Origin of the sequence: Sulfurimonas sp., assembly GCF_026988655.1 — a bacterium.
Taxonomy (GTDB): domain Bacteria; phylum Campylobacterota; class Campylobacteria; order Campylobacterales; family Sulfurimonadaceae; genus Sulfurimonas.
In genome coordinates this window covers 1-57,671 of the sequence record NZ_JALSKT010000045.1, presented here as the reverse complement: position 1 = coordinate 57,671, position 57,671 = coordinate 1, and the positions used below count along the sequence as shown (strand labels likewise).

Here is a 57,671-nt window from a genome sequence, read left to right as displayed (position 1 = left end):
TGGTAATGTATGGTTTGGTCCTGCAACATAATCACCAATCGCTTCAGGCGTATTATGACCAAGAAAAATTGCCCCAGCATGTTTGATATAAGGTAAAAGTTCAAATGGGCTTAGTGTAGCAACCTCAAGGTGTTCAGGAGCTATTTGATTCATTAAATCTATAGCTTCATCCATGCTATCTGTTACAATGATTGCTCCACGTTCTTCTATTGATTTTCTTGCAATTTCTTCACGTGGAAGTTTTTGTAGCCAGTTTTCAATCTCTTGCTTAACCTTATCAGCCAAAGCTTGAGAAGGTGTTATCAAAATAGAACTTGCCATCTCATCATGCTCAGCCTGAGAAAGTAAATCTACAGCTAAATGATTTGCATTAGCACTATCATCCCCAAGGATACCTATCTCGCTTGGCCCTGCAATCATATCAATATTCACTTCCCCAAAAACCATTTTTTTAGCTGTTGCGACAAAAATATTACCAGGACCAGTAATGACATCAACTTTTGGAATCGTTTGCGTTCCATAAGCCATCGCTGCGATGGCACTAGCACCACCAACTTTATAAACTTCGCTTACACCACAAAGATGGCATGCTGCAAGAAGAAGTTCATTGGGCTCATTATCTGGTGTGGGTGTACAAACTATTATCTCTTCAACTCCAGCCACTTGGGCAGGAATAACATTCATAAGTAAAGAAGAAGGATATGCAGCTTTTCCACCAGGAATATAAAGTCCAGCACTATCCACCGGAGTAACTTTTTGTCCTAAAATAGTACCGTTACTTTCTGTGTCAAACCAAGATTTTGGTTTTTGTTTTTCATGATACATTTTAATTCTATCATAAGCTAAATGTAATGATTTTTTCAATTTTTCATCAATATTTTCATACGCTTTTTGCATATCTGAGATAGAAATCTTTAAATCTTCATCACTTTTGGGTGTCCAGTTATCAAACTTAGAGATATGTGATCTTAATGCAAGATTTTTATCTTCTTTTATTTCATCAATTATTGTGCCAACTATACCACTCACATGAGCTATATCCATTTTACCTCTGGAGAGTAACTCTTGAAACTTTATATCAAAATTATCATCATTAGAATTTACAAAAATCATTTTTTATTTCCACTTTGTTTTTTAGTTTTATTAAACTCTTGCTTTACAATATCTAAAGCTTTTAAAAATGCATCTTCTTTCACTGCCCCCATAAGAGGTTGATACATTGGTTTTCCATCAGAGTATAAAAACCATATAGTTGGTGTTCCCGGTCTCCATAACTCCTGAGGCATTGCATCACCATCATCACTGTAAGCAATGATAGAAATAAAATCATTATTTAAATGTTTTATAACCCGAGGATCAGAAAAAGTTGTCTTTTCTAAAATCACACAATATTTACAAGTATGGCGAGAAAATACAAACAACACAGGCTTATTCTCTTTTGTTGCTTGTTCAATCCCAGATTTAAAATCTTTTGCCCAATGAATTTCATTTGCCATAAGAGATGTTGTAAACAGTAAGCTTACTATTAATAATATTTTACGCATATTTTTTTACCTTTTTAAGAAGTTCTTTGGAACACTCTTTTGCTGATTTATTTGTAACATCTATCACGATGTCAGCCACTTTAAGATACTCAGGACGTCTCTCCTCATAAAGTGCCTTAGCTTTTTTAAGATCTTGCAACAAAGGACGCTTTTTTAATTTTCTTGCTGCGTTTGGATGTTTTTTAATTCGTTCAATGATAGCATCAAAAGGAGAATCAAGTAGAACAATTATACCAATTTTTTTTAAATTCTCTTGTTTATACAATCCACCACCAGTGGATATCAATGTATTTTGAACATTTTTTTCCAGCCACTTGGCAATATTTTTTTCTAATTCTCTAAAATAGCTCTCACCATCTTCTTCAAAAATCTTTTTAATCTTTCTATTTTCCATACTTTCAATAAGGTCGTCAGTGTCTATTGCAATATAGGAGGAGTTTTTAACGACTTCCCTTGCTACACTTCCTTTTCCAACACCCATAAAGCCTATCAAAACAATATTATTCACATATTAGCCTTTGTTAAGTAAGAAGGCATAAATAGTTTCATTGTCAATTATTTATGCCTTCTTACTTATATCTTTAAAATTATATAGAATTATATATAAATAAAATTATGTCCCATTTAAACGGCCATTTATCAACTATGGATATAATACTTTTTTAAAACAATACATAGGCTTATTATGAAACATAAAAATATTATTTCTCTAGGATTTGTCTCCGTAGCACTCTCGGTAGGTTTACTTTTTTCAACAAATCTTTTTGCAAAAACCGACGTAGCTTCTAAAGAGACAAATACAGAAGCTTCAAGACTAGAAGCTTTAGCTAAGTTTACGAAGGTTTTGAGTATCGTACAGCAATATGATGTAGATGATATAACAATCCAAGAACTCATCGACAAAGCTCTTGATGGCATGATGAAAAACTTGGATGCTCACTCTAATTATCTTACTCAAAAAGATTATAAACGTTTACAAGTTCAAACAGATGGTGAGTTTGGCGGTTTAGGTATTACAGTCGGAATGAAAGAAGGTGCACTCACTGTCATCGCTCCTATAGACGGTACACCTGCGGATATTGCTGGGCTAAAATCAGGTGATATTATTCTAAAAATTGACAATAAATCAACAATAGGCATGACAATTGATGAAGCTGTTTCATTAATGCGTGGTAAAGTCAACACCCCAATTGATTTAACTATAGTAAGAGAAGGTGAACTAAAACCGCTTAGTATTCATATTGTTCGTGGCATTATCACTATAGAGTCCGTGCATACAAAAATGATAGATAAAAACATCTTGTATATTCGTGTTGCTAGTTTTGACAAGAAAGTAGCACTAGATGTGGCAAAAGCCATCAAAAAGAAAAAAGCAGTTACGAAAGGTATTATTTTAGATTTAAGAAATAACCCCGGTGGTTTACTTGATCAAGCTGTAGGTCTTGTGGATGAATTCGTTGATGATGGAGTTATTGTTTCTCAAAAAGGAAGAAGAGAAGTTGAAACAAAAATTTACTCTGCACATAGCTCAAAAACAATTACAGATGTTCCAATGGTTGTTCTTGTCAATGGAGGAAGTGCTAGTGCTTCTGAAATCGTTAGTGGTGCCCTGCAAGACCATAAACGTGCCGTTTTAGTTGGAGAAAATACTTTTGGAAAAGGAAGTGTACAAGTTGTTCTTCCTATTACAGAAAAAGAAGCTATCAAGCTGACTATTGCAAGATACTATCTACCAAGTGGAAGAACAATTCAGGCAGTAGGTGTCAAACCAGATATTATTGTGGTACCTGGTGAAATCACAACACATAAAAATGAATTTTCTATAAAAGAAGCAGACCTGAAAAAACATCTTCAAAAAGAGCTTGAAAAAGTTGATGGAAAAAAAGATAAAGATAAAGAAGATAAAAAAGATAAAAAAGATATAATTACACCAGAAATGCTAAACAAAGATATTCAGCTCAAAGAGGGTGTCGATATCATCAAAGCTTTAATAATAATACAAGGATAGTCACAGCATGGAAAAAAGAGAATTACTTTACGAAGGAAAAGCAAAAAGGTTATACCATACAGATGATGATAATCTTCTCATATCTGAATTTAAGGATGACTTGACTGCTTTTAACGGTGAAAAAAAGTCAAGTGAAGCTGGTAAAGGTGCCCTAAACAATAAAATCTCAACAGAGCTTTTTAAACTCTTAGAAGAAAATGGTATCCCTACACATTTTGTTAAAATGCTTGACGATAATCACATGCTTCATAAAAAAGTTGATGTTATTCTTATAGAAGTAATTGTTAGAAATATAGCAACAGGAAGCTTAACAAGAAACCTTGGTATAAAAGACGGTACAGTTTTACCTTTTACGCTTGTAGAATTTGACTACAAAAATGATGAGTTAGGGGATCCAAAGCTTAATGATCAACATGCCCTTATACTTGGTCTTGTCGATTTTCAAGATGAACTTGACAAACTTCGTCGTATGGCGAGACAGATAAATGATATCTTAAAACCTTACTTTGCAGATAAAGGCCTTAACCTTGTAGATTTTAAACTAGAGTTTGGAAAAGATAAAGATGGAAATATTATTCTTGTTGATGAAATTTCACCAGATAATTGCCGTTTTTGGGATACACAAAGTGGTGAAAAAATGGATAAAGACAGATTTCGCCAAGGTCTTGGAGGACTCACTGTAGCTTACGAGCAAGTTTTAAATAGAATATTAGGAAAATAAAAAATGAAAGCAATTGTAAATGTATTTTTAAAAGCAGGTGTACTAGACTCTCAAGGGAAAGCTGTGCATCATGCACTTGATTCTCTTCGCTTTGATGAAGTAGAAGATGTACGAGTAGGTAAACAAATCATACTCAAACTTGATGAAACTGATAAAGAAAAAGCAATGAGTAGAGTAACTGAAATGTGTGAAGAGCTTTTAGCTAACACTGTAATAGAAGACTACAATATAGAGCTTGCATAATGAAAGTTTCTATCCTACAGTTTCCTGGGACAAACTGCGAGTATGACACGCAATATGCTTTTGAAAAACTTGGTGCCAAAACTGAAATTATCTGGCACAAAACGACTAGTATCCCTAATGATACAGACCTTTTAGTAGTAGCAGGTGGTTTTTCATATGGAGATTATCTCAGAAGTGGTGCTATAGCAAAATTTAGCCCAGTTATGTCTGCTGTTAAAGAGTATGCAAATAATGGTGGAAAAGTTTTAGGAATTTGTAATGGATTTCAAGTTCTAACCGAAGCTAGACTTCTTCCAGGTGCACTCAAACGCAATGAAGGTTTACATTTCATTTCTAAACACCATCATCTTAAGGTACAAAACAACGACAATGTCTTTTTGAAGAAATTAGAGAGTGGTGATGTTGTAAATATTCCCATCGCACACCATGATGGTAACTACTATATAAACGAAGAAGGCCTTAAAGAGCTTGAAGCAAATGGGCAAATACTTCTAAAATATACAGATGCTAATGGTAAGATTTCAAATCCTAATGGAAGTACACAAAGTATTGCCGGTGTTTGCAATAAAGAAAAAAATGTTTTTGGCTTGATGCCACATCCTGAGCGTGCAATGGAAGCACTCCTTGGAAGTGATGATGGTATTACAATGCTAGAAGGTTTTTTAGCCTCGTGACAAAACTCCTTTTTTTTATTCTATTTTTTACAACTTCATTATTTGCAAATAAAGTTATATACTTAAGTTATGATGAAATACCAAAAAGAATAATTAAAGGTGAGATATTCACCATTACACTCAAAACTCTTTCAACAGTAAAGAAATTTGATGATATAAATTATGAATTTTCAAACTATTCTGGGCTAAAAATTTTAGACAACATTCCTTTTAGAGAACAAAAAGGAAAATATTTTTATGACACTTTTCATCTTTTAAGTACTGCTAGTTATGCTAAGCTACCTGATGTAAATGCCTCTCTTATTAGTTCATACGAGTACAATAGTAGCTATATTCAAGGTCAAAAACTTAATGTCATAAAGCTCAATCCTAAAAAAAACTTTTCTAATATACTTGCCAATAATTTAGAACTTGAAGAGTATAAAACAACAAGTTATGATAATATACATAATATAGTCGTGTTTGTCGCTTCTGCACAAAATGCAAACATAAAAACTATGCATTTTAAAAATGTTTTTAAACAAGGGATAGAATCTTCAAATGATTCATACTTAAGTTCTAGAATTACTTACTTTGTAGTTATTGACAAAAGAATTGAAAATTTTTCTTTTACATATTTTAACCTATTAAAGAATAGATATGAGACGATAGATATTCCCATAATAGTAGATGATGATAGCGTAACGACACAGACCGATTTAAAACCTAGAAATCAGTCCCATGATATGTTAAAAATGTATATCGCTGCATCCATAGCATTTATCGCTTTTATCTTAATATTGCTTAAAAGAAACTATATCTATTTACTCTTTATCTTTATTCCACTAGGGTATATTTTATACTTGTCAGTACCACAAAAAGAAATTTGTATAAAAAAAGGATCCAATATTCATCTTTTACCTGTTGATAATGGAACTATCTTTGAGACAACGGCAGTAAGATACTATCTTCCAAAAGAAGGTAGTACAAAAAACTATATAAAAGTAAAACTAAAAAACAACAAAATAGGTTGGGTCAAGAATGAAGATACTTGCACATATTAGTTGGCTATATGCTACGACTATTATATTTATAGGGTTGACATTATCCATTATACTCTACCCTCTTTTGCCAAGACCATATGCTAGAAAAATACCAGCTTGGCTTATACGACTCACTACTTTTTTTTCTACAACTCCACAGGGTGTTGAAGATCCTGATGTGCAGATGTTTCTTGTTAATCATCAAAGCGACATAGACATTGGTGTTATGGAGACAACAACAAATAAAGACTTAGCTTGGGTAGCGAAAAAATCACTTTTTGATGTTCCATTTTTTGGTTTAGCTATGAGCTTACCTGAAGATATAGAGATAGAAAGAGAAAGTAAAACTTCACTTTTAAAACTTCTTCGAGCAGCCAAAGATAGACTTAAAAAAAGAAGAGTTATAACTATGTTTCCAGAGGGAACACGCTCTCGAACTGGTAGAATGTTACCTTTTAAATCTGGTGCAAAAGTAATTGCAGATAAGTATAAACTTAGAGTACAGCCTGTTGTACTTATAGAGACTGCAAGTTGCTACGATTTAAAAACTTTTTTTTATCAACCAAAAAATATTAAAGTCATTTTCTTAGATTCGTTTGTAGCTAACAAAGAAGATAAAAAATGGCTTGAAAACTTAAGAGAAAAAATGCAAAAGGTGTATGATGATGAGTTGGCAAACAATTCTAGCAATAGGTAGTGGTGGCTTTATCGGTGCAGTTTCAAGAGCCTACCTTAATGGTTTGATATCGCATAGAGTTCCTCATGAGCTTCCTTTTGGCACACTAGGAGTGAATCTTTTAGGTAGCTTTATCATGGGTATTTTAATAGCTTACTTTGCCTATAGCACTCTTTTGACTCCACATGTTAAATCTTTTCTATCAACAGGAATTTTAGGAGCTCTAACAACCTATTCTACTTTTGCAATTGAGAGTTTTTTACTTCTTGAAGGTGGTAGTGTAGCACTAGCACTTGCCAATATTACGCTCAATGCTATCGGTACTATTGTCATGGCAGGAAGTGGGTACTACTTAGTAAACAATTTCTTTAAATCCTAATAACTTCATCAGCACACCACGCTGCTAAATCCATATCATGTGTTATCAGCAACATCGCTGTTTCACCTAGATGCTTCATAAGCATCTTCATCACATCCAACTGAATAACATTATCAAGTGCAGATGTAGGTTCATCTAAAAGTAGTAAATCTGGTTTCATGAGCATTGCACGAAGTATCGAAGCACGCTGGAGTTGTCCGCCAGAGAGTTCATGTGGCAACTTTAACAGAAGCTCATACTCTAAATTAACATCTTGTAAGAGGTGGTTTAACTCATCAAGTTTTGCTACATCAGAGATTTGGTTTAGGAGAGTGTAGCTTGGATGAAAAGAACTGTAAGGGTCTTGAAAAATCTGCGAACAACCTGCACTTTTCACACTGCCACTCATAGGTTTAAGATTGCCAAGGATAAGTTCAAAAAGTGTACTTTTACCCGCACCACTTTCACCTACAATAGCTTTGAGTTCACCTTTTTTTAAGCTTAGGGATAAATCCTTAAATAAGATCTTCTCTTTGGAGTATCCAAAAGTAAGATTCTTTATCTCTAATGCATTGATCAAAGATTACTTCTTTTGTATCTCTGCATATGCTTTAGATAACTCTGCATACAATACCTCAGGTGTCACATCACTTTTCTCTTCCCAAATACATTTCATAACAACATTATCTTCTTTATCATTCCAAACTTTTATATATGTGCCTTCTTTATAGCCATTGTCTTGACGGAACTGATTTAAGATATTTTTTCCTACATAAAGGCGGTAAAGCGTTTCTAAATTTAGTCCACTCATAGCGACTAAATCAAAAAACTCATGCATAAGAAGTTCTAGGTTTACGCTCTCTTTTGAAAGTGCAATTCTCATAACATTTTCAACTTTTTCTATCACTGCGTTTACCTCAGCAAATGATAGCGTATCTTTTTCTATTTGAACAAGAGAATCTAAATTTGAAATATCTTTAGCAATATCTTCAACTCCGCCTTTGGAATTTTTCGCATACTCTTCAATGGCTAAACTCATAATAAAATGCCATACATCAACAACTTCTATTTGATGATTTTGCCAATCAGGTTCACGATCTATCGCTTTCCAATGTTTCCAAGCAAAGCTATCAACCATCTCCGCACACTCCATATAGATACATCGTTTCCAGTTTATAGTTTTACCATTTTTTGTAAAACCCTTTGTCCACTCTTCTCCATTGGTTGCATCATTCAGTTGGTTTTGTAGCTGTAACATCAATAAAATTTTATTATTCATTCAAAAGTTCCTCTATATCATTATAATTTTCTTTTGTGTATTTTATCTAATATGCTAAGATTCCCTACTTAAAAAGAGAGAAAGATGAAAAAAATCAATTGTAGAAGATGTGAATACTATTTTGTAACGTGGGAAGCAGCAAATCCTCATGGATGTAAAGCCTATGGTTTTAAATCTCCACAAATCCCATCTATTGTCGTTAAAAAAAGTAGTGGCAGTGAATGTTCATTTTTTAAAGAGAAGCATCCTCAAAAATAATCTTTTTGCCAAATCCGAGTTTATTATCAGTCATCTTAAAATAATGCACTTTAATCTGCCATAATTTAGGAAGAAGAGCTAAAGCATAAGGAAAATTTTTAAAATATAGGGCTTTTAGCTCCTTATCTTCTAGTCTAAACATTTCACCTCGAAACTGCAGACCCTGAATTTTCCCTACTTCTTTTGTTTCAAGTAGGATATTTCCAGCCACTTGAGGAGAGTTTTTTATATGACTAATGTGTAATGTATCTTCACTACTTGCAACAACAAAAGAGAGTTTATTGGCATCAAATGCATAAAACAGACTACAAACACTCAACTCGTTATCTACTGAACTTGCTAAACTCATCACATGGTGTTCATTGATAAAGGCTGTGATTTTTACTAAATTTTTATTCATTCTATTTAAAGTTTGAACATAAAATTTTCTAAAGCTTCTGCGTCTTTTATCTCTCTTTTATCTAGCATTAGCTTAGCCGTCTCATCTTCAATTAAAATATCAAAAATGTCAAAAGCATTTGTTATATTGTAATAACTTTTTATGAAATCAATAAGAATCTCAAAGTTATTTTCTTTAGAGTTATATTGCTTATACTCTTTGTACTCATCCCAATTTATTTTTGCCAACACGCTTCCTTTGTAATGCAGATTCAAACCGCTTTATTATCTCTAACATTTTAGCAGAGCTTACAGCGAAATTCAAGCGCATAAAACCACTGCCTTGCATACCAAAGCTTATGCCTGCATTGAGTCCAAGCCTAGCTTCTTTTACAAAAAAATCTTTTAATGCACTGTTTTTCAAGCCTAGACCACGGCAGTCTATCCAAGCTAGATATGTCGCCTCTATTGGCGTTAGTCTAACAAACTCGGGGTATTTACTTACAAGATTTTCAAGCATCTGATAGTTATGATACAAATGTACTTTTAAGGCTTCAAGCCACTCTTTTCCATTCCTATAAGCTGCTTCAAACGCAACATGAGAAAGTGAAGCTCCCTGAGCATAATGTACTTTATCATAAGCTTTTAAAAACTGTTTTTTAAGATTTTCATCTTGTATTACGACACTACTCATAGCAAAACCTGCCATATTAAAAGTTTTACCAACCCCAATAGCTGTAAGCGTTATTTTCTCTGCTCTTTCATCCAATGACATAAAAGGAATATGAACATTTGGTGCATAGACTAAATCTGAGTGAATTTCATCAGCAAATACAATAATATTGTTTTCATAACAAATATCGAGTATCTCTTGCAACTCTTCACGCTTCCACACCCTACCTACAGGATTGTGAGGAGAACATAAGAGTAAAAGTTTTGTGTTCTTATCTATTTTTGCTTTAAAATCTTCTATATCAAAAGTGTAATAGCCATCATCATCCAAACGCAGTGAGTTTTTTACCACTCGTCTGCCAAGATTTTTTACACTATGAAAAAAAGGTGGATAGACAGGTGTTTGCACTATCACACCCTCCCCCTCTTTTGTAAAAGCTTCAATGGCGGTATGCATTGATGCAACCACTGAGTGAGAGTAGAAGATATCTTCAACTTCTATCTTAGTTCCATGAAGAGTATTCATCCACTCCTTTTGTGCCTCAAATGCACTCTCTGGCACTTCTTCATAACCGAGTACAGGATGTTCAAGTCGTTTTTTTACTGCGTTTAGAACAAAGTCTGGTGTGTCGATGTCCATGTCCGCAACCCAAGCTGGAATGACATCCTCCGTAGCAAAAAGCTTTTTTCTTAATGTATATTTTTCTGCATTTGTATCTTCTCTTGAAGCAGAGGCACTAAAGTCATACTTCATCGCTTTTTCCATACACTCACTTGAGAAATAGTATGCTGATATTTTCTAGCTGTTTCTTTGATAACAAACTCTAAATCTTGTAAATGGAGTAGTTCAAACTTCTCATTCAAGATTTTCTTGAGCGTGTCAATCGTCTTCACTGCATTCCCATTTTCATCTCTATAGCCACCAAGCCAAAACTCTTTGTTTGTTGAAGTGAGTTGCCAAGTATATGGTGAAGTCAAGATTAAAATCCCATCCTTGTTTAAACGAGTATCTATAGTGTCTAAAAAGAGTCTAGGATTATAGAGTCTATCTATAAGGTTTGTCGCCATTACCAAATCATAAGCAACAAAATTAGGGCGAAGATTACAAGCATCACCTTGCCAAAATGTGACTTTATCTTTTAAGTTTTCATATCCTAAATCTTCTAAAGTGACCTTTTTGTTTGTAGTGATTTCACCCTCTTCTACAGAGCTAAACGCAGTATATCCCTCTTCTTTGAGTTTTGAGCCTACACCGACAAAACGAACAGAAAAGTCAATCCCTTCAACCGCATCAAAAGTTTTAGCAAGCTCAAAGGTCGCACGTCCCGTAGCACAACCCAAATCCAATGCCTTTGTGGTATTTGTTGCAAATTTTGCGGCAACTTTAGCACATGAAATTGCAAAATTTTCTACACCAAAATGTGTATCTCCATATTGAAATTCACAGTACTCTGAAACAAGTTCGTCACTCTCATAAATGTCATCGCTTTTTTCTTCATTGTTAGTAGAAATCACATAACGAAAACCTGCATTTTGAAAGAAGTGTTTACGAAAAGCGTAACGGGAATTTTTCATGATTAAATTTCCACTACTTGCCCAAGAAGAGCCTAAAATCAAAGCATGTTTGTCATCAAAAGTCGGCACCGAAAAATCATCATAGGCTTCGTGCACTGTAAAACCATCAAATGGACGTATGGGTGTTCTACTCCACTGCCACACATTTCCTATTACATCATACAAGTCATTAAATCCAAATTCATCTACCGGACAGGATGAAGCATAATGATAAAAATTGATATTTGCACGACTCTCATGAAGAAGAGGAACATCTTTTAGGTTTGCATACTTATACATTAGAGCATATTCTGCTTCACTTGGGAGTTGATACCTTAGGTTTTCTTTTTGGCTCTTATATCTACAAAAAGCTTCTGCTTCAAGTGCATTAACATCTACTGGCCAATTCATAGGCATATCTATCATCTTGCTTACAGCTCTGTATTTAAATACATTCCCCTCTTGTATCCAAAAATGAGGATATTTTGCATCAGATTTATGTAAAAAGTCTAAACCTTCTTCATCCCAAAACTCTGGAGTTTCATAGCCCCCATCTTGAACAAATTCCATAAATTCACCATTGCTCACAAGAAACTTTGCTACTTGAAAATCTTTTACATCCTCTTCATATTTTCCATATTCATTATCCCAGCCATATAGCTTATGTGATCTATCTTTTCCAAGTGTCACCCTATCGCCTTTGATACTAATCATTGCATTTTTTGGTGCTTCATCAGCATGCTCACAAAGATGAAACGCAGCTACTTCTTTTATCATTGCAATTGGCATTTGACGATGCAAAACAAGTGATGTTTCTATATGAATATGTTCATGTTCTATTCCCATCAAAATAATCCACATAGGCATATCGTCTTTAACAGGAAGAGTAAAATCTACAGTATCAATCAAGCCATTTACAAGTTCTCTAACCCTATTTCTGTATGCTTGAACATCCCTAACGCTAGGCCATTTATAATTTGCTTCATCCATGTCATCCCAGTGCATTTCATCAACACCTATGGCAAAGATAGATTCAAATTCTGGATTTATGCGTTTATCAATTATCTTCATATTGATAAGCTTGTTAATATAAAAAGTAGCTGTGTGACCAAAATAAAATATCATGGGATGCCGAGTTGGTTCACTTTTTTTATAAAATACACTCTCATCTTTTAAAAGTTCAAAAACTTTTTCAAACAAATCAAATGTATTATTAAAGTATCTCTTTATCTCACTGCGTTTAGCTTCAACACTCTCTCCATCTAGCGTTACCGGGTACATACTCAATTGGCTCAAAAATTTCCTTTTTCTTAAAGTGTGTAAGGTCAGTTACTCAAATATTTTTAGATATAATGATTATATGAAATTTTATCAAAGTCTAATATTAAATTTTTCAACAAAACAAAATGCCAATCTAGCTTTTCATGTTCAGGATGATCCTTCTACTGTTATACAAAACCATCAGCGCTTAGCTAAAGAACTTGGGTATGAGTACAAAAACCTCGTCCATATGAAACAGATTCATTCAAATATAGTAAAAATAGTCGATCAAAATGACAACTTTACAAATCCTCCAACCTGCGATGGACTCATCACAAATAAAAAAGAGACTCCTTTAATGGTCATGGTTGCAGATTGTTCTCCCATTTTATTTTACGATGATGTAAAAAATATTATCGCAGTTGCTCATGCAGGTCGAGCCGGTGCTTTTGGAAATATTGTTCAAAATGTTATAAAAAGTTTTATCAATGATTTTGATTCGGATCCCAAAAATATCAAAGTAGAAGTCGGTCCAGCTATTTGTCAAAAGTGTTATGAGGTTGGAGTAGAGATAGTAAAAGAAGCACATTCACTGCGTTTAGAGTATGCCGTTTTACAAAAAAAAGAGCGCTATTATCTCGATATTAGAGCAATATTAAAAAAACAACTGCTTCATGAATCTGTATTAGATAATAATATTAAAATATCAAATATATGTAATTGTTGCGATGATAATTACTACTCCTACCGTGAAGATAAAAAGTGCGGCAGATTTGCAGGTATAATATCGCTATAATCTACTCGCCTTTTAAATATCTATTTACTTCAAGACTAATAAGCATTGTAGTAGTTATCCTTCAGCTACTTTTTTAGCTAATTGTTTTGGAAGTAACTCCAAAGACTCTTCGACAAGTTTTGTATTTCCATGGGTAATAAAATCATCACTATATTCAAAACTTGTTAACTCAATATCAGCTATTTTTTCTTCGGCTAAAAACTCTAATATTGCAGAACCTACACCACCTATTTTTGCACTATCTGAAAAAACAAACCATTTTTTATGCGTTTTTGCAAGGCTCGCTAGCATTGTTTTATCTAAAGGTTTTACAAAACGTAAATCGAGTAAACTCACCTCTTCATCTAAATATTTTGCTGTTTCATAAGCACGACCAACACCATTTCCATAACCAATAAAAAGCGTGTTACTTTTCGTAGAACGTAAAAGTTGTGATTTTGCTAATTCAAACGCAGTAGATTCAGGTAAATCAGTCTCAATAAATGCACCTCGAGGATAACGTAAAGAACAAGGATGCTCATAGCTTGCTGCAAAGCCCATTGCTTGATGAAAACTTTTTTCATCACGTGGAGCAAAAAGTGTCATATTAGGAATAGCTCTTAAGTAACTAATATCAAATACCCCCTGATGCGTTTCGCCATCTTCACCAACTATTCCAGCACGGTCAAGTGCAAAAACGACAGGTAAATCCATCAAACAAGTATCATGAATTACTTGATCATAAGCACGTTGTAAAAAGGTCGAATAAATTGTACAAAATGGTTTAAATCCCTCTTTAGCTAGTGCTGCCATTGATGTAACTGCATGTTGTTCAGCAATAGCTACATCCCAAAATCTGGTCGGATACTTTTCTATAAGTGGACTCAAACCTGTTCCGCTTGGCATTGCAGCAGTTGCCCCGACAATTTTCTCATTCTTTTCACATAAATGAAGCAAAGACTCTGTATATATCTGCGTTGCAGACTTTTGTGAGGATTTTTTCCTTGCATGACCATCACTCAAATCAAAAGGTCCAACACCATGCCATTTCTCTTCATGCCCTTCAGCTATTTCGTAGCCTTTTCCTTTAATCGTTTGCGCATGAATAATAACGGGTTTATTTAAGCCTTTTGCTGTTTGCATAATATCAATGAGTTGGTTTAGATTATGTCCATCAACTGGCCCAATATAGTTAATCCCCATCTCTTCAAAGAGCATACCTGGAGTGATAAGCTTTAAAGACTCTTCCATTCTTTTAGCGATATAATGTGCGCCATCACCAAAGTTATCAACAAAACTTTCAGTATTTCTTTTAAATCTTTGATAAAAAGGTGATGCCATGGCAGAACTCAACATTCGACTCAATGCACCTATGGGTTTTGCGATGCTCATTTCATTGTCGTTAAGAATGATAACCATAGGGTATTTTCTATCTCCAAGCTCATTGAGCGCTTCATAGACCATCCCAGCTGTCATGGATCCATCACCTATTAGGACAACGGGAATACGCTCTTTTTGTTCTTGCTTGAGTGCAATTGCTTTGGCTGCTCCTACACCTAAAGAGATAGATGTAGAACTATGCCCAGCAACAAAATAGTCATCATCACTTTCACTTGGTTTTGTGTATCCACAAAGTCCATTAAACTGACGTAAAGTCGCAAACTCATCCCATCTTTCTGTGATAAGCTTATGTGCATATGACTGATGTGATACATCAAAAATAAAAGGGTCTTCTCTAGAGTCGAACACTTTATGCATCGCAACAATAATTTCTGTTGCTCCAAGCGTAGAACTTAAATGCCCTCCATTTGTGCTTACAACTTTTAAAATTTCTTCCCTTATATCAGAACAAAGTTTTTCAAGTTCTTTTATTGATTTGTTTTTAACATCTATTCTTTTACTCACTTAAAGCTGCCTTTTTTACTCTTTGAAATCTTTTTGATATTTGTGCGTCAATATTGCCTACATCACTAATGGCAACTACTCCGCCTTCACTGACTGCGCTGTCTGAAACAATTTCTATATTTTCAAGCTTTCCAAGCTCCACTGAAAGTGTTCCATGATCTTTGGGATTAACTTTTAGTGTCACTTTTGAAGCGCCTTGTAGTTCTTTCATCAACTCTTGTGATAAAACTTTTGCAACTTCTGAAGAATTTTCACTCAATTCTATCTTGATAACTTCTTGAGAAATATCAAGTGCAGCAGTTAGTAATTCCTTTTTAATTCCTTCTAAGGCTCTACTAAATTCTTCCGAGGTTTCTTCAAGCTTTTTAATTGAGTCACTTAAGAGTCTTATTTTAGTGTTAAGCTCTTTATCAAGTTCTTCCCTTGCTTTAGCTTCACCGGCTTTCATCCCCTCTGCAAAACTTTCTTCTTTTGCTTTTTCTAACTGCGTTTGAAACTCTTCTTCTTTGGCTTCAAGTTTCATTTGAAGTTTTATAAAATTCGATGACATTTCATCTGTTTTTTTCATAAGTGATTCTATCAGAGAATCTTTTGAGTTTGAACTCAAAGCACTAGAATCAATATCACTTGCTCTTGCATTTGAATGATTGTCTTGTGTGAACTCTTCTTTTTTCTCTTGCATTGCACTCTCATTTTTTGAACCAAATGCTATAACTTTAAAACTGTATTTATTTACGTTGTGCTCTTCTAATTCGTCACTTGATATTATACTTGACATCATAATTACTCTATCATCTCTTCAGATGATCCCATCTGAATTGTTCCAGCTTCTGCAAGTTGATTTACAACTTCAACAATTTTTCTCTGTGCAACTTCTACATCTTTCATTTTCACAGCGCCAAGGAATTGCATCTCTTCTTCAAAAGCTTCTCTAGCTCTTTCACTCATAGCAGAGAAGAACTTCTCTTTAAGTTCTTCTGGCGAAGATTTCAATGCGAGCATAAGTTCAGCTTTATCAACTGCTTTGAGAACTTCAGTAATAGCTGTTTTATCAAGAGAAACCATATCCTCAAAAGTAAACATCATCTCTTTAATTTGAGTAGCGAGTTCTTCATCAACCTGCTCGATATTTGCCAATGTTGCTTTAGAGCTTTTCGCGCCAAGACGGTTAAATATATCTGCAACTGCACGTGTTCCTCCAACTTCTACTTTGTAAGAAGCGAGTGACTCAAGTTTTGACTCAAGAACTGCAGAGACTCTTTTAATTACAGATGGAGATATATCACCAAGTTTAGCCATACGCATAGCTACTTCACTTCGTAAATCATCAGGAAAATACTGTAAAGTATCTGCTGCTTCACTTGGATCCATATGGGCTAATATAAGCGCAATAGTTTGAGGATGCTCATTAATGATAAAATCCGATAACTGCTGCGGTTTAATTTTAGAAAGATAAGCAAAATTTTGAGTATTTTGCATACTTTTTGAGAGTTTATCAAGTATTTTTTTCGCTTCATCTGGTCCTAAAGTACGGTAGAGAAGTTCTCTCGCATATTCCAAACCACCAGATGTAAGGTACTGACCTGATTGAAATATTGCATTAAATTCTTCAAGCACAGCAGTGGCTATTGCCTTATCTATAGTTGTATTTGTTGCAATATACTTGGATATATCTGTAATAGCTTCTACGTTCATATTTGCAAATATTGCAGAGGTTATATCTTCACCCAGTTGCAAAAGAAGAATTGCTATTTTTTCAGCAATGCTCATTTCATCAAAAGCGGCTTGCTGTTGTGGAGTCAATTTAGCCATTATTTACTTCCTTTTTCACTATTTGCTGCGTTTGGGCTTGGAATTTCCGCCTCTTCGCCTAATAAGGCTTGTAAAAGAGAAGCAACTTCTTCAGGGGTCTCTTCAGCCATATTTTTAACTTTTTCTAAAATCACTTCATATTTGAGATCATCTTCATTAAAGCCATTATCCATACCTAGTTGTTCTTCAACTTTTTTACGCATTTGTTGCACTTTTTCAATAAGATCTTCATCCTCATCATCTGCTATATCAAGCGATGGGGCTTGCATCTCTTCATCTTCTTTGGAAACTTCAAGCATTTTATCAGCAAAAGGAACGATGATTTTTCTGTAAAGAATAAAAAGTAAAATAAGAACAAATAAATATTTAAATAGTCCAGAAAAAGGTGCTATATATGTTTGTGTAAAAGTCAATGCTTCTTCCACCCCGTTTGTAGCCCCTGTTTTACTACGTTCAAATTGTAAATTTTGTACGCTTATCTGGTCTCCTCTTTCTTCATTAATTCCAATCGATCTACTCGCAAGTGAAGTGAGTGCATTGATATCAGCATCATCAAGAGAAACGTATTCAACACCATCTGTAGGATTCCCATCTTTATCCATTTTCGTTTTATATTTTCCATCTACGACCACAGCAGCTGTAATTCTTTTTATACGTGCAAACTGACTTTTTGTGGTACTAACAGTTTTTCCGACTTCGTAGTTTGTCGTTCCGCTATTTTTTGAGTATTTTTCAGTTGTTTGTTTTGAAGAGAGTCCCTGAACTGGACCGATATTACTTACCGTTCCAGGCACACCTCCTACTTCTTTAGGCGAACTTCCTTCACGTTTTTCTTCATTTACTTGCTCGCTTCTGACAACATTTTCTGGATCATATTTTTCTGAAGTAGAATTTTTAATAGAAAAATCAAATTCGATAGTAACTTGAGCAACAACTTTATCTTTTCCTCCAACAAAAGGAGCAATAACGTCAATAATTTTTTCTTGACGTTTTTTCTCTTCTTTAAGCTTGTAACGCTGCTGTGCAAGTGAGAGTTCACTCATTTGTGAATTTTCATCTTCATCACCAAGTGTCACACCATCACTACTTACAAGCATCACATTTTCTGGTGTTAGCTTAGGTACAGATGCAGCTACAAGGTTCTTAATCCCTCTTATTTGTTTATATGTCAGCATTTGCCCATCGACAAGCTCCACCATAACTGAAGCTGTCGGTTCAACCTGCTTAGAGACAAAAAGCGTATCTTTAGGAAGTGCAAGACTTACCGTTGCATGATACACTGGAGAGAGTGCTGTGATAGTACGGGAGAGTTCACCCTCTAAAGCACGTAGATGTTTTATCTTTTGGTCAAAACTCGTTGCACCAAATTCTTGCTTATCAAAAAGTTCAAAGCCTACACCACTATCTTTTGGAACACCTAGTGCAGCTATAGATATTCTTTCTTTATAGACGACATTTCTAGGGACTTTTATAGTATTATTTTGTGCTATTTCATAAGGTATGTTATCTTTTTCAAGTTGGTCTATAACTTTTGCAGCATCTGCAGCACTAAGAGTATCAAACAATGTTTCATATTCACTAGGAGCACTTTTTTTTGCAGTATAAACAACTAAAAAAATCAAAAATGCAACGATACCGACAATTGCTGCAGCAATTATAATTTTTTGTTGCTTCGTTAGTTTTGCATACAAAACCGACAATTGTGAAAAAAGTGCTTTAAAATCCATTAGCTTCTCATATTAATTTGATAATAGTTCTGTTGTTAGTTCAAAAAAACGATTGTTTTGCTCTTTTGTTCCCACTGTTACACGTATTGCATTAAGACCATATCCCCTAAGGTTTCTTACAATCATTCCTTTTTGAAGCAACTCATCTGAAATCTTTGTAGAATCTTGTGTTTCATTAAGTAATAAAGTGACAAAATTTGTATAACTGTTAATTATATCTATTTTATTCGCTTTTGCAAACTCTTCATAACGTTTCATCTCTTGAAAATTTAATTCTATGCTTTTGTTGACAAACTCTTCATCCTCAAGTGCTACAGAGGCAGCTTCAAGAGAGAGTGTAGTAATATTAAAAGGTGGTCTTAATTTATACAGCTCTTTAATAATATTAGATCCTGAGATTCCATATCCTACACGCATACCACCGAGTCCGTAAGCTTTTGAAAATGTTCCAAGATAGATAACATTATCAAACTTCTCTAGTAACTCTTTAGGTGATATTTTTTTTGCTGGATCTTTATAAGCAGCATATTCCATATAGGCACCATCTATAACCACTAAAGTGTCACTGTCTATCTTTTGAAGAAACTCTACTATATCTACTGCGTTTAGCGCATCTCCAGTAGGATTATTTGGTGTACACAAAAAGATAATCTCAGGATTTTCTTGCTTATACAACGTATAAAACTCTTCTAAATCATGTTCTTGACTCTGTGTTTTAATAATCTGGGCACCCACATGTTTTGCATAAATCTCATACATAGCAAATGTGACACTATTGATAAGGATTTTAGAATTTTTATCTGCTTTTGCATGCATAATAAACTCTATAACCTGATCGCTTCCGCTTCCTATAACAATATTTTCATCTTGAACTTCATATTTTGATTTAAGTGCACTTTTTAGTTTTGTCATTGAGTCATCAGGGTAAAGCGCCATATTGGATACAATATTCCCTACTGCTTTTTGCACTTTAGTAGAACAACCATAAGGATTCTCATTTGAAGCCAACTTCACTATATCTTTTGGCTCTATACCAAATTCACGTACAACAAGTTCTATAGGCTTTCCAGCTTCATATGTTTTTATATTTTCTAGTTTTTTATTAAATTTCACTCTTCACCCTTTACATAGCTTCCTAGCCAAGTCACTTCTTCAGTATGTTTTTGTATTACTTTTTGAACTTTTTCTTCATCTATATGACCATAAAAGTCAATGTAAAACCAATAGCCAAATCCACCCTTATCTCTTGATGGACGCGATTCTATTTTTGAAAGATTTATCTTCTCTTGGTCAAAATCTTGTAAAAAATGAACAAGAGAGCCCGCTTCTACTGCATCTTTTAGTCGTACTAAAATAGAAGTCTTATCGTCACCACTTACCCCATTTTTAAAATCACTCAAAATCAAAAAACGCGTTGTATTGTCAATGGAATCTTCTATATTTTCAAACATTGTGGGAACACCATACAATTTTGCTGCAATGTGTGAACATATAGCAGCAGAGTTTTCTTCTTTAGAAGCTAAAATAGCCGCTTTTGCTGTTGACTCTACAGGAATGAGTTCAACATTATTTAAACTATGTTCAGATAAAAACTCACGACACTGACCAAAACCTTTGTCTTTAGAGTATATCTTTGTAATTTGCTCAAGTTTTTCTGATTTTGTTGCAAAAGAGATATGAATAGGCATATAAAGTTCAGCAACAATTTTAACAGAACTTTTTGCCAACAAATCAAGTGTCTCACCAACAATGCCATCACGAGAATTTTCAATAGGTATCACACCAAATTTTGCTCGTTTAGCTTCTAGTGTTGTAAATACAGATGCTATAGAATTTAAAGAAAGATAGTCACTCATAGCACCAAAACGGCTCTCAGCTGCTTGATGTGTAAAACTTCCCTCAGGCCCTAAATATGCAATCTTTTCAGGTAGCTCTAGATTTCTAGCAACTGCAAAAATTTCTAAAAATATTGCTTCAATGGCACTTTTATTTAAAAGACCTTTCTCGTTTTCATTTAACTTATTCAGTCTTTCGATGATTGCTTTTTCCCTCTCAGGCCTGTATATTGCACCGCCTGTATTCTTTTTAATCTCACCTACACGTTCAACAATTTGCATACGTTTATTTAAAAGAGAGAGCATTTCGTTATCAATATCATCTATAGCTATTCTACAATCATCTAAAGTTTTCATTATTTTTCTCCACTTATGCTATCTAAAACTTCTTGCATATCTTTCATCACTACATCAGGTTTACGTTCTTCTTGCAGATAAGGAACAATCTCCTCTGCACTACGATACTTTCCACTTGTTACAAAGATAGTCTTCATCCCAAGCTCTTTTGCACCACCTAAATCACCTTTTACATCATCACTAATAATTGTTATATCTTCAAACAAAGCTTTAGGATTTTGCTTCTGTAATCTTTGAAGTGCTTCACTGTAAAAAGCCGCACTTGGCTTTCCTACAACAGTATAAGATGTACTTGTAGCAAATTCAAGCATTTTCAAAATCGCACCCACCCCAGGATAGCGTTTATTGTTTTTAGCGTAAATTGAGGTTTCATGCATACCAACGAGTGCTGCACCTGAGAGTAAAAAATCAATCATTTGAGCATATTCATCTGCACAAAAGTCTTCTTTTATTGCTATAAGAACAGTTTTTGGATTTTTATAATCAAAGTGATAGCCCATTTTTTTCAAAGTTGTCAAAAACTCTTTGGCCCCATAAGCAGCTACAGCTTCTTTATTGACACGAGATTCCAAAAGCATAAGAGGGTCAAGATAATGATCCTCATCAAGATGAAAACCAATAGAATTTAAGTAGCCAAGAAAATCTTTTGAAGGCTTTTTTGTATTATTGGTTATCACCATATAAGGAATCTTCTCCTCGTTTAACTTTTCTATAAAAGCTAAACTTCCTGCTATTGGTGATTTATCTTCATCACTGATTAAAGTTCCTTGAACATCTATGAAATACATAAACTTAGTCTTGTAAATATTCTTGCTCAAGAGCGATTAGATCTTCAAAGCTTTCACGTCTTCGGATAAGTCTAGCCTTGCCCTTCTCTACAGCGACTTCAGCACTTCGTCCCCGTGTATTATAGTTACTACCCATTCCAAAACCATAGGCTCCAGCACTATGGATAACAAGTAAGTCATTACGCTTCAAAGGAGGTAAAGGGTAGTCTTTAGCAAAGAAATCACCACTCTCGCATACAGGACCTACAATATCCACTTCTCTTACTTCGTCTTTATTATCTGTTAATGCTTCAATTTTATGGTAGGCATTATATAAAGCAGGACGAAGCAAATCATTCATAGCCCCATCAACTACGACAAATTTTTTCTCTCCATTTTGTTTTTCATACAATACCTTTGTCAGAAAATAACCTGCATTTGCTGTTAAAAATCTTCCAGGCTCACACAAAATAGTCAAATCAAGTGCTGTTAGGGTTCCTAAAATTGCCTGTGCGTACTCATATGGAGGAATTGTTTCTTCATTATTATACTTAATTCCGAGTCCTCCACCGATATCAAAAAACTTCAATTCAATATCAACAGCCTGTAGCGAACGAATGAGATCAGCCACAATTTCTGCTGCTTCACGAATAGGTTGTAGTTGTGTGAGTTGTGAGCCGATATGAAAATGAATCCCTACAGGATCTAAATGATCTGAATTTTTTGCTTGAATATACATACGTTTTGCAGAAGATAAATCCACTCCAAACTTGTTGTCATGCAAACCAGTTGAAATATAAGGATGCGTTTGTGGATCAATATTTGGATTTACACGGATACTGATACGAGAAGGTTTATCTAACTCTTTTGCAATAGCTTCAACACGTTGCAGTTCAGCTTCGCTTTCAACATTGATATATAAAATGTCTTTCTCTATTGCTTCACGAATTTCATCATCACTTTTACCAACACCAGAAAAGATGATTTTATATGCTGGAATACCTGCTAAAAATGCACGACGAACTTCACCGATGGAAACACAATCCGCTCCACTTCCCATTTTTGCAAAATGTTTTACTACACTCAAGTTTGCGTTTGCTTTTACAGCATATGCAATGATAGATTTTCTACCACGAAATGCCTCTTTAAGTTCACTATACTGCGCGGCCATATAGTCAAAGTCATACACATATAATGGCGTTCCATATTCATTAGCCAATGCTTTAAAATCAATCATATAATTTTTCCAAATCTTTTTGAATGAGTTTATCTAAAATGTGCTTATAAGTCGCTAAGAGGGATAACGCTCGTGTCTTTTCCATTGCCAGAGTGCGACAAAAAAGAGAATAATGATGGGTAAGATAACACCTACTTCACTTGGTATCGTTTTGTTATTGGAGAGTTCGATAAGCATAAAAAGCATACCCCAAACCATTAAAGTAGAGAGAATAGCGCCAAAACTAAAAAGTGAAATATTCAAAAAGCGTACACTTATTGGAACAAAAAAGAAAATAATAGTGATAATTAAAGGTGCAAAAAAAGGATAAATAAAAATCCTATAAAGCGCCCCTTTGATTGTACTCGTATCTATATTTTGATTATCCAATAATAGTATAGCATCTATGGCATTTTTAATGGTAAAGTTTACTTTTCCTTCATATATTTGGTCAAGCATTTTTGGGCGAAAGCCTTTGAGAATCTTCAAATCATGTGTAGAACTAACATCAATACCTGGTGAATGAAAATTAAGAGTTTCGGGTTTTTTAATAATATCTGCCTCTTTTATAAACCAAGCATTATCGCGGTACACTGCGTTTGAAGCTTCTAAAACAGACTTTAAAGAGTTCTCTTTTACAGTAAATACACGAATACCTATCGCTTTTTCTTGTAATGGTAGCAATTCTGAAAAATAAATATACTTTCCTTGATATGCGAAAAAGAGATCCTTTGTAGGATTGAGATATTGTGCATTTTTTCTAATATTATTAGAAAATTCATCTGCTCTAGCAAAATTCGACCAAGCATGTAAGGATATAAAAATCATTGTAATTACTACTGAGACCACCACAAAAGGACGTAATATATCTACTCTTGAATAGCCTAAGGAAAAAAAAGAGACCAAAGCATTTGAACGAATTAAAAATATTTTTGTTGATATCATCCCAAAAACAAGCGCTAATGGCAAAAGCATATCAATAGCAAAAAATGTTTTATACACAAGATATATCAAAAGTAAATTGGCAGAAATATTGAGCTTTTCAATATTACCAATATAATCAAACCCAACCATAAAAGCACTCAATGCAATTAAAATAATGAGAAAATATTTTGTATAATGTAAAGCCACATAATTAAAAGCTAACATTCCTTGGCAGCCTTTTGTGTGTATTTTGAACTGACATCTGCTAAAGGATGCGACAAACAGTACTCAACTGCATCACAAGCATGTTCAATTAGTTCTGGCAAACATTTTAATTGTTCTGCTGAAAACTTACCTAAAACATAAGAAACAACTTCTCCTTTATGTTCAGGCTTTCCAATACCTATCCGGATACGAATATACTCTTTACCAATTTTAGAGTCAATGGATTTGAGTCCATTATGTCCTCCATGCCCTCCACCACGTTTGAAACGCAGTGCACCAAAAGGTAAATCTAAATCATCATGTATTACAACAACATCTTCAATTTTATAAAAGTTTTTCACTTTTATAACAGAATCACCAGAGAGGTTCATAAATGTAAGTGGTTTTAATAAAAAATGATTTTCTAAAGAAACAGAGGCGTTTTGAAATTTATAAAGTTCACCAGAAAATGATGAAGAGGAAAGTTTTGAAGCGTTATTACGAGCTACTAACTCATCAATAACCATAAAACCTATGTTATGTCTTGTCTGTTCATAGTCGGAACCAGGGTTCCCTAGTCCAACTATTAACATTTTGTTACTACTTAGCTTTAATAATACTTAAAACAGCAACACGATCAGAATCTGTAAATTGAACATTTTCAGTTACATCAAGGTCGCGAATAAGTTTAGCATCACCAAGATCCATATCAGTTACATCAATAAGGATTGCTTTTGGTAAGCTCTCTATTGCAGCTTTAACTCTTAAACGAGTTTTAGAAATATTAACAAGACCTTTGTTTTTCACACCGATAGATTCACCAACAGCTTTAACTGGAACCATATAGTGTGTTACTAAACCTGGTTGTGCTACCATTAGATCAACGTGTAAAAGTTTACCTGTCACTGCATGAGACTCATATGATTGAACAACAACATTCATCTCTTTTCCATCAATTGATACTGGAAATGCCAATGTGTCTTTATTACGAACTGTACGGATGTACTCATTTTCTTTAAAAGCAGCATTGATATTTTCAAGCCCTTTTCCGTAAATATTCGCAATTAGATAACCATCACGGCGAAGTGCTTTTGTGCCCTTTTTGCCAATACTCTCTCTAACTATACCTTCTAACATATGAAGTCCTTTGTGTTTTTAAAATGTTTGAAATTTTACCTGAATTTAATTTAACATTTACTTTAAATCAAAAATATCTTCATCATTTATCTCTGGTGGAGGAGTTTTTGTTTCTTCTTCACCCTCAAGAGATGGACTACTTGTTATTTTACCTGTTGTTAAGCCATTGATTTTAAGTTCTAAATCTGAAGCGCTAGTAGCACTATCAAGTGCTTGTTCTTTTGATATAATTCCCTCATTGTATAAATCTAAAATTGACTGATCAAAACTTTGTGATTTATAGTGTTCTTTTCCAGCCTCAATTGTATCGCGTATCTCATAATCTCTGTTTTCCATGATTAACTTCTCTATCGTTGGTGTTCTGACTAAGACCTCCATCGCTGCACGTCTACCGCCACCTATGGCTGGGATAAGACGCTGAGAGACAACACCTTGCAATACGCCAGCAAGAGACATTCTAATACGATTTTGTTCATCAGTTGGAAATTGCGCAATAATACGGTTAATCGTCTCTTTTGCATCTACAGTATGCAGTGTAGAAAACACCAAGTGTCCCGTATCCGCAGCGTGCAAAGCGAGATTTACTGTCTCTTTATCACGCATTTCCCCTACAAGTATAATGTCAGGATCCTCACGAAGTGCTGCACGCAGTGCCGTTCCAAAAGAGAGAGTATCTTGTCCAACAGAACGCTGGTTAATGATGCAACCTCTGTCTTTGTGTACAAACTCAATTGGATCTTCAATCGTTATGATATGCTTTTTTCGCGTCAAATTAATTTGATTTACCAATGCGGCTAGTGTTGTTGACTTCCCGCTTCCTGTTACACCTGTAACTAAAATAAGTCCACGTTCTTTTTTTGCAAAATCTCGTACAACATCAGGTAAAAACAGTTCATCAAATGTAGGAATTTTCACGGGAATCACACGAAAGACAGCTGAGACACCATCCATTTGAAAAAAAATGTTTACACGAAAACGGTTACTCTCATCAAAAGGATATACAAGATCGAGTTCTTTGTTTTCAACAAACTCTCCAAAACGACTACGTAGAAGCTCTTTTGCAAAGGTAAGTGCATCTTCTTTAGATAAGATACCACCTGAAAACTGCTTTATCTCTCCATTAATCCGCGCCCGAACAACTGAGTTTGCTTTTACATGAAGGTCACTCCCTCCAACTTCAATCATCTTTTTTAAATATACTCGAATTTTTTTGAGCTGCTCAAATGTAAGCGAAGCAACATCTACTTCTGTATTCATAATGCCCCCAATATCTCTTTAAAAGCATCTTTAAAAGCTTGTAAGCCTTCATCTATTTGCATTTGTAAAAGTGCATCAAAGTCGATATCTGCTTCTGCTATCTTTTTAAAATGTTCTTCTATCTTTTCTCTTGAAATAGGAAGCGCTTTTTCTTTTCTTGCATTTTCATGAAAAGCTTTTATAGTATCTACAGGAGCTGTGTTGATAGAGTTATATGCTAAAAGTTTTTCTACATAATAATATGGAGCAAGTGAGTCATCCTTTACACCAGTACTTGCAAAGAGTGCACGACAACCTAAAACTTGCATAGACTCTATTGCTTCATAAATATCTGAAGTATTATATATTCCACTCAAAGCAACTTCTATGTTATTATCTTTTAACACTGGGTCCAAAGCTCTATCTATACGACTTACAAATATGCTGATGACGGTATCGACCTTTGTCCCGTAGTTTTCAACACCACGAGCAAAAGCTTTCGCACAAGCTACTGCTTGAGCTTTTTTAAAAATCAATGTCGCATTTACTGGAATGCCCACTGAAGTAAGTGCTTCCATTGCTTCATAACCTGCCTCTGTGGCAGGTACTTTAATCATTACATTTTTTCTTTGTATAGCTTCAAAAAGTCTTTTACCTTCAGCAATAGTTGCCTCAGCATCATCACAAAGGAAAGGATCAACTTCAATACTTACATAACCATCATCACCCTTGTCAAATAAAGGTTTTAAGATATCGGCTGCTTTTTGTATATCAAATATTGCTACAGCTTCATATTTTTCTTTTGCAGTTAATGAATCACTTAAAGATTCAAGTTGCTCAATATATGCAGGTGAACTTAAAATTGCATTTTTAAATATCGCAGGATTTGAAGTAGCTCCATTGACTATCTTTTTATCTATTAGTTCTTTAAATTCATTATCAAGATAATCTCTTTCAATAAAATCCGCCCACAAAGAAAACTTCAAATCTTCAATATACATACATAATTCCTAAATTAAATTTGATTTATTATAACCCAATAAAAATAAAATTATGCCACTTTTTTAGGAATCCTAATACTAAAGAGAGTTTCACCATTTTGACATTGAACTTCTATATCAGTATCAAACTGTTTTTGCATAATCATTTGAGACATATAAAGCCCCAAACCAGTACCATTTTTCCCTTTAGTACTATAATATGGTTCGAAGATATATTGCATGTCATTTTGTGCAATACCACCCGCATTATCATGTATGCTAATATGGACATGCTCATCCTCATTCTTTAGCCCAATAATTATTTTTGGATTTTCAATGCCTCTTTTGATTAGTTCATCAACAGCGTTATTTAAAATATTTAGCAGAACCTGCACAATTTCATTTGCATAGGTATGTGCAAATACTTTCGTATCCTTGTTATGTTCTACTTTTATTTGAGTATCTTTTAATCGTGGCATAATAAAATTAATCGCTTTAGAAACCAAGGCACCCATATCGGTATAAGCTGGCTCTTTATTTGGATTGAAATATGTCTGAAAGTCATTTATCGTATCAGAAAGGTAGACAATGGTTTCATTAATAACTTGCAATACTTTATCTAGTTCTTCACCGCTTACATCCTGTCCTAAAAGTTTTTTGACCTGTAGATTTGAAATATTTAGTGTCACAGTAGAGAGTGGTTGTCTCCACTGGTGTGCTATCATACTTATCATTTCACCCATAACTGCTTGTTTAGACTGTATAGTTAAAATTTTATCTTTTTCTTCTACTTCTTCAATTCGCTTTTGAAGCTGCCCTTGCTGATACAAAATAAGACTTTTTGCCTCAAGCATTTTTTTCTTATAAAAAAACACAATTAAGCTTACAATTCCTAGAACAAAGTCAATATAAAATACTTGAAAAAATGTATATTCAACTTGTATAAATGGCTGAAGAGGGACAATAAGAACCATTGTCATCAAAATAAAAAGCCAAGCTAATGCCTGTTTATCACTGTTGAGATAGAGCATTACAATGGGATAAGCATAAATCCATACATGTTTCATCTCAGAAGGCGAACTCACATAAAACAGCATTACCAGTAATACAGTTCCTTCAAATGTTACCCCAGTAGCAGCAAGAGAATAATACTTTTTATCTTTTCTAAGAAACAGAGCCATGATGATATTTATAAGAAAAAGGCTGAATTCAAACCATGCCAACATACTAAAATCATTCACTATAAAGCCAAACAAATAGCCAATAGAAGATGTCATAATCGCAATATTCATCATCTGAAATATACTGCGTTGCTCCACCTCATCTCTTGCAAACTCATGCCCACTTGTAAAAAAATTTTTTATAATTTTATTCATTTTTATCTTTCTTATGGTAGATATATTTTATCTTGGAGTTCTTCAAACTCCAGTTTTGCATCACTATCAAGGGTGATACCACCGCCACTTTTATAGATGTATCCTTGAGGTGTTTTTTCTATGTAGCGAATCATCACGCCACTATCAAAACTCATCCCATCAAAGAGACCAAAAACCCCAGTAAAAAAACCTCTTTCATATCCTTCAATATCTTTGATAATTTTTACTGTACTCTTCTTTGGCGCCCCACTAATACTTCCTGCAGGCAACAAAGAGTGCAAAATATCACCCAAATTTTCTTGCCAATTAGGCGGTAATTTCGCGCTAATATGTGAACTAACTTGCAAAAGTTTTTTCTCTCCAGCTTCTATAGTTTGGATATAACGAAAATCTTCAACTTTCACTTCACTCGCTTTGATAGAGAGATCATTTCGAAGTAAATCCACTATCATTATATGTTCAGCCATCTCTTTTTCATTCTCTAAAATTATTGTAGCTGCATTCTCTAGTGAAGCATCAATCGTACCTTTCATAGGAAAAGTATGAATTTTATCGTCTTTGATTTGGATGAACTTTTCAGGTGAGAAACAGATAAATTCATCTTTGTAACGAAGCTTATACTCTGCATTTGCAAGCGTATACATCTCTTTGAGGCTCAGCTGCGTTTGGATTGGGGTTGCTTGTGTAAGGTTTAAGATATAAGTTTCTCCTGCTTTTATATTTTCTATCACAGCATCAAACTTTTTTTTATACTCTACAAAAGGAAGCGGGATTTTTTTTAATTGATGAGAGTGTTCTTTAAAGCCACCTCTTGCACTTATACTAAACTCGATATCATTTTTTTGTAAATCTTCGAGCAAAATGACTTCTACTCTTTCGCCCAAAAAATCACTAATAAATAAAAATGGCTTCCTCTGTTTTGCTAAAACATTAATTTTTTCAAAACTCATACAGTAATTATGCAATCAATTTTTTGAGTATTGCCATTCTCATATTTACTCCATTAGTGACTTGTTCAAGTACTTTACAACGCTTATCTTCAAGCATTGCATCAGAAATATCTATGTTTCTATGTACAGGGCCAGGATGCAATAAAATGATATCACGTTCACCAACTAACTCTTCAGTGATACAAAAATCACTCGCATAATCTTTTAAACTTGCATAGCTTTGGGAGGAGTGTCGCTCAGTTTGTGTTCGTAAACTCATAATAGCATCCACCTCATCTATAATCTCTGTAAGATAGTGTGTTGTTTTGAGTGATGTTTTTGGTAAAAAATGAGGAGGAGCCACCAAAATCACTTCCATTCCAAAACGCGTTAAAAGTTCTATATTTGAGTTTGCAACACGAGAGTTTTTTATATCACCAACAATTGCAATCTTTTTCCCTACTACTGAACCAAAATGATCACTAAGGGTATAAAGATCTAGTAGTGCTTGAGAGGGATGTGCATGTGCGCCATCACCTGCATTTAATATACTTGCTTTAGTATGTTGTGAGAGAATTTTAGGAACACCTGCATTTTGATGACGAACAATGATTGCATCTGGACCCATAGCATCAAGATTCATTGCAGTATCTACAAGTGTTTCCCCTTTTTTTGTGGAGCTCTTAGCTACATCAAGATGAACCATTTGCGCACCGAGTCGCTTTGCAGCAATTTCAAAGGAGCTCTTTGTACGTGTCGAATTTTCAAAGAAAAGCGTAATAATAAGCTTATCTTGAAGAATTTTTTCAAAATGTCCATCGCTAAAGCTTTTCGCGTCAGCCAAAAGTGTTTCAATCTCTTGTTTTGTAAAATCGTCAGTTCTTATTAAATGCTGCATGCTCATCCTAACTTTTAAATTTACAAATTATACAAGAGTTGGCTTAGAGTGTCAATATCATCACTCACTTTTAAAACTTCAAAGCCACTATTTATAAAGTATGGCTCACTCACTACACTAAAACTCTCATCTTTATCCCGACAATTAAATGCGACTACATGCCTTATCTTTTTATCTTGCAAAGCTTTCTTGCTTAAAAGAGTATCATTGATACAGCCAAGAGAACAGTGTGTCACAAGTAGAGCTACTGCGTTTAGCTCTTGTATCAAGTCTATCATCATTGTATCTGCATCAACAGGAACATATAAACCACCCGCCCCTTCTATAAGAAGCACATCACAAACTCTCTCAAGTTTTTCAATCGCTGCGTTTACTCTGTCCATATCAAACGCAGCTGCGTTTGAAGCCACATAAGGCGCTGCAGCTAACTCATAAGTTATGGGTACTATATCTTTAACATCAAAATCTTCAAATGCAGGGTTTAGTTTTTGCACCAAAGCTAACAGTTCGCTTCCATCAGGACAAAATCCATCAAGAACACCTGTTTCTATAGGCTTAATAACACCTACTTTCAATCCTCGTGCTGCAAATGATTTTAAAAGAAGTTTTGTTGTGTATGTTTTGCCAATGTCAGTATTTGTAGCCGTAATAAAGATGCGTTTTGCCAAGAATTCTCTTTTTTATGAAAATTATAACAGAATTTGAAAAAATTATCTAAAAAGCCATAAAAACTAAAAGAGTGATGTAAATTCAAGGAGTCTAGTGAGGAAGGGTACTAACAGTACCTAAGGAACGTAACGACGCAGAAGTTGCGTCGCTATTTTAGTTTTTATCAGTGTTAACGATTTTGTTTGCTGATATCCACGGCATCATTTCACGAAGACCATTACCAGTTTGCTCGATTAAAGATGCTTTTGCATTGTTACGCTCAGCATTCATACGAGGATAGCCAGCTTGACCTTCTAAGATAAAGTCTTTTGCAAATCTACCATCTTGAATCTCTTTAAGAATTTCTTTCATAGCTTCTTTTGATTCTTTGTTGATAACACGTTTACCAGAAACATAATCACCATACTCAGCAGTGTTAGAGATAGAGTATCTCATATCAGCGATACCACCCTCAAACATTAAGTCAACGATAAGTTTAAGTTCGTGTAAACACTCAAAGTATGCCATTTCAGGAGCATAACCAGCTTCAGTTAAAGTCTCAAAACCAGCTTGAACTAGAGATGTTACACCACCACAAAGAACTGCTTGCTCACCAAAAAGGTCAGTTTCAGTTTCATCTTTAAAAGTTGTTTCAATGATAGCCGTACGACCACCACCAATAGCAGATGCGTAAGAAAGTGCTAACTCTTTTGTGTTGCCACTAGGGTTATTTCCAACAGCGATAAGGTCAGGAATACCACCACCACGAACAAATTCAGAACGTACAGTATGACCAGGTGCTTTTGGAGCAATCATAGTAACATTGATATCTTCTGCTGGAATAATGCTGTTGTAATGGATATTAAAACCATGACCAAAAGCAATAGTATCACCTGGGTTTAAGTTTGGTTCTATCTCTTCTTTGTATATTCTAGCTTGATCTTCATCTGGAAGAAGAATCATAATAACATCAGATTTTGCAGTAGCTTCAGCAACTGTAAGCACTTCAAAACCTTTTGCCTCAGCCTTACCCCAAGAAGAACCATTCTTACGAAGACCAACACATACTTCAACACCACTGTCTCTTAAGTTTTCAGCGTGTGCATGTCCTTGAGAACCAAAACCAATCATTGCAACTTTTTTGCTTCTAATTAGGTCTAAACTTGTATCTTTATCATAGTAAACATTTAATGCCATTCCATTTCCTTGAGCTTCAAGAGCATATCCCTTGAAAAATTTGTCGCATTATACTAAGATTTTGGTAAAACTTTTATTAGAGTTAGCTTATACACACTATTAAATGTTTTCACTTAATCTGAGACCTAGTATAATATCGAAAATATAAAAGGTATAATATGAAAAAATTTAATCTATTTAACGAAATCATCACTGTGAATAAAACAGAACTACTCAGTGCATTAAACACATCTAAAGAGTTTGGTATCAACATCAAAGGCGAAATTAAGTTTGCTCCCTTTGCAGACAAAGAGATACTAATCTACCAAGGAAAATACACTTCGGCGCCAACAAGCGCACTCATGCCTCAAAAAGTACCAAGCCTTGCAGAGATCTTTGGTCGTAACTATCAAATAGTTGAAGACGATGACAGAGTACTTATCAAGGCTTTCTCAAATTGGCAAACACTCATTAAAGTCAATACTCCTCGTGCTTCTTATGATGATACAACTGGGGATGGTGTCGATAAGTTTGCGAACAAAGCTCTTGAAGATATAGGATGGCATGCAACTGACTTTAATATCAACTATAGAACGCTTGTTGAAATTCTTGAAAATGAGTGTGATGGCACGCTACTTTGTATCGAACAAGAAGATCCGTATCAGTTTAGTGGACTTGGATATTTAGACGATGATGAACAAGCCCAAAAAATCCTTTTTGAGTATTGTCAAAACAAGATTAAAGAGATTATAGCTAATGATCCATTATATGCAAAAGATAATCTCAGCGATGATGAAGAAGAAGCTGCTGAGTTCTTCAAATGTCTATAAACAAACAGAAGATATCTATTGAGCATAAGTACAGAGGAAGTATAAACTTTCCAGATACCACTGAAGCTAAAGATATCTTTTTTCGTACCAAGCAAGCCTATGCAAACCATGAAAAAATGAGTGTTAACCTTGTTTTTTCAAAAACAAAACTCGCAAAACTCAAAAAGTATCAAAAAGGTTCTGCACAAAAAGAGCTGGAAAATTTGGAGTTTTATATTGAACTTGGAAAGATATTAGATTTCAACACAGCTGATGCACAAAAACTCAAAACATCTATTGAGCTTATTAATGATACAGCACATACAAGTTTTAATATTACAAAAAGACTCACCCTTATCAATAAAAAACAAAAATCTAAAGCTGACAAAAACTATCTTTTTTGGGATATAGAAAATTTTTCAAGTATTTCATCTATTTTTAATGATGTCATTGAGCCTTATAACATTCAAGATAAGCATATCTTTATGGCGGCAAACCCTGATTCACTCTACCTTAAACGTGCTGAATGGGAGGCCAACCTATATGACTATGGAAAAACTCTTAACTCTTTTCATTTCATCAAATGCGAACATGGAAAAAATGTGGCTGATGACATACTCTTAGAAGAGTTTCAAAATGCAAAACTTACAAATACAAATGTCTTTATTTTGACATTTGATAGAGAGCTAAAAGAACGTTTTACTGAAGTGACACACAAAAGTAACAACCTTTATATTATAGGTAAATAACTTATTTTGTAAGGGTACAAGCCTCTACGAGTTCTGCTTGTGGTTCACCAAGATAAAACCCTTGTGCATAGTCAATGTCTAGCTCTTTGACTATGTCATAAATTTTTTGAGAATGCACAAATTCTGCAACAGTTTTTTTCTTTAGTTTTTTAGCAAAAATAACAATAGTTTCTACTATCAATCTTGCATTTTCATCACTATCAATATTCTTTATTAAAGAACCGTCTATCTTCATAAAACCTGAGGTAATCGTTGTCATATGTTGAAAATTTGCAAATCCACTTCCAAAATCATCTATTGCTATCTCAACGCCATATTTGCTAACATCTTTTGTAAATTTTGTAATAATAGCTTCATTAGAGTACTCTTGTGTCTCTAAAATTTCTATTGTAAGTTGTGAGGCAATATCGTATTTATCAATTTGATAAAAAAGATACTCTCTTGTTTTTTCATTTAAGATGTCACTAAAAGCAAGATTGATACTAAACTTTAAACCATTTTTTGAAAATATTTCAAATGTTTTATCTATCATTATTCTTGTAATTTTAGAATAAATTTTTATCTTTTCACTTATGCTTAAAAAGAAATATGGTGATAAAATATCTCCATTTTCTTTTATTAAACGAACTAAAGCTTCATACTTTTCAATTTCACCTGTTTGGATATTGAATATAGGCTGAAAATAGGGAACGATTCTATCATTTGCTATAGCACTTTTAATTTCATTTGCAATTTGTAAGTTTTCTTCATGTTGCTGGGTGAGTTGTAATTTTTCATCATAGATGATATAAGACTGTTTGTTCCTTTTAGCCTCTTTTAAAGACATATCTGCGTTTGGCAGACCTGTTTTCGTTTCATTTAAATACGCTGCTGCAATGGTAACTGAGATATGAATTGAATTTGCATCAATATAAAACTTTTCTTTAGCAACGAAAAGAATAAGTCTTTTTATAACAGATTCAATTTCTTGTTTTGTTTGATTTTCAATAGAAATCAGAGCATATTCATCTGAGGGTTGTTTATATACCTCAAGACGTTCTTTCTCGCAAAATTTTCTTAAAACTTTTGACATTCTGATGAGTACTTTATCTCCAGTAGAATGACCATAGAAGTCATTGATAGTTGCAAAGTCATCAATATTAATGAGATAAATTGTTTTACCGACTAATTCATTGATACTTTTAAGTAAACTCAATCTATTTGGCAAGCCTGTAAGCTTATCAAAATAGGCTTGTCTATAAATATACTCCGAGTTATATTTTATGCGATCTTCAAGATGTTCATTTAATTCAGCAAGCTCTTTTGAAACTGCGTTTGCCAAATGGGCTACGACATGCTCAGCCTTAATCTCAATATTATGCTGATGTAAGTCTGTTTGTATATCTTCATGCTTGAGTATTTTTTGTTCTTCACTTAGAGCTAGAAGAGTGCTTGTTTCATTAAACATTTCATTCTTGGCATCGGTATGAAAAAACTCACCATAAGTAAAAAACCCACTTAAATCCCCTAACTGATTGAGGTTTTCCAGCTCATCAACCATATATTTACCCATAAAACGTCGTCTCGCCATGCAAGAGTAAACAAATACTGCTTCAGGTTTGTATTGAATCTCATTTATGGCTTTTTCTAAATGATAGTCACTGTTTTTTAAAATCGCTTCAATATTTCCAACACCAAAATAAACAGTGTCACCCTCTTGTAAATTTCCTGCAAATGTAAGTGAATTATCACTATGTTTTAGTAATACTGCCCGTCCAATATTCTCTCCATCTTTTTCAAAAATTAGTGGGAATTCGATGCCAATTTGTGGTAGTTGATTTGCTAATTCTTTTCCCATATATTTTGCATAAATATCTACTGCAGGAATACCATCTATCTCATAGACACGATTTTTTACGGCTTTTGTAATTGTAAGTTTTTTCCCTATTGGTAACCAGTCAAAAGCATATTTTGTATAAACATTTAAACTATCACTATTGAGTGAAACACCAACGGCTCCACATTCACTAATCTTATTTGCATCAAAAATATAAGTCTGTTTTAGCTCGCCATTGTCACCTGCTAAACCACCAGAAACTATTAGATCAGCCTTCACACTACTTATGCCATCTAAATACTCTTCCCCATTTGTATGCAAACCATCAGCAAAAGTCATAATTGCTTTTGTATTATCCCTCAGTATTTTCTGAGTAAGTTTTACACCAGAGTTATAACTCATCTCAAAGCTGCCATCATGCTCAACCAAACAAGAGTGCAAAGTTGTATGTGAAAACTGTGTAAAAGTCACTACACTTTTTGTATTAACATATATCTTATCATTTTCTAATACGCCATCAGTTGTCACACCTACAATGACTGCGTTTGAAAATCGTGATTTAAGGTAGTGTTGAATTTTTTGTATTTCCAAGAAGTCTGCACGTGCACAAAACACCTGAATAAGAAGCTCTTTAGAATCTTTAACATCGATTATGACATCAAGTTCATTAATATTAGAAAAAGAAATAGTAAAATTAGTCATAAGAGATTGTATTAGATTAAAGCTTTAATCTTATTGAGTATATAAATATCTTTCTAAAATTATCATCGCTGAGATAGAATCTATACGACCATCACGAATATATTTTATTTCACCCTTCATACGGTTTTGTGCTTCTAGTGAACTTCCTGCTTCATCCTGATAATATATTTGACCATCAAAATTCACAAGATTCATAAAATGCGCTATGCGACGCTTCATCTCATCTTCACTGCTTCCACCTAATGGCACACCGATCACAACAGCGTCAGCTTCCCACTCTTGTAGTATCTTTTTAACTTCAAGGGAAGCTTGATTGCGATTTTTTCTTATCACTGCGGGGAGAGGTGTTACTATATCTTTATGTGCAGAATATGCAATACCAATACGTTTCAAACCCAGGTCAATAGCTATATATTTCATTATTTTCCCAGACAAAATGAACCAAACATTTTATCCAACATTTCATCATTTTCAAAAGGTCTTGTAATGCTAGCCATTGCTTTAATGGCCTCACCTAAATGAAAAGAGAATATTTCAAGTTCTTGATCATCCAATGGCTCATACGCTTCTTCTATATTTTTTATAGCAGAGACTACAGCAGAAATTTGCCTTTGTGAGATGAGCATCACTTCTGCACTTGCGTTACTTTTGTTCATAATATTTTCAAGCTTTTGAATTAATGCTGAAACATCATCTTTTGTATCAAGCTCTAAATCAAAGGTAATGGATGGCTCTTTAAATTTCAGATCTAAATCTATTTTATTTTTAATAAGAATTTTCTCTTTATTTTTTGCATTTACTTCTAAAAGTTCAAGTATTTGTCTGTCCTCATCATCAAAAGGACGTGAAGCATCAAATAAAGCAACAACAATATCACTTTCATTTACAGCTTCTATACTGCGTTTAATTCCTATACGTTCTATCTCATCATCAGCTTCTCTAATTCCCGCTGTATCTACTATGCGAATCAAATGCGTACCTATTTTTATCTGTTCTTCAATAGTGTCACGAGTTGTTCCTGCTATAGCACTCACAATAGCACGGTTATAATTGAGTAGAGCATTTAGAAGGGAACTTTTTCCAACATTAGGTTTTCCAATGATCGCCACACGAAAACCTTGCATAAGTCCTTGTCTTGACTCTGAAGCTACAAGTGTTTTAGTTAAAAGCTTATGTAATTTTTCAAGTTTTTCTTTCATTTGCAAGACAATATCTTCAGGTAAATCTTCTTCAGCATAATCAATAGTCACTTCACTATATGCCAAAATATGTATCATTTCATCCCGAACTTCTTCGATAAATTCTTTTAAAGAACCTTTCATCTGCGCTGCAAGTATTTTCGCTGCATCTTCACTTCTTGCTTCAATAAGCTGTGAAATAGCTTCTGCTTCACTGAGATCTATTCTTCCATTAAAAAAAGCTCTTTTAGAGAACTCCCCAGCATTCGCTAATCTTGCACCTGCATCCACTGTAGCTTTAAGTATACTCTGTGCAACTATGTAACCGCCATGACATTGAATCTCGACAACATCTTCTGCAGTAAAAGAGTGTGGCCCCTTAAAATAAATAACAATTGACTCATCTATCAATTCATCTTCTGCATTATATATATCTGATAAAGTTGCGTAGCGTGGTTTGAAGTTTTCTTTTTTCGTGATTTGTGTAGCAATATGGAGTGCTTTGCTACCACTGAGTCTCACAATGGCGATTGAGCCAACGCCATTGGCCGTTGAGACAGCGGTAATAGTATCAGTCATAACACTAAGACCTAATGGTTGTGGTAATCATTAACAATGATATATTTCAGTCCATCTTTCGTAGAGCGGATAACAACATATTTATCAGAATATTTATTACGTAGTTCTTTGAGTGCAATTTGGACTAAAACACCATCAAGAATTTTAGTTTGTGCTCTTCCATCTTTTTCTATATTTTCATATACTGTTGTTAGATAGCGAGAAATTGACTCTTCTTGATTTTTCAAAAATTCTGCTATTTCTAAACGCAGTTGCAGATTATATTTTGTGTTAATCCAATTAAAAATCATATATGAGAGTGCTTTATAACGATACCCTTCTTTACCTATAAGTAGAGCAGCATCTTCACCTTTAAACTCTATTAGAAGTGTTTCACTATCATATACTTTAACATCTATTTTATCAATTTTAAAACAGATAAGTTTAAAAAGTTTGTTTATTTCTTCATCAACTTCTTTAACAATTGCATCCATATCTAAACTAGGAGCAAGTACCTCTTCCTCAACATCATCATAGGCATCATCATAATCAGCAGTATAAGCAAGTCCACTTGCCAAGTCCTCTTCTAGTTCATCTTCATCTTGATCACTCACAAAAGATGCAGGCATGATTGTATCATTGAAAACTTGCTGAGAGGGTTTTGATGGAACCTCTTCTTGAAGTTCTTTAGGCTCTTCTTTGACTTCTTTAGATTCTTCTTTTACTTCTTTTATAGGCTCTTTTGTAAAACTTTCGTCTTTAAAAGCTTCATCTTCTTTTGGCTTTTCAATTGGTGAAATATCTTTTTTCACAGTAGCAACAATAATGGCATTTTTTTTAAAAAAGCCTAAAAAACCACTGCTTGGAACTTGAACAATTTCGATAGCAAGCTCTGTAACAGAGCATTCTAAAGAACTTGCTGCATCATTAAATGCCTCTTCTAAAGTTATTGCTTCTATTTTTACCATTTTTTATTTCTCACTCTTTTTTTCTACAACAGCTTGTAAATCTTTAGCATTTTTAAATTGCTGATTTACTATGTATTGTTGTGCGATTGAGAAAAGGTTGTTTACAAACCAATAAAGAACAAGTCCAGATGGAAAAGTTACAAAGAAAAATGTAAATATCACAGGAAGATACTTAAATACTTTTTCTTGCATTGGATCTGTAAAATTATTAGGTGTCATACGTTGTTGTAAGAACATTGAAGCACCCATTAAAATTGGCAATACATAATACGGGTCCATACGAGAGAGGTCATCTATCCAAAGAATCCATGGAGCACCTTGAAGCTCTACTGCGTTTAGCAGTGTACGATAGAGCGCAAAAAAGACTGGAATTTGTAAAAGCATTGGAAGACATCCACCGAGTGGATTTGCTCCGTGTTTTTTATACATTTCCATTGTTGCCGCATTCATACGTTGCGGATCTTTTTTATATTTCTCTTTTAGTTCTTTGAGCTTAGGCGCAAGCTCTTTCATTTTTTGCATAGAAACCATACCTTTGTATGTCAAAGGATATAATACAAGTCGTATAATAGCAGTAAGTGCAATGATTGCCCAACCCCAGTTTCCAAAGATGCTATGCAACCATGAAAGAAGAGCAAAAAGAGGTTTTGCAGCAAATGTAAACCATCCATACTCTATGGCATTTGTCAATATAGGATCAATAGCCTTTAGAACTTTATGCTCTTTGGGACCAATATATCCATGAATTGACTCTTCTTTATTTGCTTCAAAATAAACCACTGGATTATCATCTTTTCCACGTTCTACGATGACATTTGTGTCTGGTTTAAATCCATAAAGCATAATTGCTGTGTACTGATCAAATGAAGATGCTAACTTCACATCTTGAAATACTTGTCTACCCTCGGCATCACCATCTTCAATAATATGTGCAACATCATCTCCAGTATAGACCATCGCTCCGGCAACTGCCATCAGTTTTTTTGAAACCTGTGGTCTGTCACCTACATAAACATAATATCTTGCATCACTACTTGTTGTAATAACTGCATCATAATGCCCATCTGCATAAAAAGTTAATGTTTTTACTACTGTGAGTTTTGAAAGTTTTTGTGTTAAAGTGACTGTAATAGGAGAATCACCCAAAGTCACCTCACGAACACTTGCAGTATATGGAACTTTTATCGCTTCATCGTTAATTGCATCATCAGCAAATCTAATATAAAGTGGCTTTGTTCCAAATGCAGGAATAACCTGAGCATGAAGGTTTTCATCATTTCTAAACTTCTCTTCTAAAAGTTCTTTTGAAGAGATTCTACCCAGTGTATCTATCTTTAAAATAAAGTTTTTATTTTTAACTGTAACAATTTCACTTGATGCGGTTGTTGCAAGTTTTTCTTGTTGGGAAACTGCATGACCTGATGCTTCTTCGACTTTTTGAGAAACTGTTTTTGTATCAGCCTGAGTTGTTACATTGTTTACTTTAGCATTATCTGCTACCTCTTGTTCTACCGGTGGAAATATCGCTGTATAAGCTACGAAAAATATTACAGATAACAGTACTGCTACCATTAATCTTTGATTTGGTGACATTTTGTCTAACACAAACTACCCTTTATATGAAAAATTTTTTATAATGTGATAACGGTTTTTTTTATTTGGAACCAACCAATATTTAATAGAATCAACGTCTAATTTTGCGGGTTTTACACAGAGTTTATCAAGGAGTGGATATTCTATGCCGCCATCAAAAAGTTGATTACATCGTAGTATTCTAGTCAAAGAGTGGTAAAAAGCACTTGAAAGTGAATTGTTTTCAAAATTAATCCGCGCAAATTCACTACAAGTTGGGTAATAACGACACGACCCATACCCAATAAGTGTAAAAAATTTCTGATAAAGCCACAAAAGTTTAAGCAAAAGTTTTCGCACGTGAGAGAACCTTTTTAAAATCATTGTGTAGTTTTTCAGAAGAAGCATCGAATAATCCTACTTTTGCTACAAATATGTAGATACCATTTTTAAGAGAGGGAGAATACTCACAAAAAACTGCACGAAGGCGACGCTTCGCACGATTTCGTCTCACTGCATTTCCAAGTTTTTTGGTGGCAGTAAAACCTACTTTGTGAACTCCAGATTGAGGAAGAAAAAAAAGTACAACACTACTAGAGTGTTGGTTTTTTCCTTTGTTGTAGACATAACTAAACTCTTTATGAGTTTTAACTATGTCAAATCCGCCTATACTGACAATTTTTTACGACCTTTAGCACGACGACGATTAATTATGTTGCGACCATTTTTAGTAGCCATTCTAGCTCTAAAACCATGTGTTCTTTTTCTCGGCGTATTATGTGGTTGGTATGTTCTTTTCATATTGACATATCCTTATGTAATTTAAGAGCGCAATTATACAAAAGTTTTACTTAAAGTTTGGTTAAGGTTGTAAAATAAAATATGTTATAATTTTACTACTAAAAAGAAATATGGAGACAACTCTGAAATATATCACAAAAATTATGCTCATTTCATTGTTATCTCAAAACCTTTTTGCTGAAGATATTGCTGAAGTCGCAAAAAGATTACATCTTTTTGGCGGTCAAAAAGCAACAGTACAATGGGAAAGAGTATTCTCCTCACAAAGACACTTAAGACGATACAAACTCAACGAACTTCCCCTTCAAACGAGAAACAAACTCAAAGAGTATCTTATTAAACATGCAGCTGATTCTGATCAGCCCATTGTCCCAGGATTATAATAATGAAAAAAACTTTTTTGTTAGCAGCATTTCCTTTATTACTCTTCGCAACTGATAACAATGATCTCAAGATTATAGAACTTCAAGAGAAAGTCAATTATTTATTACAATTATCCAAAGTACATCAAGAAAGTATAGATGAAAATATAGATATTCTTGAAAGAGTTGAAAGAAAATCTATCCTAGACAAAGTAAACTTTTCTCCTGAGTTCTTGTTACGCTTTGATAAACTTGGCTACAAAAACAGATCTATAGAGGGAGAAAATACAACGGTTGATGGCAATCCTGCATCTGAACAAAGACGTGATGAGTTTCATAAACGCTTTCAGGTCGCAAGTTCTATTCGTTTTCGACTCAATATGAATGCAAAGTTTAAAGATATCAAATTTTATGGTCGCATGCTTTATATGACTTCATCACAATCAAATGAACGCCTTTGTATTCTCTCAAGAGATATCAAAAATGGAACTGCAAGTAGTGCTTTTGATGTTGACAGAGCTTATGTTGACTATACTCTCAATAGTAAATCCAGCACGCCTCTGACATTTTCTTTTGGTCTTTTACCAACGACAGCTGGAACTCCAATGCAGTATGCACAAAATAAAAAGCGTAATGCACTCTTTCCTGCCTTAGTTTTTAATATGAATACCTATGGAATGTTAGCAACACAAAAATTTTCTCAAAATACTTATGCAAGAGTAGTTTTAGCAAAAGCGTATACACTTCGAGCAAATTTTTACCCTTATCAGTGTAATAGAGAAAATATTGACAATGCCAATATTATAGGTTTGTATGCAGATACAAAATTTAACTTTTACGGCAAAGCGCTGGCGTCATTTGGTGTCAATATACTCAATGACTTTAGAGCACATCCTTATCTTGGACCTGATGTCTCAGCTGACAATTCACACAACTTAGGAACGATAGCAACATTTGGTCTTGGTATTGACATAGAAAAGTTTGCGAATTCTGATACAACATTTTTTATCCACACAGCTCTTTCCAACCCACATGCAAATGGCAATACAGATGACTATAAAATTACACAATATGTCGATGGAGAAGGCTTAACTGCAGATGAGAATGCAGGTTTTACAGAAGCTGATTATGCAAGTGGAACACTCCTCTCTCAAAATGGCTACTCTGTGTTTTTAGGCACAAAATATGATATAAACACTGCGTTTAATCTCGGTTTAGAATTTAATTATGGAAGTAAATACTGGTTTAGTGCAACACAAGGAGCAGAAGACACCTTTAACAAGTTAGCTATTAGAGGAACTGCGTTTGAAGTGTATGGGACGTGGAAGTTCCATAAATATTTAAACACAAAACTCGGATATATGCGTATAGATGAAAACTACACTGGTAGCGGTTGGCACTTTGGTGAACCTGCTAAAAAGGATGCAACGCAAAACATCCTAAGTTTAAGCATTGAAGCAAGGTTTTAGGTTCATTAATGAAGATTCAGTACAAAATATATATCTCACTTATTATGGGGCTTATACTCCTTATATCAGCCCTCTTTATAAGTTACAATAATATAAATAATAATTCAAAAGTGCTCAAAGTACTCGATAGAAATCAAATCAAAATAAACTTTTATGCAAATAAGCTCAATTATGCCATCAAAAATGATCAGGCACAAATACTTCAAACTATTTTACTCAAGCATATTGTTTTTAGCGATATATCAGAAACAATAGCCAAACCTATACTTATAAATAAAAATATTAATCGCGAGATATCCAACAGTGTTAAAAAACTAAGTCAATATGCACAGCTTAATAGTCATCTTTCAATGCGCTTTGTAAAAACACTCCATACTATAAAGAACAGGTTAAAAGCTTACAAGCTTGTCAGAGATTCTTTGATTGACGCTATTAGAGCAAACGATACTATAGATATACAAGATGCTCTCTATGGCTTTAACAACATGACAAATAAGTTTGCACAAGAAACGCTTACACTTATGGAACTAGCAAATGCAGATATATATCAAAAAATATATAATCTTAAAAAAATAAACCAAGAAAGCTCTTATATACTCATCTTTTCATTTATTCTCTCAAGTATTATGATTTTATTAGCAATATTTAAGCTTCATTCACTTCAAACTAATCTTCAAACGCAGCTACAACGTGCTTTAGTTGCAGAGACTGAGCTTAAAAATGCACAAAAAAAACTTCTCTCTTATAATCAAAACCTTGAAGAAGAAGTAAACAAAGTCTCATCAGAACTTCATAAAAAAATCTACACAAATCCTATCAGTGGGCTACACAATCGTAACAAGCTACTCGAAGACATCAAATCCTACAATTTTATGTATATGGCACTTTTAAACATTGATAAGTTTCAATCTTTTAATGATATATATGGTGAAGATACCGGAAATGTTGCACTTCGATTAACAGGAGAGTTTTTAGAAAATATGATAAAGGATCTTCCTTTACTCATCTACCACATAGGTGGAGATGAATTTGCTATAGTTTGCATCCAAAATATCAATACAGACAAGAAGGTATTTACTCAAATCATTGAAAACATTATAGAAAAGTACAAAAATTATATCTTTTCTTATGATGACAAAACATTTAAATTTTCCATGAGCGCAGGAATTGCAACTGCGAATGAAGATAAGATGCTTGCTTACGCTGATATGGCATTAAGAGATGCCAAAAAGAGAAATATACAGCTAGCTTTTTTTGATGAAGACAAAAACCTTGAACAACAACATAAAGAAGACATTAAATGTCGTAAAAAAATAGAATTTGCTCTCAAATACAATGGAATTCTCTCTTATTTTCAGCCAATTATTCCTATACAAGATGAATCAAAACCCACAAAGTATGAATCACTCGTGAGATTAAAAGACCAAGCCGGAAAAATTATTTCTCCTTTCAAGTTTTTAAATGTAGCCAAAGCACATAGACTCTATAGTGATATATCACATCAAGTTATCAAAAATACACTCTCAGTAATCCAAAAACATCAAATACCTATCTCTTTAAATATGTCTCTCGCTGATATGCTCAATGTCAAAACAATGGAATATCTCTTCACAACACTCGATAGTTTTGAGTACAATCATCTACTCACCATAGAACTACTCGAGACAGAAGATTTTCAAAACTATAATGATGTTGAAGCGTTTTGTAAAAAAGTTAAATCTTATAATATAAAAATAGCACTTGATGATTTTGGGAGTGGTTACTCTAATTTTTCACATGCACTGCGTTTACCTATTGATTATATCAAGATAGATGCGACGCTTATTTCAAAAGTTGACAAAGATGAATACTCAAAAATCATGGTCAAAACTATTGTGGATTTAGCAAAAAGACTTCATGTTAAAACGATTGCTGAGTTTGTTGCTTCACAAGAGATTTTAGATACGGTAAGAGAGTTAGGAGTAGATTATGCTCAAGGTTACCATCTTGGTAAACCTTTAAGCATTGAGGAGCAGTTAGGAAGTTAAAAGTTCTTAAGAAACATTTACTTCCACTTCACCATTTACTATAGTAAACTCAACACGAGAACCTTCTTTAACTACACCTTCTAAGATAAGGTCAGCTAAGCGATCTTCAACGATTTCATACAAAGCACGTTTGAGTGGACGAGCTCCATAAACAGGGTCAAATCCAGCCTCTGCAATATATGTTTTAGCTTCTTCGCTCAAGCTAAGTTCTATATCTCTTTCTTTAACTTTATTAGAAATTTCACTAAAGAAGATGTCAACAATTCCTTTAATTTGCTCTTGTCCAAGTGCATTAAAGATAACAACATCGTCAAGTCTGTTCAAGAACTCAGGTTTAAACGCTTGTTTTAGCTCACCCATAACCATACTTTCAAGTTCAGGACTTCCAGCATGAGTAATAATCTTATCACTTGCAATATTTGATGTAAGGATAATGATAGTATTGCTAAAATCAACCGTTACACCTTTGTTGTCTGTCAAACGTCCATCATCTAGGACTTGAAGGAGCATATTGAAAACATCTGGATGCGCTTTTTCTACCTCATCAAAAAGTACAACTGAGTATGGTTTTCTTCTTACAGCTTCTGTAAGTTGTCCGCCCTCTTCATACCCTACATATCCAGGTGCTGCACCAACTAAACGAGACACAGCATGTTTCTCCATATACTCACTCATATCAATTCGTATTAGAGCTTCTTCAGAGTCAAACAAGAACTTTGCCAAAGTTTTAGCCGTTTGTGTTTTACCAACACCAGTTGGTCCTAAAAATAAGAAACTACCTATCGGTCTATTTTTATCACTCAGACCCGCTTTATTACGCTTAATTGCACGAGCAACAGCATGTGTAGCTTGTCCTTGTCCAACAACGGTTTTGTTCAGTTCATCCTCAACATTTAAAATTTTATCTTTGTCGCTTTGAAGCATTTTATTGACTGGAATTCCTGTCCATCTACTAACAATAGAAGCGATAGAATCTTCATCAACACTATTTTTAAGGAGTGTTCCAGCTTCTTGCATTCTGTCCCATTGTTCGTTAAGCTCTTTTTCTTGTTCAATAAGTTTTGGAATTTCACCATATTCTATCTCAGCAGCACGGTTAAATTCTGAACGCGATTTTGCCATCTCTGCTTCACGACGTTTTTGTTCAATCTCGCCCTTAATTGAAGAAATTTTCTCAAATACTTCTTTTTCAGTTTGAAATTGCGACTCTAATTTTCTTACTTTCTCTTCTACATCAGCAAGTTCTTTTTCTATCTCCTCAAGACGTTTCTCATTTGATGGAGTTTTCTCCATTTTGAGTGCTTCTTTTTCTACCATTAACTCTGAGAGTTTACGTTTTGCAGCACTCAGTTCATTTGGCTCAGACTCAATTTGCATTTTCAGTTCAGCCGCCGCCTCATCAATAAGGTCAATCGCTTTATCTGGTAAGAATCTATCTGCAATATATCTATCAGAGAGTTTTGCAGCAGCAACCAAAGCACTATCTACAATACTTACATTATGGTGTGCCTCAAGACGCTCTTTTATTCCACGCAATATTTGCAGTGATTGATTTACTGTTGGCTCATCAACACTAATAGGTAAGAAACGACGTTGCAGCGCAGCATCTTTTTCAAAGTACTTTCTGTACTCTTTCAGTGTTGTTGCACCAATAGTATGCAACTCACCACGTGCAAGCGCAGGTTTTAAAATATTTGCAGCATCCATAGAACCCTCAGATGCACCAGCTCCAACAATAGTGTGAATTTCATCAATAAAAAGAATGATATTTCCACTCTCTTTTACTTCATCAATAACAGCTTTAAGTCTATCCTCAAACTCACCACGATATTTTGCACCGGCAATCAATGCAGACATATCAAGCGCTATAACACGTTTGTTTTGTAGTGAAGTTGGTACATTTCCACTTTGAATTCTTTGTGCAAGACCTTCAACTAATGCCGTTTTACCAACCCCAGGCTCACCTAAAAGCATTGGATTGTTTTTTGTTTTACGGATAAGAATCTGCATCGTTCTAGATATCTCTTCATCACGTCCAATTACCGGAGCCAATTTCCCCTCTACAGCTTCTTTTGTTAAATCTATACCATATTTAGATAAAGATTCTAGCGTTTCATCTGCAGTTTGTGAGTCAATCTTTGAACCTCCACGCGCAGTTTCAAGCTCTTTTGTGAGCGCCATAACATCTACATATTTTGGTAAAATTGTAGAGAAAGGTTCAGTATTTAAGTTAGCCAAGATGTAAGTGTCTACTGCTAAATACGAATCCCCATTTTTAGTCATAAGCCCAACACCATTTTCTAGTGTTCTTATAAAATCTTGTGAGAGTTTAATACTCTCTTTTGTTACATTAGAAGATTTTGGTAACTTTTCTGCAAGACTTTTGATGTCAAGCTCCATAGCTACTTTATCTATCCCCATTTTATTGAACATTTGGTTCAGTACAGAATCTGAATTTGTTAAAAGTGCCCATAAAAAGTGTACAGGTGCCACTTCTTGGTTTTTGTTGTGCAATGCCAACGATAGCGCACTCTCAATCGATTCAGTCATATTGTGTGTTAATTTCTCAAAAATATTATTCATTTCAAATCCTTTTCTTTTTTTTATTGCCGTAGTATATTGTTTTTTAAAACTTTATTTTGCTACTTTAGTCGCATAATGATTATATCTTTCTAAGCAAAGCTTTGTCAATATTTTATATGTTTATAATTAGACTTTTACTATAATTACAAAAAATTAGTAGGATAGCTAATGTCATCAGTCATAAATGCTTTAAACAATCGTTCATCAAAAAGAGCTTACTTAAATAAACCAGTTCCAAGAGATATTCAAGAAAAAATACTTGAAGCTGCAGGAAAAACACCAAGTGGTGCAAATATGCAACCATGGGTAACTTATGCTGTATCAGACCCTGCGATGCTTAAAAAAATTGGTGATGCAATTATTGAAAAAATGGATGCTGGTATTGAACATGATCAGTTCATTCAATACTATCCTGTTAAATGGGTCAATCCATATAAAAAACGTAGAATCGTAACCGGCGCTGGGCTTTATAAACTTATGGGCGTTGACAGAAAAGACAATGAAACCAGAATCCAAATGTGGAAAGATAACTTTAGATGGTTTGGCGCACAAACTGTAATATTTGTTTTTACAGATAAAGCAAATATAGATGAAGCACAAGGTGCTTTTATAGACTGTGGTGCTTATATGCAAAGTATCATGCTCGCTGCGCAAGATTTTGGAGTTGACAGCTGTCCTCAAGGTTCAACAACTGAGTTTGGAAAAGTTATAGCTAAAGAACTTGAAGTACCTGAAAATCTTGCACTATTATATAGCATAGTTTTAGGCTATGCTGATAAAGATGCTAAAATTAATACCTACCAACCACAAAAAGTTTCACTTCAAGAGAGTGTAACTTTTATCTAATGTTTTTTTGAGAGTATCTTTTTAACATACTCTCATTACCACTCACTCCCCCACTATGAATATACATAATATTTTCATCAGTTTGAGCTAACAACTCCTGCCACATTGATGAAGCATAGAGTAAATCAAACTCAATTCCTGTATTTTGTAATTTTTTATATATATCTAGAAAATCTTTATATGGTTTTGCAAAATGGTATTTCTTTTTTGGTTCGAGAATTATAAGATTGTTCGGTATGGTTGCAAGAGAGCGCATCTGTTCTTTTAAGTAAGTAGCATCACCAATGCATGGGATAGTATAAATTTTATACTCAGGAAGAGATAAAGCTAAAAACAGTGCTGTTGTTCCCGTACCTGATGGAGTAGCTAAAGCACTAACATCTGGCTTTTGTTCTCTTATCTCTTGTGCCAACACTTCTAGCCCTTCCCTTGCTTGTGCATCTGCACCACCTTGGTCTATAATGCATGTTTTTTCATCCATACTTAAACGCAGTGAAGCAATAAACTCTTTATAAAATTCATCTTCAATCTCACAATGCTCCATACCAAGCGATAAAGCTAAAGAGTAATTACCATTTGGGTTTGTTTTGAGTGTTTGACTCATCTTTTTTGAATAATAAAGGAATTTCCAGCCTTTTTTTTGACACATTGCAGCGATGGCAAGCATGGCATTAGACTGTGTTCCACCATAAGAGATAATAGTATGATATGCTGCGTTTGGAGTCTTTAAAAGTGTGTAGAGTTTTCTGTACTTATTACCCGCAAGATAAGGGTCTATCAAATCATCACGTTTAACAAGAAACTCCCTACCGTCTAAAGAGATTTTAGAGATAGAAGAGCTTTGCATTGCTTACTTAATTACTGCTTTTTTTTGTAATTTATCCATTTTTTCTTTAATGACAGTTTTGAATTTTTCCATTTTTAAACGTTGTTCAATAAATGCTTTTACTTCATCAAATTTTCTAGTCATAGCCGGTTTTGTATCTTCAACATAGATAACATGGTAACCAAATTGTGTTTTGACCGGTTCTTTGGTTACTTGACCTTTTTTCATAGAGAATACTTTGTCATTAAAAGCAGGAACCATTTGTCCTTTCGTAAAATAACCTAAATCTCCACCTTTTGGTCCACTAGGTCCAGTTGACTCTTTCTTCGCTAGTTCTATGAATTTTGCTTTTAATTTTTCTCCACTTAAACCTTTGAGTTGTGCAATGATTTTTTTTGCTTCATCTTCAGTTTTTACTAAAATGTGGCGAGCATGAACACTCTCTTTTTCATTAAACTCATCTTTATTTTTCTTGTAATAATCTTTTAAATCTTTCTCAGAAATTTTGATATTTTCAAGAAGTTTTTTTTGCCAAACTTGTACAGCGAGCTCTTTTTTCATTCTATCTTCAAGTTTTTTGAACTCTCTTTTGTACTCTTGTGAGTTTATGATACCTGATTTTTTTGCATCATCATAAATAAGTTCTTTACCAATCAAGTTTTGTAGAACTTGTTTTCTAAAAGCTTCTTGTCTATCAGCTGGAATTTGGTTCAGTCTTCCTTGTGTAGCACTCATTAACTCAGTGTCAACATCTTCTTGAGTGATAGCCTTTCCATTTACACTGACTAATGTCTTAGCAGAGGCCATTGAGCTTGTCAATAACAAAGCAGATAGTAACATTGTAACTTTATTCATTCTAGTTCCTTGTAGATTAATTGAAAGAAGTTTAATATTTATAAACTAATAGATATTAAACAGAAACAATTTTTGCTAAAATACACTTATGAAAAAAGCAACTAAAAAAGAAATACAAGCACTTAAAGAGATATTTGTGCAAAAGTACAGTGATGCAGTTACTGAACTCACGTACACAAATGCCTATGAGCTAGTGATAGCCGTCGCACTCTCAGCACAATGTACAGACAAAAGAGTAAACCTCATCACACCAGCAGTTTTTCAAAAGTATCCTACACCAAAAGATTTGGCAGAGGCTGATCTTGAAGATGTCAAAGAACTACTAAAGAGTTGCTCATTTTTTAACAATAAGGCAAAAAACATCATTGCCATGGCAAAACGCGTTGTTGAAGTATATGATGGCGAAATACCGATGAACGAAAAAGATTTGCAAACACTTGCAGGCGTTGGGCAAAAAACTGCTCATGTTGTTATGATTGAGTACACAGGTGCAAATCTTATGGCTGTTGATACTCACGTTTTTCGTGTTGCACATAGACTCGGTTTAAGTGATGATAAAACAGCCATAGCAACAGAAGCAACCTTAGTCAAAAAATTTAAAACAGATTTACATGTACTGCATCAAGCTATGGTTCTTTTTGGACGCTATATCTGCACAGCCAAAAATCCAAAATGTGATAAATGTTTTGTAACAGAGTTTTGTAAAACAAAAGAAACATTCAAAGTTTAGGTATAAAAAATGCTTCAATTAAATATGATAAAATATACCCTGCTTATAGCTTTACTCTTACTTTCAACTGCTTGTGTCAACAAACACGGCATCTCTGCAAAATATTACAGTGATTGCAAAGAATACTATGATATGCAAGGGTATTACCACAAAGAGTGTGGCGAAGATGATATTGTCACCTACAAAACATTAGGAAAAGCATTTAAAAAGAAAGAGCCACAATCAAATGATAATGTCTGGTAAAATAAACTAAAGTCCTTTATTTTATCGCTAGAAAGGTTGCGAAATTTGACCAGCGGAAAATAACTTCACAATGTGAAAAACCTGCATTAAGTGCCATTTTTATATTTTCTTCTTCACTATAAGGTACTAAAACATTTTCTAAAGCTTCTCTTTTTTGCATAATCTCATACTCAGAATAGCCCTGCTCTTTTTTAAAATCATAATAACACTCTATTAACTCTTTATTGAGTTTTGCATGATGTGATATTACTTTTTCACTAAAGATAAAGACACCCTCTTTTTTTAAAGATACTGCGATTTTTTTAACAAGTTCTTCACGTACCAATGGTCGAATAAACTGTAATGTATAGTTACTGATGAACACATCTGCTAGTTTGTAGTCATACTCTAAGATATCTGCATTCAATACCTCAATATTTGCGCCATAGGCTTCACATTTGCGTTGCGCTTGAGCTAACATCGCTTCGGAGTTATCTAGCCCTATCAGCACTGCGTTTAGCTTGAGTTTTCTGTGAATATTTAAAAGTATTGTAGCCGTAGAGCAGCCTAAATCATACAAAATCCCATCTTCATGAAGATTTTTCAGTGCAAAAAATTCTGTAATCTTTTGAGAGTCTTTATAAAAAGGCACGCTACGCTCAAGCATATCATCAAAGACCGCTGCGACCTCTTCATCAAATTCAAACTGTTTTTTTATCGGTTTAGTAAATACTTTATCATTCATAAATAGAATTTTATCAAAATAAGCCTATAATTGGATTAATTTAATCAAAGGATTTTTATGGATTTTAGTCTTTCTACTTGGATGATGCTTGTATTTGTTATCGGGATGGCACTTAGTTTTTGGAAACTCTATGCTTTTATGCCAAATAAACATCTCAAAGATGATGATACAACACAAGAATCTCAAAATGAGTTAATTGATTTAATACTCCATGTTATCAAAGAGAGTGATGGGGAACTCAACGAAAAAGAGCTCCATGATAAAGTCAAAGGACATGAAAACTTTGATATAGAACATTTTTGGAGATTTAATGAGAATAAACTAAGACAACTTCTCAATATCCACTATCTTAAACATCCTCATACACAAAGTATCAAGGATGTTCATAAAGATTTAAATACTTAGAACATAGTGAAGTTTTAGTTTCTATCCATTGCATTTAAGTCTTTAAATGCTTGTATAACTCTTTGCACAAGACCTTCTTGACCTGCACGAAGCCATTTTCTTGGGTCGTAGTATTTTTTATTTGGTTTATCATCACCCTCAGGATTTCCGATTTGAGCTTGCAGATAATCATGATACTTTGTAACATATTGGCGAACACCGTTCCATGTCGCCCATTGTGTATCTGTATCAATATTCATTTTGATAACACCATAGCTTATAGCTTCTGATATCTCTGAAGGCAAAGAACCTGAACCACCGTGAAAAACAAAGTTTACTGGTTTTTCTTTTGTGTTAAATTCTTTGGCAATATATTCTTGAGAATTATCAAGAATCTTTGGAGTAAGTTGTACATTACCTGGTTTATAAACACCATGTACATTTCCAAAAGAAGCAGCGATTGTAAAGTTTGGAGAGATTTCACTCAACTCTTTATATGCTAATGCTACTTCCTCGGGTTGTGTGTATAATAAAGCGTTATCAATGTTAGTATTATCTACCCCATCTTCTTCTCCACCAGTAACACCAAGCTCAATCTCAATACTCATGCCAATTTTTGACATTCGTTCTAAATATGCTTTACAAACACCAATGTTTTCTTCAATAGGTTCTTCTGAAAGATCTAACATGTGAGATGAGAAAAGAGGTTTCCCTTGAGTTTTATAATAACTCTCACCTGTCTCTAACAGTGCATTTATCCATGGAAGCAATTTTTTAGACGCGTGGTCCGTATGAAGTATAACAGCAACACCATACGCTTCAGCCATCATATGCGTATGAATTGCACCTGCAACTGCACCGATGATCGCTGCTTTTTCACTATCGTTGCTTAAACCTTTTCCAGCATAAAATGATGCTCCACCATTACTAAACTGTATAATTACAGGAGAGTTAGCTTTCGCAGCTGCTTCTAAGACACCATTGATAGAATCAGTATTCACAACATTTACAGCAGGTATAGCAAAACCAACCTCTTTAGCATGTTCATATACTTTACGAACATCATCACCGAACAAAACACCAGGTTTAACAATATCTAAAACACCTTTACTCATAGCATATCCCTAAAAAAATTAAATTTAGCCATTATATTACATAGTTTATTTAAAAGAACTTTATGCTAATATTCTCTTAATAATAATGCAATTAATAGTTAAAGGAATGCAATGAGACTAACAATTGATGAATATTCAAAACAATTTAAAATGTCCAAAGAGATGATAGCGTCAAAACTTCGTACAAAAAAACTCAACTATATTATAGAAAATGGTGTAACATATATAATCGTCACCCGTGCTTCATTAAACACAGAACAAAAAGAACAGATAAAACAAAACATAGAGCAAGCAAGAGAGCCCAAGCAAACCCCACCAGCAAAAGCAAAAACAACTGTTGCCATGGTCCTGGCTCTTTACCAAAAAGAGAACAGACAACTCAAAGAAAAAATAGTGCAATTAGAAGCAAAAATCGACAAGCTTATAGATGATAAAGAGCAGATGCTTCGTGATGAAATGCAAAAAATTGAAAAAGTTTACTCTGCCAAAGATGAGCAACTTAAAATGGTTTTAGAGCTTGTAAATACAAAACTATTAGCACAAAAGAGCAATCCAACAGTTCATGATGTAGAACCTATTAAACAAAGTCACGAAGAGACAAGAGATGTTGAACTTGTTGATGAGATTGTTGAACTAAAAGAGTACCTTAAAACTCTTGAGCTTGAGCCTTATCAAAGAAAAATAATCAAAAAGAGATTTTTAGCTGTTTACAATAGTGATATACGTATCATCAAACAAAATGGAAAACTCTACCTCAATTTTGCAAAATATGACTATTCTGATTTACTCGAGTACTAATTAATGAGTAAAATCCAAACAAAAACTTTTATAACACATAATGTCACACAAGCGCTAAAACAGTATGAAGAGGAGAATCTAATACCCTCTACAGAGTGTGACTTTTCCATAATCAAGCTAGATACTTACCTCAAAAGTAATGCAAATCAAGAGTATGAACTCTATACAAAAGAAATTTTGCAAAAGATTTTGAATAAAGACAAAATAATTAATGAAAATATATCATTCAAACAAAACTATACCATTGAAGTCGCAGCAAAAAAAAAGCAAGATATTGACTTAAACTACAACATTAATTTTTCTGAGTATTACACACATCCAAAACTTATTCTCTATCCTACTTCAAAGATATCTTACAAGAATTATAAGCCTATAGATCTACTTAAAATTCTCTTTAAAGAATTCAATAAGATCAAAGTATCTCATAAAATTCTTATTAACATTTTTGATGATGAGATGAAAAAGACGCTTAAAATTTTAGTCAAGTATATTTATGCCCAAAAGTTTGTAAAAAGAGTAGCTATACCTCTTTTTAGTGGGATTGAACCTCTTATCGCAAGAAAGAGTGAACTCACACTCCTTTTCCAAGAAAAAGAACAAAAAAATGAACTCTTAGAAGTTGAGAAAAATGAACTACTTGTTAGATATCAAAAGCCTCTTTTTGGCAAAAAAGGTTTAACTGCCTTTGGTGAACTTATAGATAATGAATATTCACATAATATTAACGACTTAAACGCAGTAGTAGATTTAAATTCAATTAGAATTGAAGAAGATGAAAATTACAAAGATTATTATAGTAAAGTTAAGGGGTATATTTATTATGATGGCAAATCTCTTAGAGTAGATAATAAAATAAGACTCAATGAGATTTCAAGAAATAAAGAGATAATAGACAAAGAACTCCATAACAATATTGAAGTCATTATTTCACAAGAAGATGCTAGTCGTGACAGCATAAAAGAAGGTGTTGATTTAGTCTCTGAGACTATTCATGTAGATGGTTTTGTTGGTGCAAAAAGTCGACTTGAGGCTGTTAACCTTGAAGTAAAAGGTGCAACACATCAAGACTCAAAACAAATCGCAAAATTTGCAACAATAAACAGGCATAAAGGAACACTTAGATGTCACGAAGCTAAAATATCTTTGCTCGAAGGTGGGGTAGTTCATGCCACAACCGCTATAATCGACTCATGTATTGGAGGTGAAATTCATGCCCAAGATGTAACCATCAATCATGTAAAAAACAACCTCAAAGTATATGCCTCAAACTCTATAACGATTAAACTCGTTAGTGGTGAAGATAATACTTTTGAAATAAATTACCAAAAAGTCCCCGTTATTACCACAAAGATAGAGTATATTGAAAAAAATATTGAAGAGTTAAAGTACAAACTCTCGCAAGCAAAACTCAACAACCTAGATAAAGTAGAAGATATAAAAAAAGAGATTCAAACATTACGAGAAGATATCAAAAAAATAGAAGAGTCTTACAAAAGTGCAAAAATAAGTATAACACAAGCTTTTAGAGGGCTTAACACCATTATCTTTAGTATCGATAGTGATAACACAATCAAATATAAAACTAAAAATAAAGCATATAATGATTTTCATCTTGAAATCACTGAAGAACTTATCATCCTACATCCTGTAGAACAATCCATCCCAATCCAATAAAAAATACATAAAACTTTCTTGGCTTTTTAAGAGTAAAAGCCTCAATCAAATATACGGAATACCGTATATAATATAAATATAAACATATTTTATATACCTTAATGAGTATTTTATATACAATAAAACTATATTTTAATATTATTATATGTGTATTTAAGTATATTTTTCGTATAATCCTATCTATGAAAATTGATGATTTATTTAACATTCTGCATAACTCTTTAGAGTCCAAAAATAACGGTAAAAAGATATCCCTCAAAGAGATGGCATTAAGTCTTGGTATATCTATGCGCACTTATCAAGATTGGAAGCTTGGTCGAGCCAAGCCACAAGCTGCTCGCGTTGTTATGAAGATGTTAGGTCAATTAGACGATGAAGAGATTATAAGAGCTGTGAGAAAAATCAACAAACTTGAGGATTAAAAAATGGGTGCACTTACAAAAAAAGAGAGAGATGGACTGGATGATGTGTTTTTATCCATCCATTCAAGAGAAGAAAAGTACCAAAAAATCAAAGAAATATCTAACTTAATTATTAATCATAATTCAAAACAAAAGCTAATAAACCTCTACAAACAGGCGAAATATGGACTAAAAGAAACAAAAATATCATATTTTTTAGAACAATACTACAAAAAGAAGAAAAATTTAAGCAAATAAACTATAAAGTATCTTTAGCTGAATTATTTCATGAAACACTTTATTTATGGAAGTTCGGGAAAAATTAATCAAAAGGTCAATCTATGAATAAAGCGCAATTCGTTGAACTGGTACAAGAGCAAGGTAATTATAAAACTAAAACAGAAGCTGAAACAGCTATAAAAGCTTTTACAGAGGCTGTAACTGAAGCATTAGTAAAAGGTGAAGACGTTTCTTTAGTAGGTTTTGGTAGTTTTGCAGCTGCATTACAAAAAGGTAAAAGTGGTAAAGTACCAGGTACTGACAAAACTTATACAACTCAAGATAAAATGGTTCCTAAATTTAAAGCTGGCAAAGGTCTTAAAGACCGCGTTGCAGCTGGTAAATAATTCTTTGAAGTATCATCTTAGTGATGGTACTTTAATCCTCAAATGAAAAATACTTTTTTTTCCTCTCTTTTTAAACAAGAAAAAGCTATAAAAAAAGAAGAAAGTAAAGTTCTTCAAACACTTAAAACATTACAAGAAAATAGTAATCTCACCATCTTTTTTGATGTAAGCATATACCATCACAAACAAAGCTATCATATTCCTCTAGTAATTTATGATGAGTATCGAGGACTCTATCTCTTTGAGGTAAAAGATTGGTCTTACCAAGATTTACAAGATGCAACAATCACAAAAGTAAAACAGCAA

The 57,671-nt window shown here is 33.9% G+C and carries 64 protein-coding genes (1 of these 64 running past the window's edge); 24 read left to right on the top strand and 40 right to left on the bottom strand.

The annotated features are described in order from the left end of the window. The 3 genes in view from hisD to MV052_RS04665 are tightly spaced (each overlapping or abutting the next) and all read right to left on the bottom strand, a layout consistent with a single transcriptional unit that may run on beyond the window. On the bottom strand, nt 1–1,113 hold the 5' portion of the coding sequence (gene hisD, locus MV052_RS04675; protein ID WP_297441446.1) for a histidinol dehydrogenase. 177 nt of this gene lie to the left of the window's left edge; 1,113 of the gene's 1,290 nt are visible here — the first part of the coding sequence; it begins with the start codon at nt 1,111–1,113; its stop codon lies beyond the left edge, outside the window. Then, on the bottom strand, nt 1,110–1,544 hold the full coding sequence (locus MV052_RS04670; RefSeq protein WP_297441444.1) for a DUF255 domain-containing protein: 435 nt from the start codon (nt 1,542–1,544) through the stop codon (nt 1,110–1,112). The genes hisD and MV052_RS04670 overlap by 4 nt, the downstream gene beginning before the upstream one ends. Further along, nucleotides 1,537–2,052 (bottom strand): shikimate kinase, encoded by a 516-nt coding sequence (locus MV052_RS04665; RefSeq protein WP_297441442.1) that lies wholly within the window; start codon nt 2,050–2,052, stop codon nt 1,537–1,539. Before MV052_RS04665 ends, MV052_RS04670 begins: the two co-directional genes overlap by 8 nt. A 177-nt stretch (nt 2,053–2,229) precedes the next feature. Between MV052_RS04665 and MV052_RS04660 the strand changes: the two genes are divergently transcribed. Genes MV052_RS04660 through crcB form a run of 7 tightly spaced genes read left to right on the top strand, consistent with a single transcriptional unit; the run spans nt 2,230 to nt 7,267 of the window. Continuing rightward, on the top strand, nt 2,230–3,552 hold the full coding sequence (locus MV052_RS04660; protein ID WP_297441440.1) for a S41 family peptidase: 1,323 nt from the start codon (nt 2,230–2,232) through the stop codon (nt 3,550–3,552). Nucleotides 3,553–3,559: 7 nt separating this feature from the next. After that, nucleotides 3,560–4,273, top strand: coding sequence for a phosphoribosylaminoimidazolesuccinocarboxamide synthase (gene purC, locus MV052_RS04655; protein WP_297441438.1), 714 nt, complete (start codon nt 3,560–3,562; stop codon nt 4,271–4,273). A 3-nt stretch (nt 4,274–4,276) separates the two neighbouring features. Next, nucleotides 4,277–4,516: a phosphoribosylformylglycinamidine synthase subunit PurS gene (purS, locus tag MV052_RS04650; protein ID WP_297441436.1), complete on the top strand. Its 240-nt coding sequence runs from the start codon at nt 4,277–4,279 to the stop codon at nt 4,514–4,516. Further along, nucleotides 4,516–5,190, top strand: coding sequence for a phosphoribosylformylglycinamidine synthase subunit PurQ (gene purQ / locus MV052_RS04645; protein WP_297441434.1), 675 nt, complete (start codon nt 4,516–4,518; stop codon nt 5,188–5,190). Before purS ends, purQ begins: the two co-directional genes overlap by 1 nt. Beyond that, on the top strand, nt 5,187–6,233 hold the full coding sequence (locus MV052_RS04640) for a hypothetical protein (protein ID WP_297441432.1): 1,047 nt from the start codon (nt 5,187–5,189) through the stop codon (nt 6,231–6,233). Before purQ ends, MV052_RS04640 begins: the two co-directional genes overlap by 4 nt. After that, a complete protein-coding gene (locus tag MV052_RS04635) occupies nt 6,211–6,909 on the top strand; it encodes a lysophospholipid acyltransferase family protein (RefSeq protein ID WP_297441430.1) in 699 nt (232 codons plus the stop codon). Before MV052_RS04640 ends, MV052_RS04635 begins: the two co-directional genes overlap by 23 nt. After that, entirely contained in the window at nt 6,878–7,267 is a 390-nt protein-coding gene (crcB, locus tag MV052_RS04630) for a fluoride efflux transporter CrcB (protein ID WP_297441486.1), read from the top strand. The genes MV052_RS04635 and crcB overlap by 32 nt, the downstream gene beginning before the upstream one ends. On the opposite strand, the gene MV052_RS04625 is transcribed toward crcB, so the two are convergent. Next, on the bottom strand, nt 7,257–7,826 hold the full coding sequence (locus MV052_RS04625; protein WP_297441428.1) for an ATP-binding cassette domain-containing protein: 570 nt from the start codon (nt 7,824–7,826) through the stop codon (nt 7,257–7,259). The genes crcB and MV052_RS04625 overlap by 11 nt on opposite strands. 3 nt (nt 7,827–7,829) lie before the next feature. Next, nucleotides 7,830–8,525 carry a dUTP diphosphatase gene (locus tag MV052_RS04620; RefSeq protein ID WP_297441426.1) on the bottom strand — a complete coding sequence of 232 codons (696 nt, stop codon included), beginning with the start codon at nt 8,523–8,525 and terminating at the stop codon, nt 7,830–7,832. Nucleotides 8,526–8,609: 84 nt separating this feature from the next. Here MV052_RS04620 and MV052_RS04615 point away from each other — a divergent pair, with 84 nt between their 5' ends. Further along, the gene (locus tag MV052_RS04615) at nt 8,610–8,783 is read left to right on the top strand and encodes a uracil-DNA glycosylase (RefSeq protein ID WP_297441424.1); all 174 of its coding nucleotides are present in this window, start codon (nt 8,610–8,612) and stop codon (nt 8,781–8,783) included. Here the strand turns inward: MV052_RS04615 and MV052_RS04610 are convergent. The 4 genes from MV052_RS04610 to ovoA are packed head-to-tail and all read right to left on the bottom strand — an operon-like array spanning nt 8,758 to nt 12,668. After that, nucleotides 8,758–9,183: a pyridoxamine 5'-phosphate oxidase family protein gene (locus MV052_RS04610; protein ID WP_297441422.1), complete on the bottom strand. Its 426-nt coding sequence runs from the start codon at nt 9,181–9,183 to the stop codon at nt 8,758–8,760. The genes MV052_RS04615 and MV052_RS04610 overlap by 26 nt on opposite strands. 5 nt (nt 9,184–9,188) lie before the next feature. Beyond that, nucleotides 9,189–9,410, bottom strand: coding sequence for a hypothetical protein (locus MV052_RS04605; RefSeq protein WP_297441420.1), 222 nt, complete (start codon nt 9,408–9,410; stop codon nt 9,189–9,191). Continuing rightward, nucleotides 9,388–10,587, bottom strand: coding sequence for a PatB family C-S lyase (locus tag MV052_RS04600; RefSeq protein ID WP_297441418.1), 1,200 nt, complete (start codon nt 10,585–10,587; stop codon nt 9,388–9,390). Before MV052_RS04600 ends, MV052_RS04605 begins: the two co-directional genes overlap by 23 nt. Next, a complete protein-coding gene (gene ovoA / locus MV052_RS04595; RefSeq protein WP_297441416.1) occupies nt 10,584–12,668 on the bottom strand; it encodes a 5-histidylcysteine sulfoxide synthase in 2,085 nt (694 codons plus the stop codon). Before ovoA ends, MV052_RS04600 begins: the two co-directional genes overlap by 4 nt. Before the next feature lie 79 nt (nt 12,669–12,747). On the opposite strand from ovoA, the gene pgeF reads away from it, so the two are divergent. Then, complete coding sequence (pgeF, locus tag MV052_RS04590) at nt 12,748–13,443, top strand: peptidoglycan editing factor PgeF (protein ID WP_297441414.1); 696 nt, start codon at nt 12,748–12,750, stop codon at nt 13,441–13,443. 54 nt (nt 13,444–13,497) lie between these two features. Here the strand turns inward: pgeF and dxs are convergent, their stop codons facing one another. From dxs to ilvC, 18 genes are all read right to left on the bottom strand, one after another. Next, complete coding sequence (gene dxs / locus MV052_RS04585) at nt 13,498–15,315, bottom strand: 1-deoxy-D-xylulose-5-phosphate synthase (RefSeq protein ID WP_297441484.1); 1,818 nt, start codon at nt 15,313–15,315, stop codon at nt 13,498–13,500. A 4-nt stretch (nt 15,316–15,319) separates the two neighbouring features. Next, nucleotides 15,320–16,105, bottom strand: a complete 786-nt coding sequence (fliH, locus tag MV052_RS04580; protein ID WP_297441412.1) for a flagellar assembly protein FliH — start codon at nt 16,103–16,105, stop codon at nt 15,320–15,322. A gap of 5 nt (nt 16,106–16,110) precedes the next feature. Then, on the bottom strand, nt 16,111–17,139 hold the full coding sequence (fliG, locus tag MV052_RS04575) for a flagellar motor switch protein FliG (RefSeq protein ID WP_297441410.1): 1,029 nt from the start codon (nt 17,137–17,139) through the stop codon (nt 16,111–16,113). Next, nucleotides 17,139–18,866: a flagellar basal-body MS-ring/collar protein FliF gene (gene fliF, locus MV052_RS04570; protein WP_297441408.1), complete on the bottom strand. Its 1,728-nt coding sequence runs from the start codon at nt 18,864–18,866 to the stop codon at nt 17,139–17,141. Before fliF ends, fliG begins: the two co-directional genes overlap by 1 nt. Before the next feature lie 12 nt (nt 18,867–18,878). Continuing rightward, the gene (gene hisC / locus MV052_RS04565; RefSeq protein ID WP_297441406.1) at nt 18,879–19,979 is read right to left on the bottom strand and encodes a histidinol-phosphate transaminase; all 1,101 of its coding nucleotides are present in this window, start codon (nt 19,977–19,979) and stop codon (nt 18,879–18,881) included. Then, complete coding sequence (gene pheA, locus MV052_RS04560; protein ID WP_297441404.1) at nt 19,976–21,058, bottom strand: prephenate dehydratase; 1,083 nt, start codon at nt 21,056–21,058, stop codon at nt 19,976–19,978. Before pheA ends, hisC begins: the two co-directional genes overlap by 4 nt. Beyond that, complete coding sequence (locus MV052_RS04555; protein WP_297441402.1) at nt 21,058–21,846, bottom strand: HAD-IIA family hydrolase; 789 nt, start codon at nt 21,844–21,846, stop codon at nt 21,058–21,060. Before MV052_RS04555 ends, pheA begins: the two co-directional genes overlap by 1 nt. A 4-nt stretch (nt 21,847–21,850) precedes the next feature. After that, the gene (lysA, locus tag MV052_RS04550) at nt 21,851–23,062 is read right to left on the bottom strand and encodes a diaminopimelate decarboxylase (protein ID WP_297441400.1); all 1,212 of its coding nucleotides are present in this window, start codon (nt 23,060–23,062) and stop codon (nt 21,851–21,853) included. A gap of 54 nt (nt 23,063–23,116) precedes the next feature. Beyond that, nucleotides 23,117–24,190, bottom strand: coding sequence for an LptF/LptG family permease (locus MV052_RS04545; protein WP_297441398.1), 1,074 nt, complete (start codon nt 24,188–24,190; stop codon nt 23,117–23,119). After that, nucleotides 24,184–24,762, bottom strand: a complete 579-nt coding sequence (gene pth, locus MV052_RS04540) for an aminoacyl-tRNA hydrolase (RefSeq protein WP_297441396.1) — start codon at nt 24,760–24,762, stop codon at nt 24,184–24,186. Before pth ends, MV052_RS04545 begins: the two co-directional genes overlap by 7 nt. A gap of 7 nt (nt 24,763–24,769) precedes the next feature. After that, a complete protein-coding gene (locus MV052_RS04535; RefSeq protein WP_297441394.1) occupies nt 24,770–25,306 on the bottom strand; it encodes a 50S ribosomal protein L25/general stress protein Ctc in 537 nt (178 codons plus the stop codon). A 57-nt stretch (nt 25,307–25,363) separates the two neighbouring features. Beyond that, the gene (locus MV052_RS04530) at nt 25,364–26,563 is read right to left on the bottom strand and encodes a PilT/PilU family type 4a pilus ATPase (protein WP_297441392.1); all 1,200 of its coding nucleotides are present in this window, start codon (nt 26,561–26,563) and stop codon (nt 25,364–25,366) included. Next, a complete protein-coding gene (locus tag MV052_RS04525) occupies nt 26,560–27,543 on the bottom strand; it encodes a transaldolase (RefSeq protein ID WP_297441390.1) in 984 nt (327 codons plus the stop codon). The genes MV052_RS04530 and MV052_RS04525 overlap by 4 nt, the downstream gene beginning before the upstream one ends. Nucleotides 27,544–27,593: 50 nt before the next feature. After that, complete coding sequence (locus MV052_RS04520) at nt 27,594–28,898, bottom strand: HAMP domain-containing sensor histidine kinase (RefSeq protein WP_297441387.1); 1,305 nt, start codon at nt 28,896–28,898, stop codon at nt 27,594–27,596. 11 nt (nt 28,899–28,909) lie between these two features. Next, nucleotides 28,910–29,848 carry an aminodeoxychorismate synthase component I gene (locus tag MV052_RS04515; protein ID WP_297441385.1) on the bottom strand — a complete coding sequence of 313 codons (939 nt, stop codon included), beginning with the start codon at nt 29,846–29,848 and terminating at the stop codon, nt 28,910–28,912. A gap of 7 nt (nt 29,849–29,855) precedes the next feature. Next, nucleotides 29,856–30,725 carry an aspartate carbamoyltransferase catalytic subunit gene (locus MV052_RS04510; protein WP_297441383.1) on the bottom strand — a complete coding sequence of 290 codons (870 nt, stop codon included), beginning with the start codon at nt 30,723–30,725 and terminating at the stop codon, nt 29,856–29,858. Between the two features lie 20 nt (nt 30,726–30,745). Beyond that, on the bottom strand, nt 30,746–31,393 hold the full coding sequence (bioD, locus tag MV052_RS04505) for a dethiobiotin synthase (RefSeq protein ID WP_297441381.1): 648 nt from the start codon (nt 31,391–31,393) through the stop codon (nt 30,746–30,748). A gap of 154 nt (nt 31,394–31,547) precedes the next feature. After that, nucleotides 31,548–32,570: a ketol-acid reductoisomerase gene (gene ilvC / locus MV052_RS04500; protein WP_297441379.1), complete on the bottom strand. Its 1,023-nt coding sequence runs from the start codon at nt 32,568–32,570 to the stop codon at nt 31,548–31,550. Nucleotides 32,571–32,728: 158 nt separating this feature from the next. Here ilvC and MV052_RS04495 point away from each other — a divergent pair, with 158 nt between their 5' ends. Together MV052_RS04495 and MV052_RS04490 are read left to right on the top strand one after the other, a co-directional pair. Further along, nucleotides 32,729–33,379, top strand: coding sequence for a hypothetical protein (locus tag MV052_RS04495; RefSeq protein ID WP_297441377.1), 651 nt, complete (start codon nt 32,729–32,731; stop codon nt 33,377–33,379). Next, nucleotides 33,370–34,107 carry a hypothetical protein gene (locus MV052_RS04490; protein WP_297441375.1) on the top strand — a complete coding sequence of 246 codons (738 nt, stop codon included), beginning with the start codon at nt 33,370–33,372 and terminating at the stop codon, nt 34,105–34,107. The genes MV052_RS04495 and MV052_RS04490 overlap by 10 nt, the downstream gene beginning before the upstream one ends. 1 nt (nt 34,108) lies before the next feature. Here the strand turns inward: MV052_RS04490 and MV052_RS04485 are convergent, their stop codons facing one another. Genes MV052_RS04485 through rpmH form a run of 8 tightly spaced genes read right to left on the bottom strand, consistent with a single transcriptional unit; the run spans nt 34,109 to nt 41,702 of the window. Next, entirely contained in the window at nt 34,109–36,625 is a 2,517-nt protein-coding gene (locus tag MV052_RS04485) for an EAL domain-containing protein (protein WP_297441373.1), read from the bottom strand. A 30-nt stretch (nt 36,626–36,655) separates the two neighbouring features. Next, nucleotides 36,656–37,045 carry a Holliday junction resolvase RuvX gene (ruvX, locus tag MV052_RS04480; protein WP_297441371.1) on the bottom strand — a complete coding sequence of 130 codons (390 nt, stop codon included), beginning with the start codon at nt 37,043–37,045 and terminating at the stop codon, nt 36,656–36,658. Further along, nucleotides 37,045–38,382, bottom strand: a complete 1,338-nt coding sequence (gene mnmE / locus MV052_RS04475) for a tRNA uridine-5-carboxymethylaminomethyl(34) synthesis GTPase MnmE (RefSeq protein ID WP_297441369.1) — start codon at nt 38,380–38,382, stop codon at nt 37,045–37,047. The genes ruvX and mnmE overlap by 1 nt, the downstream gene beginning before the upstream one ends. Nucleotides 38,383–38,393: 11 nt before the next feature. After that, nucleotides 38,394–39,329, bottom strand: coding sequence for a Jag N-terminal domain-containing protein (locus tag MV052_RS04470; protein ID WP_297441367.1), 936 nt, complete (start codon nt 39,327–39,329; stop codon nt 38,394–38,396). Between the two features lie 3 nt (nt 39,330–39,332). Beyond that, nucleotides 39,333–40,934 (bottom strand): membrane protein insertase YidC, encoded by a 1,602-nt coding sequence (gene yidC, locus MV052_RS04465; protein ID WP_297441365.1) that lies wholly within the window; start codon nt 40,932–40,934, stop codon nt 39,333–39,335. Between the two features lie 3 nt (nt 40,935–40,937). Next, nucleotides 40,938–41,285 (bottom strand): membrane protein insertion efficiency factor YidD, encoded by a 348-nt coding sequence (yidD, locus tag MV052_RS04460; protein WP_297441482.1) that lies wholly within the window; start codon nt 41,283–41,285, stop codon nt 40,938–40,940. Beyond that, nucleotides 41,242–41,556, bottom strand: coding sequence for a ribonuclease P protein component (gene rnpA, locus MV052_RS04455; RefSeq protein WP_297441480.1), 315 nt, complete (start codon nt 41,554–41,556; stop codon nt 41,242–41,244). The genes yidD and rnpA overlap by 44 nt, the downstream gene beginning before the upstream one ends. Before the next feature lie 11 nt (nt 41,557–41,567). After that, nucleotides 41,568–41,702, bottom strand: coding sequence for a 50S ribosomal protein L34 (gene rpmH, locus MV052_RS04450; protein ID WP_280332161.1), 135 nt, complete (start codon nt 41,700–41,702; stop codon nt 41,568–41,570). 110 nt (nt 41,703–41,812) lie between these two features. On the opposite strand from rpmH, the gene MV052_RS04445 reads away from it, so the two are divergent. From MV052_RS04445 to MV052_RS04435, 3 genes are read left to right on the top strand one after another with little or no spacing between them, the layout of a single operon-like run. Then, nucleotides 41,813–42,085 carry a hypothetical protein gene (locus MV052_RS04445; protein ID WP_297441361.1) on the top strand — a complete coding sequence of 91 codons (273 nt, stop codon included), beginning with the start codon at nt 41,813–41,815 and terminating at the stop codon, nt 42,083–42,085. Nucleotides 42,086–42,087: 2 nt separating this feature from the next. Next, complete coding sequence (locus tag MV052_RS04440) at nt 42,088–43,533, top strand: DUF3373 family protein (protein WP_297441359.1); 1,446 nt, start codon at nt 42,088–42,090, stop codon at nt 43,531–43,533. Nucleotides 43,534–43,541: 8 nt separating this feature from the next. Further along, a complete protein-coding gene (locus MV052_RS04435; RefSeq protein WP_297441357.1) occupies nt 43,542–45,560 on the top strand; it encodes a GGDEF domain-containing phosphodiesterase in 2,019 nt (672 codons plus the stop codon). 6 nt (nt 45,561–45,566) lie between these two features. On the opposite strand, the gene MV052_RS04430 is transcribed toward MV052_RS04435, so the two are convergent. Continuing rightward, on the bottom strand, nt 45,567–48,143 hold the full coding sequence (locus MV052_RS04430) for an AAA family ATPase (protein ID WP_297441355.1): 2,577 nt from the start codon (nt 48,141–48,143) through the stop codon (nt 45,567–45,569). A gap of 168 nt (nt 48,144–48,311) precedes the next feature. On the opposite strand from MV052_RS04430, the gene MV052_RS04425 reads away from it, so the two are divergent. Continuing rightward, nucleotides 48,312–48,989 carry a nitroreductase gene (locus MV052_RS04425; RefSeq protein ID WP_297441354.1) on the top strand — a complete coding sequence of 226 codons (678 nt, stop codon included), beginning with the start codon at nt 48,312–48,314 and terminating at the stop codon, nt 48,987–48,989. On the opposite strand, the gene MV052_RS04420 is transcribed toward MV052_RS04425, so the two are convergent. Together MV052_RS04420 and MV052_RS04415 are read right to left on the bottom strand one after the other, a co-directional pair. Further along, on the bottom strand, nt 48,982–49,836 hold the full coding sequence (locus MV052_RS04420; RefSeq protein WP_297441351.1) for a pyridoxal-phosphate dependent enzyme: 855 nt from the start codon (nt 49,834–49,836) through the stop codon (nt 48,982–48,984). The genes MV052_RS04425 and MV052_RS04420 overlap by 8 nt on opposite strands. A gap of 3 nt (nt 49,837–49,839) precedes the next feature. Next, a complete protein-coding gene (locus MV052_RS04415) occupies nt 49,840–50,670 on the bottom strand; it encodes a peptidyl-prolyl cis-trans isomerase (RefSeq protein ID WP_297441349.1) in 831 nt (276 codons plus the stop codon). A gap of 88 nt (nt 50,671–50,758) precedes the next feature. Here MV052_RS04415 and nth point away from each other — a divergent pair, with 88 nt between their 5' ends. Together nth and MV052_RS04405 are read left to right on the top strand one after the other, a co-directional pair. Continuing rightward, a complete protein-coding gene (gene nth / locus MV052_RS04410; RefSeq protein ID WP_297441347.1) occupies nt 50,759–51,400 on the top strand; it encodes an endonuclease III in 642 nt (213 codons plus the stop codon). A gap of 24 nt (nt 51,401–51,424) precedes the next feature. Further along, nucleotides 51,425–51,643: a hypothetical protein gene (locus tag MV052_RS04405; protein ID WP_366089119.1), complete on the top strand. Its 219-nt coding sequence runs from the start codon at nt 51,425–51,427 to the stop codon at nt 51,641–51,643. A 16-nt stretch (nt 51,644–51,659) separates the two neighbouring features. On the opposite strand, the gene cmoA is transcribed toward MV052_RS04405, so the two are convergent. After that, the gene (cmoA, locus tag MV052_RS04400; protein WP_297441343.1) at nt 51,660–52,367 is read right to left on the bottom strand and encodes a carboxy-S-adenosyl-L-methionine synthase CmoA; all 708 of its coding nucleotides are present in this window, start codon (nt 52,365–52,367) and stop codon (nt 51,660–51,662) included. Nucleotides 52,368–52,424: 57 nt separating this feature from the next. On the opposite strand from cmoA, the gene MV052_RS04395 reads away from it, so the two are divergent. Then, nucleotides 52,425–52,772 carry a hypothetical protein gene (locus MV052_RS04395; protein ID WP_297441341.1) on the top strand — a complete coding sequence of 116 codons (348 nt, stop codon included), beginning with the start codon at nt 52,425–52,427 and terminating at the stop codon, nt 52,770–52,772. A 14-nt stretch (nt 52,773–52,786) separates the two neighbouring features. Here the strand turns inward: MV052_RS04395 and fbaA are convergent, their stop codons facing one another. Next, on the bottom strand, nt 52,787–53,866 hold the full coding sequence (gene fbaA, locus MV052_RS04390) for a class II fructose-bisphosphate aldolase (protein WP_297441339.1): 1,080 nt from the start codon (nt 53,864–53,866) through the stop codon (nt 52,787–52,789). Between the two features lie 111 nt (nt 53,867–53,977). Here fbaA and MV052_RS04385 point away from each other — a divergent pair, with 111 nt between their 5' ends. The 6 genes from MV052_RS04385 to MV052_RS04360 all read left to right on the top strand — a co-directional run. Further along, nucleotides 53,978–54,664 (top strand): hypothetical protein, encoded by a 687-nt coding sequence (locus MV052_RS04385; RefSeq protein ID WP_297441337.1) that lies wholly within the window; start codon nt 53,978–53,980, stop codon nt 54,662–54,664. A 3-nt stretch (nt 54,665–54,667) separates the two neighbouring features. Next, nucleotides 54,668–56,338, top strand: coding sequence for a hypothetical protein (locus MV052_RS04380; protein WP_297441335.1), 1,671 nt, complete (start codon nt 54,668–54,670; stop codon nt 56,336–56,338). Between the two features lie 182 nt (nt 56,339–56,520). After that, the gene (locus MV052_RS04375) at nt 56,521–56,760 is read left to right on the top strand and encodes an XRE family transcriptional regulator (RefSeq protein WP_297441333.1); all 240 of its coding nucleotides are present in this window, start codon (nt 56,521–56,523) and stop codon (nt 56,758–56,760) included. Between the two features lie 3 nt (nt 56,761–56,763). Next, complete coding sequence (locus tag MV052_RS04370) at nt 56,764–56,997, top strand: hypothetical protein (RefSeq protein ID WP_297441331.1); 234 nt, start codon at nt 56,764–56,766, stop codon at nt 56,995–56,997. 83 nt (nt 56,998–57,080) lie between these two features. Next, a complete protein-coding gene (locus MV052_RS04365; RefSeq protein WP_297441329.1) occupies nt 57,081–57,365 on the top strand; it encodes an HU family DNA-binding protein in 285 nt (94 codons plus the stop codon). Nucleotides 57,366–57,407: 42 nt separating this feature from the next. Further along, a partial coding sequence (locus MV052_RS04360) for an NERD domain-containing protein (protein ID WP_297441327.1) occupies nt 57,408–57,671 on the top strand: 264 nt, incomplete at its 3' end.

Coding starts and splice junctions, on each gene's coding strand:
- purQ (WP_297441434.1), top strand. CDS start 4,516: ATGAAAGTTTCTATCCTACAGTTTCCTGGGACAAACTGCGAGTATGAC.
- MV052_RS04535 (WP_297441394.1), bottom strand. CDS start 25,306: ATGTTAGAAGGTATAGTTAGAGAGAGTATTGGCAAAAAGGGCACAAAA.
- MV052_RS04510 (WP_297441383.1), bottom strand. CDS start 30,725: ATGCAGCATTTAATAAGAACTGACGATTTTACAAAACAAGAGATTGAA.
- MV052_RS04395 (WP_297441341.1), top strand. CDS start 52,425: ATGGATTTTAGTCTTTCTACTTGGATGATGCTTGTATTTGTTATCGGG.
- ilvC (WP_297441379.1), bottom strand. CDS start 32,570: ATGGCATTAAATGTTTACTATGATAAAGATACAAGTTTAGACCTAATT.
- MV052_RS04520 (WP_297441387.1), bottom strand. CDS start 28,898: ATGAATAAAATTATAAAAAATTTTTTTACAAGTGGGCATGAGTTTGCA.
- MV052_RS04375 (WP_297441333.1), top strand. CDS start 56,521: ATGAAAATTGATGATTTATTTAACATTCTGCATAACTCTTTAGAGTCC.
- purC (WP_297441438.1), top strand. CDS start 3,560: ATGGAAAAAAGAGAATTACTTTACGAAGGAAAAGCAAAAAGGTTATAC.
- MV052_RS04530 (WP_297441392.1), bottom strand. CDS start 26,563: ATGAATACAGAAGTAGATGTTGCTTCGCTTACATTTGAGCAGCTCAAA.
- MV052_RS04600 (WP_297441418.1), bottom strand. CDS start 10,587: ATGAAGTATGACTTTAGTGCCTCTGCTTCAAGAGAAGATACAAATGCA.
- fliH (WP_297441412.1), bottom strand. CDS start 16,105: ATGTCAAGTATAATATCAAGTGACGAATTAGAAGAGCACAACGTAAAT.
- MV052_RS04445 (WP_297441361.1), top strand. CDS start 41,813: ATGGAGACAACTCTGAAATATATCACAAAAATTATGCTCATTTCATTG.
- MV052_RS04370 (WP_297441331.1), top strand. CDS start 56,764: ATGGGTGCACTTACAAAAAAAGAGAGAGATGGACTGGATGATGTGTTT.
- MV052_RS04420 (WP_297441351.1), bottom strand. CDS start 49,836: ATGCAAAGCTCTTCTATCTCTAAAATCTCTTTAGACGGTAGGGAGTTT.
- ruvX (WP_297441371.1), bottom strand. CDS start 37,045: ATGAAATATATAGCTATTGACCTGGGTTTGAAACGTATTGGTATTGCA.
- MV052_RS04380 (WP_297441335.1), top strand. CDS start 54,668: ATGAGTAAAATCCAAACAAAAACTTTTATAACACATAATGTCACACAA.
- MV052_RS04670 (WP_297441444.1), bottom strand. CDS start 1,544: ATGCGTAAAATATTATTAATAGTAAGCTTACTGTTTACAACATCTCTT.
- MV052_RS04555 (WP_297441402.1), bottom strand. CDS start 21,846: ATGTATTTCATAGATGTTCAAGGAACTTTAATCAGTGATGAAGATAAA.
- rpmH (WP_280332161.1), bottom strand. CDS start 41,702: ATGAAAAGAACATACCAACCACATAATACGCCGAGAAAAAGAACACAT.
- MV052_RS04470 (WP_297441367.1), bottom strand. CDS start 39,329: ATGGTAAAAATAGAAGCAATAACTTTAGAAGAGGCATTTAATGATGCA.
- yidD (WP_297441482.1), bottom strand. CDS start 41,285: ATGATTTTAAAAAGGTTCTCTCACGTGCGAAAACTTTTGCTTAAACTT.
- fliF (WP_297441408.1), bottom strand. CDS start 18,866: ATGGATTTTAAAGCACTTTTTTCACAATTGTCGGTTTTGTATGCAAAA.
- MV052_RS04440 (WP_297441359.1), top strand. CDS start 42,088: ATGAAAAAAACTTTTTTGTTAGCAGCATTTCCTTTATTACTCTTCGCA.
- MV052_RS04515 (WP_297441385.1), bottom strand. CDS start 29,848: ATGAGTTTTGAAAAAATTAATGTTTTAGCAAAACAGAGGAAGCCATTT.
- lysA (WP_297441400.1), bottom strand. CDS start 23,062: ATGATTGATTTTAAAGCATTGGCTAATGAATATGGAACGCCATTATAT.
- MV052_RS04425 (WP_297441354.1), top strand. CDS start 48,312: ATGTCATCAGTCATAAATGCTTTAAACAATCGTTCATCAAAAAGAGCT.
- crcB (WP_297441486.1), top strand. CDS start 6,878: ATGAGTTGGCAAACAATTCTAGCAATAGGTAGTGGTGGCTTTATCGGT.
- MV052_RS04545 (WP_297441398.1), bottom strand. CDS start 24,190: ATGTTAGCTTTTAATTATGTGGCTTTACATTATACAAAATATTTTCTC.
- MV052_RS04490 (WP_297441375.1), top strand. CDS start 33,370: ATGTCTATAAACAAACAGAAGATATCTATTGAGCATAAGTACAGAGGA.
- MV052_RS04385 (WP_297441337.1), top strand. CDS start 53,978: ATGAGACTAACAATTGATGAATATTCAAAACAATTTAAAATGTCCAAA.
- MV052_RS04525 (WP_297441390.1), bottom strand. CDS start 27,543: ATGTATATTGAAGATTTGAAGTTTTCTTTGTGGGCGGATTTTATTGAA.
- MV052_RS04635 (WP_297441430.1), top strand. CDS start 6,211: ATGAAGATACTTGCACATATTAGTTGGCTATATGCTACGACTATTATA.
- fbaA (WP_297441339.1), bottom strand. CDS start 53,866: ATGAGTAAAGGTGTTTTAGATATTGTTAAACCTGGTGTTTTGTTCGGT.
- MV052_RS04415 (WP_297441349.1), bottom strand. CDS start 50,670: ATGAATAAAGTTACAATGTTACTATCTGCTTTGTTATTGACAAGCTCA.
- MV052_RS04615 (WP_297441424.1), top strand. CDS start 8,610: ATGAAAAAAATCAATTGTAGAAGATGTGAATACTATTTTGTAACGTGG.
- MV052_RS04430 (WP_297441355.1), bottom strand. CDS start 48,143: ATGAATAATATTTTTGAGAAATTAACACACAATATGACTGAATCGATT.
- MV052_RS04365 (WP_297441329.1), top strand. CDS start 57,081: ATGAATAAAGCGCAATTCGTTGAACTGGTACAAGAGCAAGGTAATTAT.
- pheA (WP_297441404.1), bottom strand. CDS start 21,058: ATGAAAACTTTAGATGATTGTAGAATAGCTATAGATGATATTGATAAC.
- MV052_RS04485 (WP_297441373.1), bottom strand. CDS start 36,625: ATGACTAATTTTACTATTTCTTTTTCTAATATTAATGAACTTGATGTC.
- purS (WP_297441436.1), top strand. CDS start 4,277: ATGAAAGCAATTGTAAATGTATTTTTAAAAGCAGGTGTACTAGACTCT.
- cmoA (WP_297441343.1), bottom strand. CDS start 52,367: ATGAATGATAAAGTATTTACTAAACCGATAAAAAAACAGTTTGAATTT.
- mnmE (WP_297441369.1), bottom strand. CDS start 38,382: ATGACTGATACTATTACCGCTGTCTCAACGGCCAATGGCGTTGGCTCA.
- nth (WP_297441347.1), top strand. CDS start 50,759: ATGAAAAAAGCAACTAAAAAAGAAATACAAGCACTTAAAGAGATATTT.
- MV052_RS04620 (WP_297441426.1), bottom strand. CDS start 8,525: ATGAATAATAAAATTTTATTGATGTTACAGCTACAAAACCAACTGAAT.
- fliG (WP_297441410.1), bottom strand. CDS start 17,139: ATGGCTAAATTGACTCCACAACAGCAAGCCGCTTTTGATGAAATGAGC.
- pgeF (WP_297441414.1), top strand. CDS start 12,748: ATGAAATTTTATCAAAGTCTAATATTAAATTTTTCAACAAAACAAAAT.
- ovoA (WP_297441416.1), bottom strand. CDS start 12,668: ATGTACCCGGTAACGCTAGATGGAGAGAGTGTTGAAGCTAAACGCAGT.
- MV052_RS04435 (WP_297441357.1), top strand. CDS start 43,542: ATGAAGATTCAGTACAAAATATATATCTCACTTATTATGGGGCTTATA.
- MV052_RS04405 (WP_366089119.1), top strand. CDS start 51,425: ATGATAAAATATACCCTGCTTATAGCTTTACTCTTACTTTCAACTGCT.
- MV052_RS04660 (WP_297441440.1), top strand. CDS start 2,230: ATGAAACATAAAAATATTATTTCTCTAGGATTTGTCTCCGTAGCACTC.
- MV052_RS04610 (WP_297441422.1), bottom strand. CDS start 9,183: ATGAATAAAAATTTAGTAAAAATCACAGCCTTTATCAATGAACACCAT.
- MV052_RS04495 (WP_297441377.1), top strand. CDS start 32,729: ATGAAAAAATTTAATCTATTTAACGAAATCATCACTGTGAATAAAACA.
- pth (WP_297441396.1), bottom strand. CDS start 24,762: ATGTTAATAGTTGGACTAGGGAACCCTGGTTCCGACTATGAACAGACA.